This window comes from Nostoc sp. 'Peltigera membranacea cyanobiont' 232, assembly GCF_002245985.1.
GTDB lineage: Bacteria > Cyanobacteriota > Cyanobacteriia > Cyanobacteriales > Nostocaceae > Nostoc.
Genome location: NZ_NOLK01000062.1, coordinates 1 through 48,017, shown reverse-complemented (window position 1 = coordinate 48,017; position 48,017 = coordinate 1). Strand labels below are relative to the sequence as shown.

General features: G+C 40.6%; 36 protein-coding genes. 15 read left to right on the top strand and 21 right to left on the bottom strand.

The window, feature by feature from the left end; all coding sequences use genetic code 11:
• Positions 1-431, bottom strand: a 431-nt coding sequence (locus CDG79_RS20555; RefSeq protein WP_094343776.1) for a hypothetical protein, incomplete at its 3' end; no start/stop codon positions are given.
• Positions 424-729: a hypothetical protein gene (locus CDG79_RS20550; RefSeq protein WP_094343775.1), complete on the bottom strand. Its 306-nt coding sequence runs from the start codon at positions 727-729 to the stop codon at positions 424-426. The genes CDG79_RS20555 and CDG79_RS20550, both read right to left, overlap by 8 nt.
• A gap of 220 nt (positions 730-949) precedes the next feature.
• On the opposite strand from CDG79_RS20550, the gene CDG79_RS20545 reads away from it, so the two are divergent.
• From CDG79_RS20545 to CDG79_RS20535, 3 genes are all read left to right on the top strand, one after another.
• A complete protein-coding gene (locus CDG79_RS20545) occupies positions 950-1,165 on the top strand; it encodes a hypothetical protein (RefSeq protein WP_094343774.1) in 216 nt (71 codons plus the stop codon).
• A 358-nt stretch (positions 1,166-1,523) separates the two neighbouring features.
• Positions 1,524-3,203, top strand: coding sequence for a helix-turn-helix domain-containing protein (locus tag CDG79_RS20540; RefSeq protein ID WP_094343773.1), 1,680 nt, complete (start codon positions 1,524-1,526; stop codon positions 3,201-3,203).
• A gap of 479 nt (positions 3,204-3,682) precedes the next feature.
• Positions 3,683-7,222 (top strand): PriCT-2 domain-containing protein, encoded by a 3,540-nt coding sequence (locus CDG79_RS20535; protein WP_094343772.1) that lies wholly within the window; start codon positions 3,683-3,685, stop codon positions 7,220-7,222.
• Here CDG79_RS20535 and CDG79_RS20530 read toward each other — a convergent pair.
• From CDG79_RS20530 to CDG79_RS20505, 4 genes are all read right to left on the bottom strand, one after another.
• Complete coding sequence (locus CDG79_RS20530; protein WP_094343771.1) at positions 7,162-7,404, bottom strand: hypothetical protein; 243 nt, start codon at positions 7,402-7,404, stop codon at positions 7,162-7,164. The two genes, CDG79_RS20535 and CDG79_RS20530, sit on opposite strands and share 61 nt — an antisense overlap.
• Positions 7,405-8,021: 617 nt before the next feature.
• Positions 8,022-9,116 (bottom strand): hypothetical protein, encoded by a 1,095-nt coding sequence (locus CDG79_RS20520; protein WP_094343770.1) that lies wholly within the window; start codon positions 9,114-9,116, stop codon positions 8,022-8,024.
• 359 nt (positions 9,117-9,475) lie between these two features.
• Positions 9,476-10,258, bottom strand: coding sequence for a hypothetical protein (locus CDG79_RS20510; RefSeq protein ID WP_094343768.1), 783 nt, complete (start codon positions 10,256-10,258; stop codon positions 9,476-9,478).
• Between the two features lie 12 nt (positions 10,259-10,270).
• Entirely contained in the window at positions 10,271-10,840 is a 570-nt protein-coding gene (locus CDG79_RS20505; RefSeq protein WP_094343767.1) for a hypothetical protein, read from the bottom strand.
• A 540-nt stretch (positions 10,841-11,380) separates the two neighbouring features.
• On the opposite strand from CDG79_RS20505, the gene CDG79_RS20500 reads away from it, so the two are divergent.
• From CDG79_RS20500 to CDG79_RS20485, 4 genes are all read left to right on the top strand, one after another.
• The gene (locus CDG79_RS20500) at positions 11,381-11,782 is read left to right on the top strand and encodes a plasmid mobilization protein (protein ID WP_094343766.1); all 402 of its coding nucleotides are present in this window, start codon (positions 11,381-11,383) and stop codon (positions 11,780-11,782) included.
• A complete protein-coding gene (locus CDG79_RS20495; protein WP_094343765.1) occupies positions 11,763-13,295 on the top strand; it encodes a relaxase/mobilization nuclease domain-containing protein in 1,533 nt (510 codons plus the stop codon). The genes CDG79_RS20500 and CDG79_RS20495 overlap by 20 nt, the downstream gene beginning before the upstream one ends.
• 350 nt (positions 13,296-13,645) lie before the next feature.
• Positions 13,646-14,968: a P-loop NTPase fold protein gene (locus CDG79_RS20490; protein ID WP_094343764.1), complete on the top strand. Its 1,323-nt coding sequence runs from the start codon at positions 13,646-13,648 to the stop codon at positions 14,966-14,968.
• 16 nt (positions 14,969-14,984) lie between these two features.
• Positions 14,985-17,321, top strand: coding sequence for a tetratricopeptide repeat protein (locus tag CDG79_RS20485; protein ID WP_094343763.1), 2,337 nt, complete (start codon positions 14,985-14,987; stop codon positions 17,319-17,321).
• Positions 17,322-17,423: 102 nt separating this feature from the next.
• On the opposite strand, the gene CDG79_RS20480 is transcribed toward CDG79_RS20485, so the two are convergent.
• The 3 genes from CDG79_RS20480 to CDG79_RS20470 form a co-directional block, all read right to left on the bottom strand.
• Positions 17,424-20,291: a DEAD/DEAH box helicase gene (locus CDG79_RS20480; protein WP_094343762.1), complete on the bottom strand. Its 2,868-nt coding sequence runs from the start codon at positions 20,289-20,291 to the stop codon at positions 17,424-17,426.
• 83 nt (positions 20,292-20,374) lie between these two features.
• Positions 20,375-21,613 (bottom strand): ParB/RepB/Spo0J family partition protein, encoded by a 1,239-nt coding sequence (locus CDG79_RS20475; RefSeq protein ID WP_442946240.1) that lies wholly within the window; start codon positions 21,611-21,613, stop codon positions 20,375-20,377.
• Complete coding sequence (locus CDG79_RS20470) at positions 21,610-22,380, bottom strand: ParA family protein (protein ID WP_094343761.1); 771 nt, start codon at positions 22,378-22,380, stop codon at positions 21,610-21,612. The genes CDG79_RS20475 and CDG79_RS20470 overlap by 4 nt, the downstream gene beginning before the upstream one ends.
• A 148-nt stretch (positions 22,381-22,528) precedes the next feature.
• Here CDG79_RS20470 and CDG79_RS20465 point away from each other — a divergent pair, with 148 nt between their 5' ends.
• The 5 genes from CDG79_RS20465 (at position 22,529) to CDG79_RS20445 (ending at position 26,372) form a co-directional block, all read left to right on the top strand.
• A complete protein-coding gene (locus CDG79_RS20465) occupies positions 22,529-22,750 on the top strand; it encodes a hypothetical protein (protein ID WP_094343760.1) in 222 nt (73 codons plus the stop codon).
• 61 nt (positions 22,751-22,811) lie between these two features.
• Positions 22,812-24,521, top strand: a complete 1,710-nt coding sequence (locus CDG79_RS20460) for a DEAD/DEAH box helicase (RefSeq protein ID WP_094343759.1) — start codon at positions 22,812-22,814, stop codon at positions 24,519-24,521.
• A gap of 19 nt (positions 24,522-24,540) precedes the next feature.
• Positions 24,541-25,581, top strand: coding sequence for a hypothetical protein (locus CDG79_RS20455; protein WP_094343758.1), 1,041 nt, complete (start codon positions 24,541-24,543; stop codon positions 25,579-25,581).
• A gap of 53 nt (positions 25,582-25,634) precedes the next feature.
• Positions 25,635-25,913, top strand: coding sequence for a hypothetical protein (locus tag CDG79_RS20450; protein ID WP_094343757.1), 279 nt, complete (start codon positions 25,635-25,637; stop codon positions 25,911-25,913).
• 12 nt (positions 25,914-25,925) lie between these two features.
• Positions 25,926-26,372 (top strand): HNH endonuclease, encoded by a 447-nt coding sequence (locus tag CDG79_RS20445; protein WP_094343756.1) that lies wholly within the window; start codon positions 25,926-25,928, stop codon positions 26,370-26,372.
• Positions 26,373-26,514: 142 nt separating this feature from the next.
• On the opposite strand, the gene CDG79_RS20440 is transcribed toward CDG79_RS20445, so the two are convergent.
• From CDG79_RS20440 to CDG79_RS20420, 6 genes are all read right to left on the bottom strand, one after another.
• Positions 26,515-31,089, bottom strand: coding sequence for an ATP-binding protein (locus CDG79_RS20440; protein ID WP_094343755.1), 4,575 nt, complete (start codon positions 31,087-31,089; stop codon positions 26,515-26,517).
• Positions 31,090-31,200: 111 nt separating this feature from the next.
• The gene (locus tag CDG79_RS41185) at positions 31,201-31,374 is read right to left on the bottom strand and encodes a hypothetical protein (protein ID WP_223278229.1); all 174 of its coding nucleotides are present in this window, start codon (positions 31,372-31,374) and stop codon (positions 31,201-31,203) included.
• Between the two features lie 92 nt (positions 31,375-31,466).
• The gene (locus CDG79_RS20435; protein ID WP_094343754.1) at positions 31,467-32,720 is read right to left on the bottom strand and encodes a hypothetical protein; all 1,254 of its coding nucleotides are present in this window, start codon (positions 32,718-32,720) and stop codon (positions 31,467-31,469) included.
• Between the two features lie 3 nt (positions 32,721-32,723).
• Entirely contained in the window at positions 32,724-33,296 is a 573-nt protein-coding gene (locus CDG79_RS20430) for a hypothetical protein (protein WP_189525058.1), read from the bottom strand.
• Between the two features lie 37 nt (positions 33,297-33,333).
• Entirely contained in the window at positions 33,334-33,783 is a 450-nt protein-coding gene (locus tag CDG79_RS20425; RefSeq protein WP_094343752.1) for a hypothetical protein, read from the bottom strand.
• Positions 33,784-33,969: 186 nt separating this feature from the next.
• Positions 33,970-34,827: a tyrosine-type recombinase/integrase gene (locus tag CDG79_RS20420; protein ID WP_223278228.1), complete on the bottom strand. Its 858-nt coding sequence runs from the start codon at positions 34,825-34,827 to the stop codon at positions 33,970-33,972.
• A 692-nt stretch (positions 34,828-35,519) separates the two neighbouring features.
• Here CDG79_RS20420 and CDG79_RS20415 point away from each other — a divergent pair.
• The 3 genes from CDG79_RS20415 to CDG79_RS20405 all read left to right on the top strand — a co-directional run bounded on the left by CDG79_RS20415 (position 35,520) and on the right by CDG79_RS20405 (position 43,812).
• On the top strand, positions 35,520-38,639 hold the full coding sequence (locus CDG79_RS20415) for a dynamin family protein (protein ID WP_094343751.1): 3,120 nt from the start codon (positions 35,520-35,522) through the stop codon (positions 38,637-38,639).
• 77 nt (positions 38,640-38,716) lie between these two features.
• Positions 38,717-42,418, top strand: a complete 3,702-nt coding sequence (locus tag CDG79_RS43865; protein ID WP_094343750.1) for a virulence factor SrfB — start codon at positions 38,717-38,719, stop codon at positions 42,416-42,418.
• Positions 42,419-42,636: 218 nt separating this feature from the next.
• On the top strand, positions 42,637-43,812 hold the full coding sequence (locus tag CDG79_RS20405; RefSeq protein WP_094343749.1) for a hypothetical protein: 1,176 nt from the start codon (positions 42,637-42,639) through the stop codon (positions 43,810-43,812).
• A gap of 244 nt (positions 43,813-44,056) precedes the next feature.
• On the opposite strand, the gene CDG79_RS20400 is transcribed toward CDG79_RS20405, so the two are convergent.
• The 6 genes from CDG79_RS20400 to CDG79_RS42500 all read right to left on the bottom strand — a co-directional run.
• Positions 44,057-45,517: a hypothetical protein gene (locus CDG79_RS20400; RefSeq protein WP_094343748.1), complete on the bottom strand. Its 1,461-nt coding sequence runs from the start codon at positions 45,515-45,517 to the stop codon at positions 44,057-44,059.
• The gene (locus CDG79_RS20395; RefSeq protein ID WP_094343747.1) at positions 45,514-46,083 is read right to left on the bottom strand and encodes a hypothetical protein; all 570 of its coding nucleotides are present in this window, start codon (positions 46,081-46,083) and stop codon (positions 45,514-45,516) included. Before CDG79_RS20395 ends, CDG79_RS20400 begins: the two co-directional genes overlap by 4 nt.
• A 64-nt stretch (positions 46,084-46,147) precedes the next feature.
• Positions 46,148-46,801, bottom strand: coding sequence for a hypothetical protein (locus CDG79_RS20390; protein WP_094343746.1), 654 nt, complete (start codon positions 46,799-46,801; stop codon positions 46,148-46,150).
• Complete coding sequence (locus tag CDG79_RS41175; protein ID WP_143855526.1) at positions 46,728-47,003, bottom strand: hypothetical protein; 276 nt, start codon at positions 47,001-47,003, stop codon at positions 46,728-46,730. The genes CDG79_RS20390 and CDG79_RS41175 overlap by 74 nt, the downstream gene beginning before the upstream one ends.
• Before the next feature lie 46 nt (positions 47,004-47,049).
• Positions 47,050-47,718: a hypothetical protein gene (locus CDG79_RS20385; protein ID WP_094343745.1), complete on the bottom strand. Its 669-nt coding sequence runs from the start codon at positions 47,716-47,718 to the stop codon at positions 47,050-47,052.
• 12 nt (positions 47,719-47,730) lie between these two features.
• On the bottom strand, positions 47,731-48,017 hold a 287-nt coding region (locus CDG79_RS42500), incomplete at its 5' end, for a hypothetical protein (RefSeq protein ID WP_189525057.1).

Here is a 48,017-nt window from a genome sequence, read left to right as displayed (position 1 = left end):
CCTTCAAAAATTTTGGCGTTGTAAATCCATGTCGGCTGATATTCCTCACCTCTGCTTTGTTCAATGCGGTCAACGCCGTGACAAAAGATAGTACCAACAACCATAAAACTAGTAGTTAGTAAGCTCAGAATTGCTACTTCTGACGCAGCATCAAGAATGAATGAGCTAATTTTTTTACGCCAAGGAATTACACGGCGAATGTGCATTACTGGCTTCTGTTCTAGATATGAATGCCACTGGTCATCAGCAAAATTCAAGGGCTTGGAATCACAATAATCGTGTTCATCAAGTAGTTCGCCTACTGCTTGGATTGCGTCGCCTAGCATCACATCTGGGGAGTATTCCAGTTGTCTGAATTCCTCTGAATCTCGGATTTCTCTGAGCCAGCGATCTATTGCTTCTAACCTTCGTAATTGATTTTGATTAAGCATTGTTCTCTGAAGGGGTAGTTCGTTGATTGCTTTTATCAGTGGTGGGTTGTTTACCAAAAGTGAAATCCGCTGCTGGTGCAGATATTTGCGTAACTACTGTGGGCACTGATTTTGCCAAAGAATCGCGTTCATCTATATCAAAGGCTGGCAAAACTTCCCAAGTAGCTTCTAAATGCCTGCCGTACCTGGAAAACATCACGTTAATTAGCTCTGTTAAACTTGCTAATTTGGTAGTTTTCAAAAGATGTTCGCCCATTTCCAACGCCGCGCCCCTAATCACAACTCGCGCTTGAACCATATTTTGGAGTCCTTAAGAATGACTGAAATCACTTGCAGACATAAGTGTGAGCATGGTTGCAATCAGATGCCCATGCCAAAAAACAAGATTTGACGCAATTGGGTTGTTTTTGGTCTTCTAAAAAATTTGCAGACTTTCTGCGTCCTATAAGTTACTATATCACAATAGTGCGATGTCGCAACATCGATACAAAAGAGATTCAAAGAGGAGGCATGGAATAATGGAGCAGGAGTTGCTACATCAGCACATTGCTACTGTGACAGATAAGAAAAAAGATCCTAACTACGGCTTGGTAAGAGGGTTGGTACCACAAGACCTACTCAAAAAATTCAAAATTTATTGTGTAGAAAATGGTGTCGATAACAGTCAGGGGCTGGAGAACCTATTGCGCGAGTATTTCGAGTGGAAAGACCAGGAAGGCAAGGAGGATAAATGAACACTGACATCAACCCACTTTTAGTGCCATCCCTGCTATTACTAAAGCGATCGCCTCAGCCCAACTGTCCCCCTATTTCTTTTAGAAGGGAAATAGGGGACTGCAAAATAATGACTCTTAGGCATTCAGTCAACGCTGAACAACCTTGTATTTACAAAACCTATCAAACCAAGCTTTCAAGCGGAGGCAGCAAATCTGGCTCAAACAACGGCTTGAAATAGCTGACACATATAATTAGCAGAGAAAACTTTTCCTTGCTGGCGTTAGATGGCAACTAACTGATGCACCAATCAAAAAATCCGCCTGCTGTTGCCCATACAGTCCTAGAAGATAAATTCCATTCGATGAGAGTTTTCTTATGGCAGCAAATGATTTAAATCCGCAACTTCCATTAATAGTAAATCTCAACTTGATTAATCAAGAAGGTCAGGAAAACATTGACCTCAGTAAATTAATCATAGAAATTGATTCAACTCTATTTCCTAACCAGGAACAATTTCTAAAAGCTTTACGCAGTCATTTGTTACAGTCTCTCAAAGAAGTTCCTGTAACAACTTCCATCAATCTGAGACAAATAGAAAACAATTCTTTTGAAAATGCCGAAGATGAATTATATCCTCCGGTTACAAAATATCAAAGTGAGAAATGTAAAAATAGTATTCAGGAAAACGAAAGTTATTTTGAAACTCCAGCTAATTCCATCCCCAGTACTTCAATCACAGTTAGACAATCAAAATTATTTAAGTCCCAAGACTTTGAAGCTATTCCAACAGCAGCACTTATGTTTTCCAGTATTGACTCTCAAATCAAAAAAGAATTGTGGAAGCAAAATGAAGATGGGATAGCCTACTTACAACATAGAGCTAAGGGCGATTCTCAAAACTTCATTGAGCATTATATTGCCAACCCCGGTGATATTTCCATGCTCCCTTGGGATGAAGCACTGCAAATCATTGATAAATTTGGGTTTAACAGCGCCAAACTGCACTTAATCTTTGCTGCCTATGCAATGAAACAGGAAAGACCGTGGGAAAGCTTATTTATTCTCAATGCCAGCGACTTGATAAAAGATATGGGTTGGGATCAGCGAACAGATTTACCCAAACATAAAAAACTCTCAGAAATAGCCAAAACTGCGTTTGCATTAGATTGTTTGTTAGTTAAAACAGTATGGATAGAAGGTAGGAACAAAAAAGGTGGAATAAATGCTAGTACCCCTGTAGGTCGAATGTGGAACATTACAGTTGTGCCTTATGGTCAGATAAATTTACAGGGGAAAATAGAAGAACCATTAGAAGTTCAGTTAATTATTCAACCAGGTGCTTGGACTAAACTTTTTTTGAATAGAGCAGGAGCCAAATCAAGGGACGCTTTATATCAGTTTGGCTACTTAGCCCAACAAGTTTTGAAAATTGACCCCTACCATGAGGAACTCGCGCTAAGACTGGCTATATATCTAACATTGGATAGTCGGATTCGCCTTGATGGAAACTACAAAGTACAGGGGCTATTAGAAATTGCATTCGCTAAACCGATTATAGATAAAGCCCAGTTAGACTTTCGCCGAGCGTATGACCTAAAGCAGCACTGGGATAGTGCCATAAAGCTACTGCTCAAGCTGAGATGGCAGATTGTGTTTGACCCGGAAACGTACCCTGAATGGCTAAAACCAGACTGCAAGGACAAGAAGCCTAAAGGCTACCTGAACAAGTTGCTGGATGCCAAACTCACCATCAAACCCCCAGCTCCTATCCCAGAATTGATAGCATCCAAGGCTAAACCTAAAATAGAACAATTACAATCCAAAGTTCAACCTAAGATAGAACAGTTACAGCCCAAAGCCAAGCCAAAACAGCTACAACACATCAGCTTGACTGGCAGCCAAGTTAAAGAAGCACGTATTGCCAAAGGTTGGACACAGACTCAGCTGGCTGGTTTTCTTGGGGTGTCCCAAAAACTCATCTCCCTGATCGAAAAAGGCGAACGCACCATCAGCCTAGCTCACGCTAACAAGATCCGAAAACTTCTTGACATCTAATTTTGAGTATTAATGCTTAACGCTTCCTCGCAGCCAGCCACTCATTACCTGTGGTTGGCTATTTTTATGTTCTTGCTTTGTTCTAAAAAAAATCACCATGCAAAATAGGCTTAAAAGCCTTACTCCATATAGTTTTAAGCTTTAGAACAAAGACTCTAGAATCCCCGGATGAAAACTCTAGAATCCCTGGATGAAAACTCTAGAATCCCCGGATAATCTATTTTTAAAACCCTTACTGACTAAGGGTTTCAGCTTTTTAGAACAGCCCTAATTAATTAGATTAATTAGATCAGTTTGGCTTAGGGGTCTTAACCAATCTGGCATTATTTTCTGGTGTCCAAAAATGTCAAAAACTTTTTTGGCTACTGAAAACCTTAAGCTGCCCTCAAACCAAAATCCCACAATAAGCACCCTGGCGTGTACCAACAGAGGGGGTAATGGCTGATAAGCGGCGGTTTCCTAGAAGGAGTGACTAATAAATGACAAACCCCGTAGTTGAGAGCAGAAGAACGGCGCTATCAGGGAAAAAATCTATTTACGATAGCGCATTTTTACCCCCAGTCATACCTAGTAATAAAATCAAGTTTGCGTTTAACGCCACTGGCAGAAATAAAGACTGGGACTTTAAGAAACTTGCCGCCAACTTTCAAGATACAGAAGGCACTCTAGAAGATGTGCAGCAACACATTAAAGCAGGTCACGCTATCTGTGCTGGCTTATTGGGTGGGAAATGGCGCAGTAAGGCTAATGTCATCGGTTCTCAATGGTTGCTCCTCGACATTGATAATTCCGATGTCGCCCGTGATACTGACGGCAAACCAATCAAGGACGAAAACGGAAATTCTATCAAAGTTTACGATCCGCAACTAACCATCTCAGAAGCCCTAGCCCATTCCTTCATTCAAAAGCACTGCGCTTTAATGTACACCACTGCCAGTCATAAACCAGACTGGCATAAATTCCGGTTGATTTTCCCTTTACCGCAATATGTTGAAGGTGCTGATACTGTAGAAGCTTGTACCCGTAAGCTGATGCAGCAGTTACCGCATGATCCAGCTTGTAAAGACGCTTCCCGTGTATTTTACGGCAGCACAGAGGCAGAATTTCCCCTGGTCAACCCTGAAGCCACTTTACCAGCTGAATGGATTCAGGAAGCGATTGCGATCGCGCTGCATGAACGGGAGGAGTATCAGCTAAGAATTCAAGAAATTGAGTCACGGCGTAAAGAGTGGCGTGAGATTTCCCTCACTGAAGGCTGGGACATTGACCAGCTAATCCAGAACGCGCTTTCATTCATCCCACCACGTACCCCAGGAAGCGGTAACTACGACGAATGCCGTCAAGTGCTAATGGCACTGGTTAATCATTATGGGGCATCAGAAGCGGAAATCATAGCAGAACAGTGGTCGCCCAGTATCAAAGGCTCAACTTGGAACATCCACGCTAAGATTCGCAGTTTTAGACGTGGGGGAATCTCAATCGGTACACTGTTTCACATTGCCAAACAGTATGGTTTTCGCTTTCCGCAACGGCAGTATGAACCCAACGTCGGCAACAAAGGAGTAATTAGCCGTGAACAGTGGGAGCTTGGGCGAGTCAGAGAGGACTTAAGCAGCTTCCAAAATTTATTAAAGCAAGCGATCGCTCCATTTTCTTCAATATTTAAAGGATTTAAAGCCCCACCAACACCAAAGCCCTTACCCGAAATTGACACGCCTTCGGCCAATGTAATTATTTACAAGCGCGGCAGTATTCCGCACAGGAGCGAAGTTACAGGCAATATCTCTATCTCCTGCCAGCCAGAAGAACATATTGCTGCGTGGGTAGAAGCTGTTTCTAAAGGCTGGACACAAATTTTAGATAATTCCCACCCTGGACTGGGCAAGTCTTACAACGCGGGGCAATTAACGGCGGGGCTATTCGGCGTTGATAAACTAATTTACCAGGATGCCAACCATAGAAACCCGTCCACACTGCCCATTGAGACGAATTTCGTTGATCTGCCAGTACGTCACAACGGCTTTAAACTAGATCCCACCCGCAAAACTCCTACAGGTGAGGATTTTAAACTGTGGACTAAAGCGGGTGAAACTGCCGACACTGATGGCAATTGTCACAGAACTTACTTATTTAACGCCTTCCGCAACAAGAATTTTAGCAGCCTTGATTTTGAAGAGAGCGGCATCAGCCCCATCTGTGGCGGTTGTTCCCTTAAAAATCAGTGCCGTTTTGCCAGTGGTGATGGTTTTGGCTTCCGCTTTCAAAAACGTACAGCAATTCAAAATTATTCTGAACTCAGAGCGCACCCAGACTCTACACCAGTTACCTTAACTAATGCTGCTGACCAAACTTTCACCGTTGGGCGGTTATGGGAAGAAGCTGGTACACTCATCAAGCCCGTGCGCTCGGTTGATGTGAACCTTGGCGATTTTGAAACCACTGTGGGCAAACTGCTACTGTTAGAACCAAATCTTCTATCACAGCTGCAACCTGCACTCTTAGTTTTACACCAACTGTTAACTCAGCAACTTAAACCCACTGACCGCTACGGGTTTGATGATGCCAGCATCCGTGCGCTGCTGCCGGCTTTCCCCACAGGCTTAGATATCGAAGCGATTCAGCAAGCCTCAGAACCTGATTTAACTTTCTTAGAAGACTTGGACTCAATTGATATTACCCAAGATAAACAACTCAAAAAAAGCTCTGCGGCTCGTTATGCTGCCAAAAAGGTAGTTAAAGACAGCGCACGAACGGCAGGCAGGGAGTTTCTTGACTTGCCTAATTACTGGTTGCCTGACTTTCTGGAAGCTTGGAAAGGTGACGGTAGTTTCCAATCTCAATGGGGTGTACTCAGCATTTACCGCCCAAACCCAAAGCATACTGAATTGGCCAAATCTGCCCAATTTAATATTTACCTTGATGCCACTTTCAAATCTCACAAGTTGAAATTGAAACTGGGCATCGATGATCCTGTGTTAGTCATTGAGCAACAACGCCCAGACTACGACAATTTAAAAGTCGTCAACGTTACTGGGCTGGGTAAACTGCCTAAAAATCGCTCCCTCCCACTTAGCGCTCGTGTTAATGCCCTCAAAGAAACCTTGAAAAAACTCTGCCCCAACCTTGGCATTATCGATTGGAAACAAATTGCAACCCAAGCCGAGGTCCGTACAGAATACGGTCACTTTGTCGATGGGCGTGGTGTTAATCGGTTTAGTGAGTGTGATGCGATCGCAAGTTTTGGCATTCCCTACCAAAACATCGGTGTTTTAGCCGCACAATATCAGGTGATGACTGGTGAACCAGTCAACCTGGAAGATAAAAACAGCACTTTCCAAAAGTATCTCACTGAACTGATCAATGCAGAAATTATACAAGAGATTGGGCGATTACGCGCTCATCGTCGCTCCAATGTGGAGCTAACATTCTACTTCTGCGCTGACTATGACCTCAATTTCCTTTTAAATGAATTACCAAGAGTGAAATTAGAAAGCGTTGATGCTTTCCAACTCTGCCCCGAAGCGGGTAAAGCCAGTGAGCAGACAGGACACGCCATTGTCAACGCATTAACGCAGCTTTGGCAGTCAAAGCAGAAAATTACCCAACCGGCGATCGCCAACATTGCCGAAATCTCCCAAGCCTGGGTGAGCCGATTTACCCAGCGTTGGGGGGGCTGGCAGCACTTTAAAAAATTATTACTCTTGCTATTAGATAGTCTTAATAGCGGTAGTAATAAAAATTTGGCTGACTTAGACGACGATGAAACGTGGTTAGCCCGTACATACTTCCCGATGTTGATTGCTGAATCAGAATCATCACTCCCAACTGTGCTTGAAGGGGTGGCAGAAGTTGCCCAAGTTTTTGATACTAGGGCGATGCGGCGAGTTTTGAATTTCTGCACGCCCCAAGTTAGGGCTGACTTGCTGATGATTGTACTGAGTTGTCTGCCCACCGAAATTTACTCAATTTCAGTTTCTCCACTCTCTGCATCACTCGCAGAACCTGCGCTATCACCTTGAACAGTCATAAGAACTGATTCTAGACGATAACCTGCTTCGCGGATGTAATAAGAAGCTGCACCCACGTCTTCAAACACGCTGTCAAATTGGGGATGAGTTGACGGAAAAATCTTTCTCAGGCGATCGTTGATTCCTGAAAGTTCTTGCTGAATTGCGATTAGTTCTTGAGTATCATCATCCATACTTATTTACCACAAAGATAGCTGCCCCGGTGAAACATTTGATTTCCCACCTCTATGGTATAAAAGGTGACTTGCACTGCAAAGAGCTATAAGGTTGCCTCTGTGGTTATTTGCTGGATTTCTGTCCCAATGATGAACCTGTAGCGTATACACTCTGCGTTTTGAGCGTGTAATCTCTGATGTTTTTTCACTCTTACGGTATGCAGTGTAACCCGCACTTTTGACAACGCCACTGGGCTTGTTGCTTAACTTCCGTGGCAATTTCTGACCAATTATCTGGGTATAGAGAATAGGTGAACGTCATCAGTCTAATTAAACTAAAGCTTTGAGAATTGTAATGCTTCTAGCAGTACGAAAGCTTAACCAAATTAAGACAAGGCAACTGACAAGTCACAGCGCAAGCACTCGCACTATGGTTGATTGTATTTCTCCTGTAACATAGCTGAACATTTTGGAAACGTCCTGCCTTAACCTTTGGCTGTACTGTTAAAGGCAAGCAATAACAAAAACTGTTATTACAATAGCTATTCTGGTTTATTGTGAGGCATCCAAGTAATCATCTTGTGAGACGATTAAAATGAATAAGTGCGCCTTGTGTTCTGATAGGTGATAGCGTATTAGATTCCTAACGCAAAGTCATCGCCACCTTTAAAATCAAACTCTGCCCGATAAGAGTATTCAATTTTCAGCGTATAGTCTGCACTATTAGGACTATTGGTTTCTATTACTATTTCTCGCAATATTTCTCCAGTAGATTCCGAGTTATGAGAACCAACGGGAAGTAAGTCACCAAAGGCTATTTCTGGTGATGGTTTAATCGTAATGGCTGGCTTTCCATCGGCTAAATTTGGAATGGGAGTTCCATCTTTTAGCAATGCCGATACAACGGCTGTTAAACTTCTAAAGGTGACATTTGAGTAACAGTTAGACGCTACGATTGCCATAGTTTCTGAACCCTGCACCGCCAATGGCTGGCGATCGCTCTTTAACTCAAAACACGGTAGTGGCTGCTGAATCTCTAACTGAATCCCAACTGGACGGCTATTACAAATTACCTTTTGAAGAACCTCTGTAAAGCCACCAATAGAATCGCGATCGGTAAAAGCTTGTCCACTTGTTTCCTTAGCTAATCTGGCGTATTCTTGCTGCAAACTATCTTTAAATTTGCTCTTGGTCGTGCCAAAATAGGTATGAACCTTCACTCCTGCCTGTTGAGCTTTTGCGATCGCTTTATTGGCAGCGACAATATCTTTCTCTTCGGTTTTATTTCCTCCAGCTTCCAGGGCTTCATCACCCAAATAGAAAATTGATCGGGTTGCGCCCGGTCGCCAATCAAAATAAGTTGAGATATCTTCAATAGTTCGAGCCGCATCTTCTTGCGCTCCCGCATCAGGTAATTGTCCTCGCTTTCTGGCTCGTAAGTCTCCCTTGGAAACTTGGCACTCTTTCAAAAGATGATCCCGTACTGTCCGATTAAAATTTGTCCCTTTCCAAGTACCTTCAATGCCAAGCCAAATCACTCTCAAATCGCAAGGACAGCTAGAAGAGGCGGTAGCAATCGCTGTGGTAGCGGCATTGCTCAGGTCGGAAGCTTCATCTTTCATCGAAGGGCTAGTATCGATGACGATCACTAAATCTACTGGTTCTGTTGCTGTAGCGCTGTCGATTTTGCAAGGGCGCACTGTCGGAATGATTTGTTGTCTTTGACTCATATCTTTGATATGCACTCTGATTAGTTGATGCTGATTCCTGTTATTTTTGCACAGACCAAGAACGAATTTTGCCTCGGAATTTTTATCTTGATTAAACTTAAGAAGCAGTCTAAAGCAACACCTAGTAAACAAAAAGCCGCGGAAATTTTTTTAGGCTTTAGGCGTTTGACTCAGTTTGAAAAAAAACTGGGGCAATTTATGATGCCTAGATTTTTAGTTAGTGAATAATTTACGCGAACACTTCTTTTTGTCCAAAGTCCAAAAAATTATTAAAATTACTAAAATTCTTAGCTAATTTTTGTGAGGACAACCTCACTAGTTTAGCCCTAACCTTTAAAAAACTGTAAATTTTCAAACTCTTACTTCTTTATACTTTTAAAGTTTCTAGATGTTATGCCTTTAAGCCTTAAAAATAAGCCAGCTTTAATCATTTCTGGCTCATTTCTAGTAATCCATGCAGTTAACCTGCCCATAACGGAAACCTCTATTTCTTCATAGTTCACTGCTTCTGTAAAGCCTGCGTCAAGTGAATCAATTCTATCGATAACTCTATCTACTATAGGAAGAAAATCTACCTCTATTGCTCCTAACTCCAATACAGCTTGTCTGGTTTTGGATTCGTTGTACTTGAGGAACGTTTCTTGGTCTTCACCCCAATACAAATTTCTTACCACTACATAATCAACCTGATTACCACAAGCTTCTATTAATCGTTTGAGTTGAATTACGCTGTCTTTGACTCTGCCTAGTACCGATACCATAGTAATGCGATAGCCCAGGCTTGACGATTCCACATCTTGAACAAAATCCTTAAAATATTCTCCTACTCCAGACGGCAGATCCATTAAAGCTACAGTAGGACTTAATTGCTGTAAATCATTCTTGAAAATCTCGTTGAACCCACGTTGATTAAATTTGATTGTTTTGACCCCTCCATTTACAACTCTGTTATAGTGTCTCCAAAGTTGTGGATTGTTAGAGTCGCAGTCATACGCTACAACATTAATCTTGTTGGCTAAGTACATATCCAACAGAAACCTAGCCACAATACTTTTACCTGTACCTCCCTTCTCTCCAGTACATAGCACTATTCTTTTATTCAGTGCTGCTCTTTCTCCATTAATCGGGTAAGTTTGACTCATAATTCAACCAGTTTATAAATCTTCAGCATTGTAAAGTTTTGGTTGAAAGGCAGCGTTGTTTAATTCACCCTCTAGGTTTGATTGTGCCGATTGCTCCTGCGAGAAAGGCTGTTTATTTTTTCTCTTGCCCTTTGCACTATTTACTGTTAATTTCTCCGGCTCACTACTGGCTTGAACTGACGCAGTATTTTCCACTGGTGACTCAGTTTCAATCGCAGTATTTTCAATCGCAGTATTTCCCACCGTTAGCTGAGTTTCAGTAGCCGGATTTGATAAAGTACTACTGTTGCCACTTGAGTCGGTCTTTTGACGGCGATGAGTATTTTTCTTCAACTCGCCGATTAAATATTTGATTCTGCTACCAGTCAAATTAATCCCCAAACCCTTCAGCATCTCCGATACTTCATCATAACTGTAGCCGTACTTATTAGAGGTCAGCTTCTCAATGTACCGTCTCATTTTCCTGATGGCCTCTCTATCCGATATATCCTCTCGCTCTTTTGGCTTCTGCTCCTTAAGTGCTTTGATAGCCTCATCAATCTTGCTTTTAGTAATCTGACCAGAATCTTTTGGTTCAACCATTGCTATGAAATTAAATTGATTATCATAATTCCCTTATTCTCCACTATTTTTCAAAAAGTATAACTCCTCCTTAAAAGCTGGTTTCAGCTACGCTGCTTATAATTTTCGTAATGAGGCTACGCCCTTACATCATTTATTAGATGCTGATATATTTCTCCCGCTCCAGCTACGCTGTTGCTATGTTCTCCTGTTCTTGACTGTTGCTGACTGTAGCCAAACCACCCTGGCTACGCCGCCGCAGTGATTCAAACACTGATATAATTATGACGAAACAGCTACGCTGTTATCGTTCTTCATCCCACCCGTAATCACCCGAAACCGTCCTCTCAGCTACGCTGTCTTACCCTCGCCCCCAGCCTCTCACTGTGCCTCCGTACCTCCGTAGCATTCGACACATCGACTATCCCCGTATTTAGGCTAGAAGCCAGCCATGCCTCAAAGCTTACGCTTTGTCTCGCTACGCTCGAACGGCAGACTGGTTCAAGTGGGGAAACCCCCCTTGAAAAACCCCCCTCGCAATGTCCCTCGATATCCCGACTTATGGCGAACCGCAAGCAGTCTAAAGCTCTAATCCGAAAGCATATTTTTCCAGTTCGCTTGAGTGACATCGAACTAGATATGATTCGTATTAAATCACAAGACGCGGGGATGTCAGCGAGTGAACTGATGAGGCGTAATGCGTTGATGCGTCCATTACCAAAACGACTAAGTAAAATTAGCTTGCAAACATATTGGGAATTAGGACAAATCGGCAACAACCTAAATCAGCTTGTTAAAGCCACAAACACAGCTATATTAATGGGGCGAACTCCACCAGCAAAACCAGAACTGTTACGAGAACTTTTAGAACTGCTGCATCAGTGCAGACGAGATATTGCCTCGGATGATATTGAATCTGACGATTGGGAAGAAGAGGAAGACGATGATTGGGAAGCAGACTAAGGGCAGAGGTTTTCGCAAGCTCTTGGATTATTTAGAATCCCGTGAAGATGCTAAACTAATCGGCGGCAATATGAGCGGGAGAAATGCCCGTGAATTGGCGCGGGAATTTAAGCTGTCTCGACAACTAAATTCTGATGCAGACCGAGTTGTTTACCATGTCTCGCTATCAGCAGCTAAGGGGGACTTATTAGATGATGATTTGTGGAACGAAATCGGCGACCGCTACATGTTTGAGATGGGTTTTGATGCCAATCAGTTTGTCATCTTCCGCCACCATAACACCGACGACGACCACATCCACATTGCCGCCAGCCGGATCAGGATGGATACAGGGCTAGTAGTGCATGATTCCTGGGATTATGTACGTTCTGAGAAAGTCCTACGACAAATTGAAATTGACTATGATTTAGTCCAGGTACAGGGCAGCAGAGAGAAACTGAATCGCACACCCAGCACCGGACAAATTAGACGCATTAGACGAGAACAAGAAGAATTTTCACAGGGACAACGTGACTCTCCTCCACAACGCACCATCAAAGAGTCAGTTCAGCAGACAATTGATCGGGCCAGAGTTGATTCTCCCCAAATGCCAACCCTAATCATGCGGTTGCAGCAAGCTGGCATTAGTGTAAGAACAGGATTTACCAGAAATGGGAAGTCTAAAGGCATTTCTTATGAGAAAGATGGGCAAGCTTTTAGTGGTACACAGTTAGGCGCAGCTTATACCTTCCCCGGTTTGCAAAAACATCTTGGCGTTGACTACCAAACAGAACGTGATGATGAACCTATTAATGAATTGCTGCTCAAACCTGTTAAACCACTCCCAGTTGAGCAGTTAGAAAAACTCTTTCAAGAGATTGAACGCAAACAGCGACAGCCTCAGTTCACCCCACCACCAGAGGATAAAGTTGTTTGGCAAGTGTTGCACAAGTACTTAAGCGAGAAACGCTATATACCAGATTATATTGTGCAAGGATTACATGGTAATCAGTTGCTTTACATGGATGAGCAACGAAATATTTTGTTTATCAAGCGTAATTTAGATGGTGAAAAAACTGGCGCATTAGTTTGGTCAAAGCCTAGACAAAATCATCGCACTGTGGAGTACGACCAAAACACCTCTACACCAAATGGTTGGTTTTATCTGAGATTAGGAGGGCAACCAACGGACAAGGTAGAAAACGTCTTTTTGTGTTCTACACCAATTGATGCGATGTCAGCAGCCACCTACCTGATCTCAAGTTGCAAAGGGCTACCACCAACTAGAACCATGTTGATAGTAGCTGATGACCCGAATAACCTACCTATGGAATTTCTTAAGAGTTTCAATAGGGTGGTCGTAGCATTCAATAATGATGATCTTGGGAATAAAACAGCTAGTGCAGTATTAGAATTGTTGCCACAGGGTAAAAGGCTCAAAACCCATAATCCTGATTGGAGTCAGGAATTAGAAGCTCATCTCAGGGAGGAGCAACAAAAGCAGAAACAGCTTGACCGTGGTTTTAGCTTGTGAGCCACGCGGAGCGTAGACCGAACTCGTGACCGCTTCGCTCTCGGAGTCGGTGGCTCTTACGGGCAGGGAGATTACTGGTTGGGACAACTAGATCCGAAAAGCCCGCAAGAGCCACTCCGCTAACGCCGACTCCGAGCCACGAGTTCTTAAATCTGCAATTCAGACACTCTAAACTTTTTGACTATATTAATGCTTAATTACTGTAGCAATAATCGTCTATCTCGGTGCAATAGCAGTATAGTTTTAAAACTTACCCTAGTAATTACCGTTTATAGTGGGCAATTTTTTTAACCTTAATTTATAATATCATTACATTTTATGACTTGTTTCCTTTTATGGCAAAAACTGTTATGCCTCAAGACTTCCATAGGCAACTCTACAATATGTTTAACCCGTTTAATCCTTTAGAACCAGGGGATTTAGCTTATGTAGACTGTCAGGAGGTTAGAGGAGATGGTGATATTAGGATGCAGCTAGGTAATTCGATTGTTTTGTCAGATCAGCTTATTTATCAATTATATACAGGGCATAGAGGAGCAGGTAAATCAACAGAATTAAAGAGACTTAAAGAATATTTAGAAGAAAAAGATTTTTATGTTGTTTATTTTGCTGCTGGAAATGATTTTGAAGAAGAAGATATTCAACATACTGATATTTTGTTAGCTTGTACAAGATATTTAATAGAGGCTTTAAAAGATTATGCTAATGCTAATCCATTGGTCGATTGGTTAAAGGAACGATGGAAATCTCTAGAAGAATTAGCTTCAACGGAAATTTCTTTTGATCAAGCCAATATAGAACTTGGCATTTCTCAATTTGCTAAAGTGACTGCTGTAATGAAATCTTCTCCGAGGACTCGTAATAAAATCCAGCAAGAGGTAGAAAAACATACACCTTCTTTAATTGAGGAATTGAATAAGTTTATTGCCCAAGCAAAGCTTAAGTTGGCTGATAAATATTTAGGCATTGTTGTAATTGCAGATAATTTAGATCGAATTGGAATTGTATTTGATCAAGCGAGTCAACGCAGCAACCATGATCAGATTTTTATTGATCGAAGTGAACAACTCAAAAGGTTGCAATGCCACATGATTTATACTGTTCCTATTTCAATGGTCTACTCAGATCGAGCAACAATCTTAGAAGACCGATTTGGATTAATTCAATCTTTACCAATGATTATGACTCATACTCCAGATGGAAGAGAATATCAACGTGGTATTGATAAACTTAAAGAACTTATTGAAAGACGAATTCAGCTTATTAGTAATAAGTTAACATTAAGTCAAGTATTTGAGGATGAAAAAATCCTGAAAAATTTATGTTTAATGAGTGGAGGTCATGTTAGAAATCTGGTTTTGTTAATAAGGACTGCATTAGAAAGAACTCTGACATTGCCAGTTTCTGAGAAAACAGCACAACGAGCAATTACAGAAATGAGAAATACTTACCGTAAAGCAATCAATGAAAATGAATGGCAAATCTTAGCTAAAGTTTATTTATCTAAAGAAAAATCGAATAATTATGATTATCATAAGTTACTATTTCATCGTTGTATTTTAGAATATCATCTGATAGAAGCTTATAATATAAAACCTTGGTATAATATTCATCCTTTGATTTGCGATATTGAAGAATTTCAACGAGCGTTAGAAAAAGAAAAAAAGGAATAAATGAGGAAGGGTAGAAATGAGTAAGCTTTCTTCTATTGATGATTTTGAAGGATTTTTAATACAAACGAACAAGCCTTATTTAATATCGAGTAAGGATATTTTTATAAATCAAGAACAGGAAGAAGAATATCAAATATTGTTGCGTTCACTCACTTGGACAGATGGATTTGGCTTATTTTTTATAGAATGTATTACTGAACAGGCAGAAAGATTGATACACAGACTAAAGCTGGATTTACCAAAAAAGTATATTGATATTTTAAAATTTACTGAACCTGTTGATAATCTTTATAATATTGTTAATGGTTTACCTAATCGAGATGAAATTAATATTTTATGTATTAAAGGTCTGGAATATTCTTTAAATAAGTATATTAAATCGGGCTTCGGAGGCGAAGGAGATTATTACAAGGAGGATTCTGTTCCTCGTATTCTAGCTCACTTAAATTTGCAAAGAGAAAGATTTCGAGATTCTTTTAATATATGCTTCCTTTTTTTATTACCTAAATTTGCTGTTAAATATTTTATCCGTCGCGCTCCAGATTTCTATGACTGGCGTTCAGGCACTTTTGAATTTTCTACAGATAAAGATATTTTAGAAGAAATCTTACGTGTTATTGATAAAGATATCAAACAATATCTAAATAATTTTACTATAGAACAATGTCAGGAAAATATATTAAAAATTGATTCTATTATAGAAGACTATCAAGATTTACACAAAAAAGCAGATTTGTTTTTAAAAAAGGGATTACTTTTATTTAAAGTAGCTCGTTATAAAGATGCTATTGATTGTTTTGACCTAGTATTAGAAATCAACGCTCAATTAAGTCACGTTTGGAATTATCGTGGAATTGCTTTATTAGTTTCTGAACGTATTGAAGAATCTATTATTTGTTTTGATAAAGTTTTAGAACTTGAGCCTAATAAGTATGAAATTTATCTTTTTCGAGGATTAGGTTTATTCAGCTTGGATCGTTTAGAAGATGCTATTATTAATTTTGATAAATATTTAGAATTTAAGTCAGATGATTATATTTTCTGGGAATTTAGAGCTAGAGTGCTTGCCAACTTAGAGCGTTATCAAGATGCACTTGCTAGTTTAGATAAAGCTTTAGAATTTAAGTCAGATGATTATAACTTTTGGGAATTTAGAGCTAGAGTGCTTGCCAACTTAAAGCGTTATCAAGATGCACTTGCTAGTTTAGATAAAGCTTTAGAATTAAAATCAGATGATTATGAAATTTGGAAACTTAGAGTTATATTCTTTATTAACTTAAAGCGTTATCAAGATGCACTTGCTAGTTTAGATAAAGCTTTAGAATTAAAATCAAATGATTATGAAATTTGGCAATTTAGAGCTACAGCGCTTGCCAACTTAGAACGTTATCAAGATGCACTTGCTAGTTTAGATAAAGCTTTAGAATTAAAATCAGATAATTATGAAGTTTGGCAACTTCGAGCTCCAGTGCTTGCTAAATTAAAGCGTTATCAAGATGCACTTGCTAGTTTAGATAAAGCTTTAGAATTAAAATCAGATGATTATGAAATTTGGAAATTTCGAGTTATATTCTTTATCCATTTCAATAGTTATCAAGATGCACTTACTAGTTTAGATAAAGCTTTAGAATTAAAATCAGATGATTATGAGCTTTGGGATCATAAAACTATTGCCCTTTATAAATTAAAATACTATGACGAAGCTATTAAAAGTACTAAAAAATCAATATCTCTATATCCTGAAAATAGTAAGAGTTGGAATGCATTAGGATATTTATTATTAAGAAAATATAGTCATGAAGAACCCGAGTTAAATACTCCTTTAGCCATTTATTATGAGGGCTTTAATTTTCATGGCAAGCAACAAAGTAATTCTGAAGAATCTGAATATTACCAGGAGTCCTTAACTTACTTTGATCAAGCGTTAAAATTTAAGAAAATTAATGATGACGATTGCCTTTTATATTGGACGAATCGTAGCTATTCTTTATATTATTTAGGACGCTATCAAGAAGCACTGGCTAGTTGTACCCAATCAGTTAAACTAAAATTAAGGAAAGATGTTGTTTGGGCTAATAAAGGATTTATATTACTTAAGTTAGGACGTTACAGAGAAGCCATTGAAAGTTTCAAAAAAGTATTTAAAATCAATTTTTATTATCGAGATATTCATTACAGTCTCGCTTCTTGTTATGCTTTAAAAAACAATATAAAACAGGCAGTCAAAACTCTTAAAGAAGCAATTTTGATTAATTATGAATATCGAGAAAGAGCAAAACTAGATCCTAATTTTGATCAAATCCGTCAAGATAGAAGATTCCAAAAATTAATGCAGGCTGAATCCAATAAATAAAAACTATGCCGTCACGATATCCCTGGTTTGGTACACTCTTATCCGTGGCGATCGCCCCTACGCAACTAGGTGTTGGATTTTGGCATTTGCACTTGATTAAAATTACCGCATCTCTCCAAATTCCTTGATATATTCTACTAACTCTCTGGTATGCCCACCTTCAGAGATTCGTGCCAAATTCCCCACTAAAATAAACAGTTCTCGCGCTCTGCTGACAGCCACATTAAGTAAATTAGGCCGCCGATTAATAAACCAGAGGCTATCAGTTGGTTGGCATTGGCGAGTCGAGAAAATTATCACTGACTTCTGACCACCTTGGAACGTGTGAACTGTACCAATGCTCTGCTGCGGGAAATCAGTCCAGCGAGATCGTAAACGTTGAGTCAGTGCATCTACTTGACGGCGGTAAGGTGAAATCACTCCAATTGTGTTGTCAGAGTCAGGAGAATTTAAGCAATAACCCGCCGCTAACAACTCCTCAATCAACGCTTCTACTGCATCAACTTCTGCCCAATTAACGTTGTTCTCAAGTTTCCCTTCCACATGGCAACCAATCAGGTTAGTACCTAACCGAGAAGCTTTTGGTTCAGTTTTGATGACCATCCCGTAGTTGCACAAGCGATCGCAAAAATCAGCAATTACCGGAACGCAACGGTAATGATATTTAAGGATAATACCCTGACCAATATCTTGCGGTTGCCCTGATGCCCCGGCTGCTCGGTGATAAGCTGTGGAAGCAGTGGGACTGTACCGGTCATAATCTGCATCCGTAAGTCCCTGTTCCAGAAAAGATTTGCTGCGATATTCGTCTTTCTTCTGGTCGCTCAAATTAACAACCGGCTCCAATTGCAATGGATCGCCCACAATCAAAGCCCGATTACACCTAACTAAAACCGGGAAAACTTGATGCGGTGGAATCTGACCCGCTTCATCTACAATTACTTGATCAATACAGCCACTATCGGGATAGGGTAACAAATTGCGGATGGAGTGCAAAGTGCAAAGAAACACTGGAAATAACAGGCTGATATCCCGATAAATGTTTCTCCAATTATGACTTAACTGACGAAAAGCATCCCATTCGCCATTCAATAATGCAATGTAAGTTCTAATGGAAGCTATCACCTCATCTTTTCGTCGCAGAGCTTCTTGTTGCTGAAATTGCCAAGACCACTCAAATAACTCTACTTGCAGCAAGTGCAATTCGGTGTAGAAGCGACTGTAGAAATCTTTTGTGGGATAGGTAGCAAGACGGTTTTCGATTTGAGAACGGCGAGTAATCAGGTCTTTGAGTTGCTGCTTTCTTGACTCAAGCTGCTGTTGTGCGCTGTCAATACCATTCTGTTGTTGCTGCCAATTCAATGCTTCTGCAAGTAGCTGGTCAACACTCTGCTGGGCGGCGATGAGAGATTCAGTTGTCAGTGGGATTTGAAATTGAAATGGGGTGGCCAGTGTCGCCAACACAGGCATCTCTATCTGTTTGTACAAGCGTTTGAGAACATGATGTGCGCTGGTTTTGGTTATCGACTGCCAGAATCGTTTAATCGTCTGCAAAAGCTTGACAAACCAGAAGTCATTTCTACTCTTATTCTGCCAGTAATCTTCAGACGGCAAAGAACGCCTAGCACTGTCAAGATATTGTCCTATCTGCTGGTAAGCTTCTAGGGGGAACTTATTGTAGTCGCGGTCAAATTCTAATGGTGACGAAGATTCAAATGCAGAAGTCTTTATCGCCTCGTCAAGCAATTGTATATCTCGGCATAGTGACTCTAATAATTGTTCATCAACACTTTTCTGTTGAAGCTCATCTTCGTCTTTTTTTCTATGAGATTCTATTTGCTGAACCCCAGCTAACAACTGTTGCTTTGCTGACTCCCATTCATCTAATTTAAATGTTTCTTTGGCTAACCAATCGAGTGCAGCTTGTAAACTAGGTAAAACTTGGCTCTCAACTAAATCCCTAGAGCCTCCTGATAGGTAGAAACGGTCAGACGTAAGGTTGCTGGCTAAGATTTTCTCAACGTTATTTACAGCAAATTTGTTAGTGCTTGTTACCACAGTTAGGTTACTTCTATCTTCACCCGTTGTTGCCAATTCCACGGCTCGATGTACCACTTGCTGCGCTATCTTATGTAACAGCAATGTCGTCTTGCCATTCCCCGGTGGCCCAATCACAGCAGTAATAGGATTTAACTGCGAATGTTTAAGAGCAAGTGCTTGATAGTCATCGGGCTGCGAGTTGGGAAAAGCACCCAAAAAAAGTACTTCATGTTGAGGTGCTTTTGGTTGTCCAAATAAATATTCGTAAGCCGGATGTCCTGGTCTTGCCCACTGAAAGTAATTCTGGTCGCTAATTTTCTGAAAATCTTTTTTGAGGTTGTAATTAAAAGCAGCGTAGTCAAAATCCAACAGATAAGGGAGAAGTTTTGACCGCACGGGAAACGGCGGTATTTCAATCAGCCCCATAAAATCTTGTAGCGTTTTAAAGGGACGATTGAAAGTAGTTTCGAGAAAAACTTTCAACCCTTCCCTTGTTACCAGAGACTCAGCCGCTTCTTCCTCTAGCCCGTACCACTGCATCAAATTGGGAATAACAGGCTGAAACTCATAATCAGTTAAATTCCATCCGCTACTGCGATAATTGCCCTCGAATAGTGTCGAAACATTGATCGTGAACAACGGGCGAAATTGACGGCGATTCGATTCAACTACATAAAGCTGCGGGAAAGCTACAGCAATTGATGGTAATTTTGTTTGCTCAAAGTTCTTTGCACTTTTAAACGGTTGCTTTAGTTTTTTAAATAAAGACTCGTCTATTAATAATTTATCGCCTACCAGATTTACGAGAGAGTCCCAGATGTTCGGTTGTTCTGAATCGTCAGCTTCTACTTTGGCATTACTCAAATTTTCAACATGGATGTAATCTAACCAAGCTTTGAGTAATTCTCGAATCTGTGAATCTGATGCCATCTCTGTTTCTCCCCTCGCACCCAATCATGAATCAAAGGTAAAAAGACTCTAAAAGTAGAGATTACCTGACAATTTACCCCAAGTCACTCATCCCCTAGTAAGGCTTCGAGCTTGTTCAAAAGGTTTACTAGCTGCTTTTGCTTTCTAGGCTCTTTCCATAACTGACGCTTTTTAATGCGCTGGGTGATATTTTGAAGGCGGTCTGGTATTTGGTTAGATGCTTTCGAGTCGGGCGTAAGTTCATCATCCGTCCAAGCGGTGATTTTTTCTTTGATTTGGCTTAAAGACCAATCCGATGCTATCGCTTCGGACAAAAGTTTTTTTCGGATTTCATTATTTCTTACCCGCGCCAAGACTTGTGCTTTGGTGTATTCCAACTGACCAGAACGCAGTGCCATTAAAATTTCTTCGGGCAGATTTAGCAAAGGTAAGCGTGTGGTAATGAACGATAGCCAATTCATGAGTCCCAGGCTCAAAAACACCTCTTGTACCGTTTTCACTTGTTCTTCATCTAGGTTAGGAGAAACGTTTTTCCTAGATTCAGTTTCATCGGCTAAATGGTCAGAAACGTTGTCCCCAGTTTGCGAATTATCTGGGTTAGGAGAAACGTTTTTCCTAGATTCATTTTTCTCGGCTAAATGGTCAGAAATGTTGTCCTCAGATTGTGGATTATCTGGGTTAGGAGAAACGTTTTTCCTAGATTCATTTTTCTCGGCTAAATGGTCAGAAACGTTGTCCTCAGATTGTGGATTATCTGGGTTAGGAGAAACGTTTTTCCTAGATTCATTTAATGAGGATTTTGACGGCTGTTCCCCCTTACTGTGAGCATTCTTCATTCGATACAGCAAGGATTTGACGGCTTCTACATCGCAATGCAGCCGGATTGCCAACAGGTGCAATATCCCTTCAGTTTCTTCAACAGGGTTAAGGTCTGATCGTTGCAGGTTTTCAATCAAAGCCAACTGAAACGCTTGGTCATCTGATAGCTCACGCACAACCACAGGCACAACTTCAAGTTCTGCTTCCAGTCCTGCCCGATAGCGTCGTTCTCCTGCTACTAATTCGTATTTCCCAGAGCCTATTGGACGCACCAACAGAGGTTGGAGGATGCCATGCTGCTTGACTGACGAGACTAATTCTTTTAATGCTTGTGGGTCGAAGTATCGTCGGGGCTGGTGTTGAGGCAGAACTATATCTGAAAGTTTGATAGTAGTTTCAGTAGCATAAGGCAACTCGCCATCTGGGGAGGATAACCAAGGTGCAGGGGGTGGAGTTGTAATTTGACCCCCAAAGGGTTTGTCTGTTTGTTTGCGTCGGATCATAAAGCCTCCAAAGCTAAAGCGATTTCTTCAAGAATAGCGACTACAGGATGTTTCGGGTCAAATACTGCTAGGGGCGCACGTTCTTCTGACGCATCGACAAAAGCGGTAGCTCTGGGGATGGGTGGGAAAATACGACCCCAAGCGGAAAGTTGTTCTTGGATGGCTGCTAATGCACGTTTATCGGCTGAGTTCTGTTGAGCATACCGCGTGGGAACAAACCCTGCTATTTGGATTTTGCGGTTGGCTTTATTTTTTACGTGGGTGATAGTTTGTAAGAGTTCGTCTGTTCCCTCAAAGGCTTTTATATGGGTTTCAACGGGAACGAGTACGTGTGTGGCCGCGACTAAGGCGATATAGGAAAGCAATCCTAAGCTGGGGGGACAATCTATAAGAATGAAGTCGTATTCATTTAGAACAGATTCAATGGCTTCCTTAAGGCGCAACTCGCGCATCGCAGCACTGACTAACTGCATTTCGGCTCCACTTAAGACTCGGCTTGCTGGAACCAAGTCCATGCCGTGAATGCCCTCATGAATTGGTAAGGGCTGCTCGTCGATAATGGCATCAGCAACGGTTTTTTGTAACTGAGATGGCACTAGCCCCATGAATTTAGTTAAGGAGGCTTGGGGGTCTAGGTCAATGAGGAGAACGCGATGTTCTCGTTTTGCTAAGTGATATCCCAAATTTTGGGTCAGTGTCGATTTGGCGACACCACCCGCTTGGTTAAACAGGGCAATAATGCGGCAAAGAGGGTCAGAAGTTGACACTGGCTTTCGTTCCTAGAAGATACGTTGACATTTGGTCAACCGGCTCGGTTTTAGTTTCCAGTTTATTGAAGTGTATCAGAAGAAGAGAAGTTCTAGCTAAGACGGTAATTTCAGCAGTAGACTTTATAGAATCAAGCAACATTAAGTCATGACTATGACAACCAAACAAGCAATTTTTGAAGCGATTGAACAACTGCCATCCCAGCACCAAGAAGACGTGTTGCGGTATGTTCAACAGCTTGCACGTACTCAGAAATCACCAGATCCCAACCTCCCCAATTCCAGTAGCGACCCCCTGGCAAACTTCATTGGTGCAGTATCTTACGCCTCCCTAGCTGCCAACTTAGACTCGGAACTCTATGGCGACTAAGTGCTGAACTGGTCAAATGTACGTGCGCGGTGTGGTCAAAAGTAGCTATTAAGGGTGCATCATGGAGACAAACTATACATTCAAATTCAATTCTGACACTGCCTTATCAGCCCTGAAAGCTGGTAAATACGACCCGCTCAACTTCTACGAGGCGCGTTTAGACCTGTTTAACCTCTCGGTAATGGCAGACTACGATCAGCTAATTTGCCTGCCCACACTAACTGCTATTGACAAATATTGGTATCAGATTGAAACAGCCCGAAAAGTACTTAGACAACTGGGTGGACGCGCATTACTAGCCGATGAAGTCGGATTGGGCAAAACCATTGAAGCGGGACTAATCATAGCCGAGTACTTAGCTAGGGGTATGGTACAGTCCATGCTGGTGTTAACTCCCGCATCCCTAGTTTCCCAGTGGCAGTCAGAGTTAAGTGACAAATTTAATATTGCTACTATCACCACAGATAACCGTGACCCGCAACAACCGATAGATGAATTTTGGACGAATAATCCGCGAATTATCGCTTCATTAAACACGGCTAAGTCTGCTAAACATTATCCCCACGTTACCAGTCGCACTTGGGACTTGGTAGTTGTCGATGAAGCCCACCACCTGAAAAATCGCACTACCCTCAACTGGAAACTGGTCAACGCCCTCAATAAGCGCTTTATCCTCATGCTCACTGCTACGCCAGTGCAGAACTCCCTTATTGAACTGTTTAATCTGCTGACCCTCCTCAAGCCAGGACTGCTACAAACAGAAGCCGCTTTTAAAAAAGAATACGTAGATTCCAGGAATGGACGAGTCCCGAAAAATCCCGAAAAGTTACGCTCCCTGATGCGGGAAGTCATGGTGCGAAATACCCGCGCTCTAGTAGATGTCAAACTGCCCAAACGCTTCGCCACCACAATTACCGTTACCCCGGCAGCAGGCGAGGAGAAACTTTACCAGGACTTAAGCGACTATCTACGTAACTCAGAAGATAAGCTAGACAGACTCTCCCGCACCAATTTGCTGATGCGTGCTGGTTCATCCCCTGGTGCTTTAGCTGACTCCCTCAAGCAATTGACCAAACGCCTACCTGACTCTGAACTGAAGTCTTTAGCAAGACGAGCAGCCCAGGTGAAGCAGGTCGAGAAAGCAAAAGTATTGGTAGAGATGCTCTCAAAATCTTCCCAGAAAACCTTGGTCTTCACGACCCATAAAGCAACTAGCACTTATTTGACCCAAACTCTCCAAGCAGCAAATATCCCCTTTGCAGAATTTACTGGGGGGATGTCCCTTAAACAGAAAGATGAGGCCATCGCTGCATTTCGAGATACAGTTTCTGTACTGCTGGCATCCGAAACAGGCGGAGAGGGACGTAACATTCAGTTTGCGAATGCGATCGTTAATTATGACCTGCCCTGGAACCCAATGAAAATAGAACAGCGCATTGGTCGTATCCACCGCATTGGACAAACCCAGGATGTTTTTATTTTTAACTTTTGTCTAAAAGGCAGTATCGAAGAGTATATTCTGCGGATCTTGCATGACAAAATTAATATGTTTGAACTAGTGGTCGGAGAGATTGAAACAATTTTAGGGAACGTGGATGATGAATTTGACTTTAGTGAAATTGTCATGGATATCTGGCTCAAGCATCAGATCAAGCCCGAATTAGATACAGCCTTCGAGCAATTGGCAGATAATTTGTTGAAAGCCAAAAACCAGTATCAGCAAATTCAGGAACTGGATGAACAGATTTTTGGCGAAGATTTTGAAGCTTGAGAAATTGATTTGACTAACTATGATTTCAGATCCAATTATTGCTACTTTAGAAAAAATTGTTTCTCTGCATGATGGAATAGCAGAACCTGCTGGTGAACACATTTTGAATGTGTTGTTGACAGAAAATATAGCATCGCTGCTTTCGCTCCCAGAAGAAGTTACTTTTACAACTATTGCTGATGTACCCCAAAGTGTTTTTGTCACCTATCATTCAGAAGTCTTAAATAAGCTATCTGAACTATTAGCTGTTAAAGGACTTATTAGTGCGTTGGGTGTTAAAATCGATGGACATCTTAAAAACACAGGCTTTGAGAAAATTTTATTGGAGAGACTCGCACCTCAAAATGGCTTAATTCGTTTTTTAGATGCTAAACCAGAAATTACTCGTTACATCTTGTGTAATGTGGCTTACACAGCGAATGCTTCCGAAAAAAGGATTGGTTTAGTTTCGTTCATTATCAATGAAATAACCGGAGTAACACCAGTAGAAATTGGGGATGCTTTGTTTTGGGAGTCTGACCTAATGACTGTGGAGTATCAAGAGACACCATTGGCGATTCCAATTGAAGAGTTGTTGAGGTTAATCGAACATCAAAGTGCAATATTAATTGGAAAATCTCTAGATAATTGGCAAGCTAAGTTAACAAGAGCAAGAGCTAGGGATGAAGAAAGGCTCAAGGATTATTACAACACGATTAGCGACTCGATTCGCAACAAGATTGAGTTAAAAAAATTGATTGGTGATGAACAAGACAAAGAATTAGCACGAATTGAAGCTACTAATAGAGAGTTAGAGAGAAAATTGTTAGATATCCAAGAGCGTTATGCAATGAGTGTAGAAGCTTGGTTGCACAGTGCAATGATTATCCATCTACCTACGGTACATATTCAGTGTGAGTTGCAACGAAAGAAAGTAAAACGGACTGTAACAGCAGTTTGGAATCCGTTCACTAAAATTCTTGAGCCGCTTCGCTGTGAATTATCAGGAGAACCTGTTTACAATTTCTATTTAGATGACAAGTCAGCCAAAATTATCTCACCGACAGTTTGGAGAAAGTAATTTCTGACATTTACTCTACTAAAATAAAGACTGTATATTTTGAGATAGATGCCATGACAACCAATTTACCTATGAAATTGTCACACTTGCCCAGCAGTTTGCCATTAGATGGTGCTGTCCGCATCGAGCTAGTAGAAGGAGTGCCGATATTTCGAGCTTCCAGTTTAGTACAGGGGCGAATTGAAGCATTATTAATTAAGCAAAAAGAATCTGCACTTACTTCACAGGAAGAAAAAGAATTAGATGAATATGAAGAATTAGACGATTATCTGAGTTTGGTGAATCGGATACTCAGAAATTCATCGCTAACTCAAAACCAAAGTGAATCATAGGGAATTAGAGATTTGTCTGCGAATCGTTACATTAGTGAAGCTACTCAAAATCAAGTACGACAACGAGCCAAGTTTCTGTGCGAATATTGTCACGCATCGGAACAATGGCAATATGTTTCCTTCACTGTAGACCATGTAATTCCTCTTACCAAAGGTGGTGCTAATTCAATTGATAATTTAGCTTTGGCTTGTTTTCATTGCAATCGCAAAAAATCAGATAAACTTAAATCCTTTGATGAAAAGTCGTTATCTGAAGTACCTTTATTCAATCCTCGCACTGATAGTTGGCCAGAACACTTTATTTGGTCAACAGATACACTCTTGATTATCGGCTTGACACCAACAGGACGCGCCACAGTCGTAGCATTAGCATTCAACCGAGCCAGAATAATTAATATTCGCGCTGCTGATAGAGAAATTGGGCGGCATCCACCACCAGATGACCCAATTCAAAATTGAAAATTTAAAATGGTTCAGACCATCGCTTAACTAAAACTAAAAAAGTGTGGGTAAATGGCGAAAAGAAAAACTGAATATTAAAACCAAAGCCTCATAAGTAGGGCTGACATTTTAATTAATCATTTTAAAATACAGAATTAATCTATCTTTCAAACTGCTGCAAGGCTTTGTCTAATCCGTAGGCTCCCGTCTCAGTCAGACTATCAACTAAATCAAGACAGCGCGATCGCAAGTTTTCATCTTTACTTTGACTGTACACGCGGATCAGCAATTCACTGATTTTGTCTGCATCTGATGCACTACGGGTGCGGATGTCAGCAGCCATTAAACTAAAATCTGTAACAAATTTTTCACATACGAGATAAGTAATATCTGGTAGTTTAGCTGTTGTTTTTTCGAGTGCATAAATTAAATCTTGACAATCTGTTTCAAATGCACGGCTTTCAACAAATGCCTGAACCAGACTGACATACTCACCTAGTTGTTCTCCCTCCAAGTGGAAAAAGCAACCAGCAGCTTCAACACGAACTTTCTCGTCAGAATCATTGAAAAGTTGAGTTAACCCAGTTTCACAGAATTCACGGAAATGTGCTGACCGAAGATTAGCAACGAATATTTCAGCCGCTGCAATACGATGTGATTCTGTCCCAGAAAGGCAACGCTCTGCAAATGAATGCGCTTCCTCTATTATTAAAGATGATAAACAAGCTTGCCTAGCACCAACCCTTACTACCTCTGTTAGATCAGAACTAATCATTCGTTCTAAAATTGACGCTAATTTCTGAAAATGTGTTGGTAGTGCGTAGTATAAAAAATCTTCAACAGTTAGTGTGGCTAAAAATACATCCTCAGTTGTACAAAGTTCTAAGAAAAGACTGACAGCTACATCCCTGTTATAGTTCAACATTGCTGTTAGTGCCTCAGCAGCAAAAGACCTCACAGCTATAGAAGGGTCTTGGACTATGTGCTGTATAGGTATTTGGAAGTAAGAAGCACGATTTTTATCAGCAAAAATTAGCTCGGCGATCGTTTTTACCGCACTGCCACGCGTGGAGTTGATTCCCGCATCAATAATATTACCGCCGTAGTTAGACTCTCTACCTGAAGTTTCAGTACGCCACAACTCTTGCTCTGGATCAGGATCTTCTAAGGCGTACCAGACCAGAATATCCAAAGCCTCGCAAGTCCAAGGCAGATCAGCTAACTTCCGAATTAACCAACAAATCCAGCGCCCACAGGGTCGTTGCGGCAGTTGGTGACAGCGTTGGCATACACGAACTGCGGTTTCGACATCTAGTCCAACTTCAGCAATGCCCTGTAAAACTGCATTAAAGTAGGATGAATTAGCATTATCTGGAAACCGCCAGATTAACGAGGCAAAACGTGTAGGCTCCTTCTTAACTTGACTTTCCAGAAGACTTGATAATTGATCCGCCCCTCCTATAAGTTCCCCAGTGCGTTGAAATTTAGTGCCTAAATCATCGTAATCATAACGGGCAATAGCTTTAAGCCATTGCTCATCAGTCATTTTGTCTGTCGCAGCTTCTGGTATTGGAGATCCAACTAAATGAACTTCCATTGACTGTGGTGGCTCTATCTTCCCTGGTGCCTCCAACAACTTTAAATCTGTAAACTTACGTCTCAACTCCTGTAGCCGACGATTGACAGTCTCTGTGCGTTTATGGGGAGGAATGGCATCTAGCAAAACAAGTTGTGGATAACCTCGAAACCAACGACCATCAGTACTTTTCTCATAGTCGGTGTGGTAATCAATAATTACTGCTTGCAGCTTTATTAACTTTTCTTCTGAGGAATGTGGAGTAGTTGCTTCTATCATCTGTCGTGTAGCCCAATAAGGAGCAGCACGAATATTCCCATTACCAGCTCCTCTGTATCCTGTTTTGAGCCTTGAAGGTTGTTCGCACAGATAATCTATAGCCTCCGAAGCAAATCTTTTGCCATTAGCAGCGTAAGCACGAATCAACAGGAACTGGATTGTTTCAAGATTTGAGCCGCGAAGTTGCTCAAGAGCGAAGTTAGCAAAATCTTCAGGGTTGTTTGCAGCTAAACTAGACAGTGCTACTTCCATCTCCATTAACAATTTGTGCCCTATATCGTAGCCTCTGCCATAAGGTCGGTAATACCATACTGAATCATACCAAGGTGGATTACCTTCCCGTATAGCTGTTAATTCCATAACACGGAGCATGAAGGGAAATATATGTTCAATGAATGCTTTGGGAGCATTTCGTGCAGTCTCTCTTAAAATTCGTTCATTAAATTGACTGTGTGGCAGAGCGCCAGATTTGCGTTCAAACAGATTAGGTTGTCCAGCAGCGAGACTTAAATCTAGATATCGATTGAGGTAACAGCTAATAGCTTCACAAGCCCAGTCAGGATGCTGCTTAGGTAAAGAATAAATTTGCATCCAGAAGTCACGGCTGTTATCGATGATCTTTTCTGCTTGGTCAAGAATACCTTCACGAATCAATCGTAGAAACAGATCAAAGAAATGACGCCCTGCGCTGAGTTCAGCACCTTGCACAAGGTTATTGAGCCGATGATGCCATGCTTCAGATGCACCTACAAAGGGTTCCATTAACTCAGCAACCTGCTCCGGGATCTGCCTTTGCATAATCGATAGCAGTTTTACCGTTTGGTCAACACGTTCCTCATTTTTATCTCTTAGCCACTGTTCTATAACTCCAAGGGAATTTAACAGTTTAAACCAGTTTACAGAGCTATACAAAGTGCGCCAAACTTGTTGTGTAATAGGGTCATTTTGATTACCAATTAGTGGAGCAATAATATTCCATTCTTCTTCTTTGGGGACATTTAGTGTTGCAAGCAGGGCAAATATTACCTGTTTTATGTGAAAGCGAATATCAGAGCTACTGAGCAATTCTTTGAGATTATTGAGGTAGCGGTAAAAATCGTCTTCGCGTTCATGAAGAAGAATTTGGCGAACTTGGGCGCGTCGAAATAAATGTTGTTGCTCGCGTTTCCCTAAAAACCGCAACAATTCTTGACCGCGAGATGCAAAGCGACGTGCAAAAGCATAATCAAAAAAACTTTCATGGAAAAATGAAATACGCTTGCCTTCTAAAATTAAAAGATGCTCTGAAGCCATTGCTTTAGCATCGTGTTCAAATTCATCAACAACCCTTTCAGGAGCAGACAAGCTTTGCTGTTGCTGACTACTCATATAATCACATAGCGCATCAATTACCTGCGTCCATTGAACAGGGCGACCAAGACGCTCTCGCACTTTTTCGTTTTTGCGTTTCCAAAACAGGTCGTATAGTTCCTTTGCTGTCTGAAAGTTTAAAACATCTATTGTGGTATCTTCGGCTATTTCTGCAAGCAAACCCAAATGTAAGGGAACAGATAGTAAATCAAGCTGCTTGTCACCTAGTCGTGTCGCATCTAAACCTAATTTTTCGCCAACAACTTCTCTTACTTTTGAATAATCAAGGCGATTGATCGCCACAACTTTAGCGATGCCGTTTTCGCCGCCCAAACGCTTTAATCTGTGGTCATTTTCTAAATCGAACTTGCGGCAAGCCAGCAACACACGAATGTTGGGATGGGCTTGGGCTTGCTTAATAATTTCAGCAACACAATCAAAAAACTGCGGATTTCGACCAGATGCTAGACTTACAGCATCAAGCTGGTCAATAATAAGCACACAATCTCGCCTTTGAGCGATGTTGGCTAAAACAATAGCGGGAGAATCGGGCAAATCGCGTTGCTGTCCAATACTCTTGGGTAAAAACGTTGGTTCTAAATGATCTACACGAAAAGCTAATACTGGAAAACCTTGATTTTGCAGCTTCTCTAATACTTGGAGCATAACGCCGCTCTTACCGACCCCCGCCTCACCTACTAGCAAAATGCTCTGCTTTTTCTCAGTTAATTCCTCAAAGGCAATTTGAGCCTCATCGCGAGGAATGATATCACCGGCGATCGCCTGAGTATCACACAGGGAAGAAAAATAAAGATTATTTGCAGTCTCAACAGCAGCTAAAACATGGGGGTCATTACCCCACTGGCGACGGCGATATTTTCGTTCATGTAGCAAATAATGCCAAATATCATGTGCCGTCAATTCCTGATGAATCCTTTCTAGGGCTAATTCAGCTAGTTCAATTCTGATTGTTTTTGGATCGCCGTCTACTAAAGCTGCGAGAAGACTCTCAATGGTACGAACAAGAACATCCTCACCAAATGTTTCAACACGAACTCGCTTTAAAGCTTCAAAAGCAGCTATTTCAGAACAATTGCCCCATTTTTGGCGGAGTGTGTTGAAGCCACCAGATAGTGTCTTGTTAAGAAAAGCACGCTCAAACTCTGCCCAAGATGCAGCGTCTCTTGCTCGATTGGCTAATTCTTTGAGTTCCTCTGCATCTTGAGTAGAAATGAAGACACAAGAAGCTTTTGGATCACTCAGTTTTTTCCAAAAGTCTGATAAAACTTGTACTTGTGTATCCTCCAAAGCCTTTAATGGCCAACCTCTACGCCCACTTTTTTGTCGTTTAACTTGGTGGTACTCCAATTTCCCGTTGCGACGAATAAAGAACTCGAAAGCATCCTCACCTGGTTCTTCTAAACGGATAGAATCTGCTTTCTCATCCATGACATCTATCATGCAAAATACAGTCCAGCGACCTTCGTAGCGGTTGCCAATTTTGTCGGTCTCTCCACCAGGTAGGGGCATATAATCTCTGTCTCTGAGCAGGCTGCTTTGGAAGATGTCGTGCGTTGTCTAAAGTTAGCGGGAGCTACTTGGGTGGCACTGCTACCAAACATTAGTGATATGATAGCGACTTCAATCCAACCCGTCCATCAATAGCTCGGACATCTCCAGTTGGTCGCGGTTGCGGTTATCGTCGTAAAGAAGTGTATTTAATTTTGCGTGTCTGCTAAGTTTTTGGGCTTTACGCACATTGCCAATCAAAAATTCCTGCTCGGTAACAGCGCTAGTGTCACGGTAGGGCTGCACTGGGATACTTTACACACACCCCGCTTCATTGAGTATGGCTCTATGGCTGGCTTGTCGTTCGTAGAGTAAAACATGAACAGATAAATTAGTAACTATTTATATATATCTTTAGTTATTTGATAATCAACTCGTTTTTGTCTTAACCAATACCTAATACGTTCTGCTGCTTTATTAATATCAGAGACATAAATCGATTTATTACTTGAATTATTATTAAAATTAATTTTTTGCTTTTTATCCTCATCCATTTTGAAATAAACTATTTTTCCATCCATAGTTGTTAGAGATAATAAATCTCTATATTTTCTTTTTTGGTCAGGGTCTTGTTGGTTTAATGAAGACCTCTCCTGGGTTTTCACAGAAACTATACTGTAAAAAAGATATTCACAAGTTTCTTCATCTACACACGCACCTTTAATAAAATTCCAATAGCATTTATAGTAAGAAAGAGAAGTTTCGCATAAAAAGATTACAAAGCACTCATAAATCCCATACCTGTATTTACCATCAAGTCCTTTTTCTTCATAAACATCATTATTATCTATTAATAAGTCGGTGTACCTATTTTTTATTTTTTCCAGTTCTCTATCTGTAATGAGGATGCGACTCTCTGAAAGCTCACGAGAATTAATGCCAATAAAGGAAAGTATCGGGTCTTGGTCTTCTAATTCTATTTTTAACTTGTCTTTACCCAACTGAATCAAATGTAATTTGTCTCTTTCTAACCATTCATCTACTTGTCTTTCTAAATCAGATATATCGTAAATACCAGCATTTCTTATTTGTTCTTCCAATGAATCTATTTCATTTTGAGTTTGCTGGCATAGGTTTTCTAACATAGGAATTTTTTTTTCGCACCAATACCGGATATTTTTTAATTTTTTGTATATATAAATATAAACTATAACTATTAGAATAATGGTAAAAATCAAAAGATTCTTTCTGATGAAAATAGTAAAAATAGCTGTCAAAATTAATAAAATTATAAATAATAATACAAATAGCAAAAACACTAACTGTATCTTATTTTTGCGTATACGTGTTGAAATCGTCTTTTCAATTGTATTTAAAGCCAAGGTAACTTTTAAATTTATAGGTTTTAAATCTATATATATTTCATTTAAAAAACTAGAAAATAATTCTTTTGTTAGAAATGGAGGAATTGGAATTGGGCGTAATAAGAAACGTTCAATATCTAGTATAAGTAGTCTGGCACTGAGTAATTGTTTTTCATAGTAATGTAATTGTTCTTTTAAATTATTTTGTACAACTTCAAGCTGAGGATATGATTCGTTTTCACGATGTTTTTTGAGAAGATCAAAATATATTTTAATTAATAATCTCATAACTCATTTGTCTTCTTCTAGTGCTTGTACAAGTTTAGACATTCTTTCATCATCAAGGTGAATAAGAAGACTCAGTTTTATATTTCTTACTCGAATTTTTTTTCCAGATTCTATTAAATTTTCTAGATATGAATAATAATCAGATTTTGTGAAGTTAGCAAACTCTTTAGAACGAGATTTAGCATTGTTAAGATAGTAATGGCAAAAATTGAAAACTATATCTAAAACTTGGATTTCAAAATCAGTATAGTCATATTTATTCTTATTTCGTAAATTTTGGATTTTTTTTATAACTTGCAAAACTTCTTTACCATAAGCAGAGGGTAACTTTTTTAAAGAACAAGAATCTGATTTTTCAAACATCCATTCTACAAGACTACAGAAACTATCTTTAAAATTATCTAGCTTACTTTGAGAGTTTATGACGAATGTTTCAGCATTTATCGTGTCAACCTTTATTCCAATACCTTCACTATCACGAAGTGTCTGCAAAATTTCTATTTGCACACCAGGTGGTTTGGAAACTTGCTCAATGTTTGCATCACATTCAATACAAAACTTGCTATGTTCAGTCAAATTTTTGTAGCCGCATATAGGACAGTCCATATTTTTATCAACCGATGCTATCTATGTCTGCGCCTATAATTTTCTTACTTTGATTAATATCTTGTTTGACTGTTGCGGTTCCCTTATTCATCTTGTTAGCTTTTAATCCAGTCACATCCTCAGATCCATCCATATTTTGGGCTATTTGTAGCTTGGGATTATTTTGTGGAAAAAATCTGGACAACTGCTCAAATAGTTCTTTATCCTGAGCTAACTTCTCCTGTAGAATGTCCCTCAGAATTGACTCATAGCGTTCTGGTTTCTTCTCAAAGTTTTTTAAGACATTTAAAGCTTCTTGATCTTCCTCACCATTCCATCTCACCTTAAGCCACTCAAAAATAGTTTTAGCTTTTTCATAGGCATCCTGACCTGCGGCACCAGCAAATTCTTCAGCCCCTTTTTTTACAAAAGGCGTTAGAACTGTCATTATGGCAGTGATGAGGCTTATGGGTTCCATAGTTATACTGTAACTGAGTTATAAAAATAATACACTTCAGTAAAGTACTATTTGGGAACAGGGAAAAAACTTTGTGTAAAATTTACATGAATTTTACAGATGGTACTGACTAGGGAAAGACAGCAGGGTTATATCTAACTTTGTCATACCGTATTTAGCCTCAAACCCTAAAAATTTTTCTAAAATTTAAAATGGCTCAGACCATCGCTTAACTAAAACCTCCCCAGAACTTCTATCAGGGCTTACGTGCAGATATTTACTCGTGGTATCCAAACTTGTATGCCCTAAAGTAGCCTGAACCAAATGCACCGGAACACCTTCATCTAATGCGTGGGTAGCATGACTGTGCCTAAACCAGTGCGCTGAAACATTCATGGCATTCTCTAATTCTGCTGCTGCCGCCGCCCTTTTCACCACTCGGTCAATATGGGAAGGGGCCAAGGGTCTACCTGTAGCACTGGCAAACACAGGCGCATCCTTCAACGCTTCAGAGCGCAGTGCCATTAACTCCACCCATAGCGACTGGGGAACGTGAACTCGGCGAGTCCGCCCCCCCTTGCCATAAACATTAATCTGCCCACCGCCGCCGCGAGAAGCAATCGCATCCTTCCACCGCAACCCGCACAACTCAGATACCCGAATCCCAGTTAAATACAGAGTTTTTAAAATTAACCGATTGCGCTTGTCAGTTGTCGCTGCAATCATCGCATCCACATCCGACGGTGTAAGAATACGCTCCACCAAGGTATCTTTCGGCTTGGGCAACTTGAACTGCTTGGGGATAGGACTGCGAGTCAGGGGCGGTTTCTCCAAACTGGTCACATAGGAAAAAAACGCCTTGAGAATGTTGAGATGCTTAACCTTGGTCGTGTCTGCCTCTTGCAGGAAATCTAACCAATCCCGAACATGACGGATCTGGATTAGGGCGATCGCGTCCACCGAGGTAAAAGTTAAGAACTTACGAATGGTATTGTGATACGAAGCCCTTGTTTTACCATGATGCACGTCCAACCATTCTTCTACCAATTCCGTCAGCGTTCTCATACAAGGGGCAGGTGTGTGATGAGTAGAAACCTACTATTACACAACATTATCCCTGGAAAGGTGATTGTTTCGTGAACGACTTCACACACTTTACCCTGGCTTATCAATCGCTCCGCCCACAATCCTGATTCTCTCGTTGATTCATAAGTTTTACTTAATTCCCTTCATCAGGTGGAGGAATGCACCATGAAAGCTGGATGCAATACCAGATTTAGAAGAAATTGATATCAATGACCAAAAAATGATATCAACACTGCCCAGCAGCCCCAGTCCCAGATTTTCACCCCTGCTCAACCATCAACGGCAGTCTGCACCTGTTTTTACCAAACTACAAATCTGCCCATCACACAACATCTTGAAAGGGCTAGTCCTGAGTTGGAAATAAAATTGATGTATAGTTCCAACTCGAAATCTTCTATTTAATTAGGTATTCACAATAAAAGTTTATTTTTATTTTTACAGAGTATAAAAAGCTATCAAATATGTAGCTGAAATGGTAAGATTTTCTGGAATCAGCTTCTGTGCATTTGTAAGTTTGTATATACACTACATAGACTAGTCGTTGTGCACATTAACCCCACCCCCAACCCCCTCCCCGCAAGCGAGGAGGGGGCTATGATATACCTCATGTGATTAGGAAACGCTATATCTACCAGAAAATTTGCAACTAAACAACATAGGAAATTTATAAGATGTTAGTAGAAACACTCGCCGCCATTGCATTAGATATAGCTCCATATGTACTTAAAGAATTAGCATCAATTGGGTTAGAAAAATTCAAAGAAAAAATCCTAAATCCTACAGGAGATAATCCTACCCCAAAAGTAGAAATTAAAGACACGGAAATCACAGCAAAAATCGAAGAAACATTATTAAAGCGAGATGATATTGATGACATTAAAAATAATAATGAAGAAATGACACAGCTCATTTACAAGGTATTGGATGAGGTTAAAACCCTATCTAAAAAAGACCCTGATTTAGAAGTAGCATCTGATAAGATAATAATTTCCCCACTACAGTCGGGAGAAGATAAAGAGTTAGATTCAACTAATCTGAAAGCTTGGCTAGAGAGAATTGAGAAAAGATTGGATGATATTGCACCTATAAGACCCACAAAACTCACAACACATCCATCAGAAAGCCCACAGACTCCTAAACCCGAACATTCAGGTACTCAGAATAAAAACCCTGGTTCGGCAGTTGAGCCACTAAAGTCGAAAGATACCGAATCCTCAACGTTAGATACGTTGAATAAACTTCACAAATACAAAGAGTATGGCGAGTCTATACTCCGAGGACTAAAATCCTTGAAACCATACCAGTCCTCAGCAAATGAAATCTTAGACAACCGCCAACTTCAAGACTGTCTCAAAAGCCTCAAAGATACCGCTAACAAAACCGTAGAACTTGCATCCTCCCCAGTGAAAATCGCCATCATGGGAGAATTCAGTAGTGGTAAAACCCTACTAATTGGTAGTCTAATTGGCTTTGCTGATGCCTTACCAATCAGTGAAATTCCTACAACAGGCAACGTCACAGCCATCCACTTAGTTCAGCAAGATGATTTCAAAACCACGCAATTTGATGACTTTACGGTCGAGTATCTTTCTCAGTCAGAGGTTCAAGAATGCCTGAAGTTTATGTTAAAAGAAGCAGAAAAACGGGCACAAGCACCAGAACTGACTGCTTTCCCCCAATTGACCTCAAAAACATTGAATCAGGATACCTTAAATAGTTACGAGAAATGGTGTGAGTCAGCATGGAATCAAAGTAAAAACCCAAAACTACGTTCTCTGCTGCGAGAGTTAATCGTTTTTATTCGTGCTTATGTTAACTATGGGGCAGATTTGTGTAATCAAAGTCTCAAAATAACTCAGACAACTGCTAGTGAGGGTTTAAAACTCACGAGTACATCGTCTGTAAGTCCAGAAGTAAAATTTGAAGATATACCTTCACTTGCCAAGGTATCTGTGAATAAAAACCGACCCTCAGCAGAGTTATTGAAAAACAGCTTTTCACTGATCCGACGCGTAAATATTCATGTCAAAATATCCAAAGAAATTTGGAATCTCGGAATAACACAAGATACTGCAAAGTTTATTTTACTAGATTTTCCTGGTTTGGGAGCGGCGGAATCGGGAGTCAGAGATACTTTTGTGTCACTGCGAGAATTAGCAGAAGTACAGACGATTCTCATCTTACTTAACGGGAGTAGACCCGGAGGCGATAGTGCCCATGAAATATTCAGTATGATTCAGCAAGAAAGACCAGGGAAAGACCTCAAAGATTTTATTCTCGTGGGAGTAGGTCGATTTAATCAGATCTCCATAGAACAACAAAAATTTGACAAACTGATTAATTCTGCTACCAAAAATCCCTTAACAGAAACATCTGTTTTAAAAGAATTTAGCACCCTCGAAACTATCATTAACCAAGCCTCAGCATTGACAAGCCAAAAAGACCGCATCGTTTTATTAGATCAACTGATAAGTTTGGCAGATTTAGCAAAAGTTTCCAGTGCAGTGAAAGTAGGCTCTCCAGAGTTCTTAGGTAAATTGGAAGAGCCAAATAATATCTCTCTACAACAGTCTGAGCAGATGCGTGAAAAGTCGCAAAGCTTAAGCAAGAGTCTTTTAGCAACAGACCCACAGAGTTCTCTTTGTAAACAGCTTGGTTACTTTGCACAAGACGGCGGTATCGGCAAATTAAGAGAGTTGATCCTCAACCACGTAGCTGCTCACAGTTTGAAGCAATTATATGAAGATACTCGCAAGGATGCCGATAAATTACGTCAACAACAAGACACCCTCAAACAGATACTATCAAACTTAGGTATAAACCCAGAAGAAAGTTCAAATTTGAAACAATTGCGCGACGCTATTGAGAAAATATATAGAACCTACGATGGCTTCAAAGATAAATTAGGAAAACAGCCACTTGAAGACGCAAAAGGAGTTAGCATCAGCGATGTCATCAGAGATGAAGTAATTTATAGAATACTCGAATGGAAAGAGTGGAAATTACTGTTCAACAGAGCGCAAAATGGCATAATCGCACTACCATTAAAATCTAACAGCGTAATTCCGAAAAGAGAGTCTGCCATCCCTACGAAGAGCGACGACTTTTTAGACGTATTTGAAAAGACTGTTAAGGAGCTAAAAGTTTTTGCTGATGGTTGCATCCAAAAAGCAGTTAATAACTTATTACAAAATTTATCCAATCAATTAAGTCCAGAAATTGAGCAATTAAAGGCAAAACTCTCTGAAGAAAAGGAAACAGAAATTCGGGACAAATTTGCTAATGAACAGGCTGAGATATTTTCTGTGGTGTATCAACTTTACAACCCTGAACAATGGGAAAAATATATCAGGACAGAAACCTCTCCAGAAGAGAAATCTATTGAAACTAGAACTGTATTTCCTCTAGCACATAAAGACCAAAAACACGATAGTGGTCAAATTTTTGATTGGGCATCAGAATATAGCAAATCAGAATACACCAAAGTTAATTCCCAACAAATCTCCAATCAACTTCTGCTCGTGCAACGGCTGCGGGATGAGATAACTGCTAGCATAAGCCTACACATAATAGAGTATGTAAGCCAAATCAATAAAAAACTTGAAAAGGTAATTTTAGAGATACTCAATAATTTGACTCCTGAACTAGATATACTGCTAAGAGAAGAGGCATTGCTCAGATACATTGCAGGTGAAAAACAGGAAATTCATGAAGCTGATACTGTCCCGCCTATTCTCTCACAAATAGCCTCAATTCCTAGTCATGAAACTTCAATTTTAGGAAATGGATAATAGTTAGTGATTAACAACCACAACTTCTAAATTTCCAACTCTTAAAAATTTTACTCTGGATGTGAGGAAAATAGAAAATGCCTGTTAAAATCGAGCTTTTCTCTGACTTCCAGCTAAAAACGGAAGATCGTAACCCTCTTGTTTTACTGCTACCAATAATTGAAGTTGCTCGCAATGGGAACAATATACCTTACATTTATCGCATCATCCATTCTGTTGAGGGAACACCAAAAGAACTAGCAGCCGAGATTAAAAAAGCTTACAAAGACTTTGAAGCGAAAGAACTAAAACCTCTAAAATATACAATTCGATTGGAACAAGGGTCTTGTACGCTCAATCAACCTTTAATACAGCCAGTCAATTGTACTTTGCAGCTTGTAGTCGAGTATTTTGATTCTGACGCTACTGGTAATGTACTGCTATCTCAACCAAAGCGTATTGAGAAAAAGTGCTATCTTCGTTCAGATTTGTTCTTAGGCTTGAAAGCGAAACTATCTGCTTTGGAGCAGCAAATATTAGCACTCAAACCTCTATTAAATCCATCCTCGCATCAATCCACACAACCAGAAAGACCTGCAATAGATTCTGACTTGCTGGCGAAACTATCCGCCGTGGAGCAGCAAATATTAGCACTCAAACCATTAACAAAACCAAACGGAAAGCCAATGAATACTGACGAATTAACGCCAAGCAATAGCAATGGAAACCAAAAATCATATCCTGGTTGGTTAGCTATAGACTTTGGCACATCTAACTCCACTGTGACACTCTATGATCCTACTGAAGTACCAATTCCAGAACTCCTGCCCAAAGAACAACAGACGCGCTTGTTCAAACGTTTAGCAGAGTGGTTGGATCGCTCTCTAACTGTTGCTTTACCGGGTGTCAATGCTAACGAGTGGGAAAAGTTTGTTGATGACATTAGCAAAAACTTAGGAACAGATCCAAATCTCTTACATGAAGTTTTTCAAGGAGGTGAGAACCCACAGCGATGTTTAGAAGCTATTCGCCAAATTGAACTCTGTTTAGGCAAAAGTGAGCAGTTTCGTAAAGCTGTCAGCAAAAAACTTTACCAGATATATCATGAAGTATTCCGTGTTCCAACCCTAGAATCTCAAAATCTGATTCCGGTTCTTCTGGATCTTGACAAGCGCAATATAGAAATTTCTAGTGAATTGGAAATTACAAGTCTGTCTCCTCTAGAAGTGAAAATGGGTGGAGAAGTAAAGCTGAACAAAAACAACGCGATCGCTCAAAACACAAGCAATTCCTCAGAAGAAATTATCAGCAGATTTCATCACTCACCCAAACGCTACTTTGGTCAGAAAAAACAAGATTCCGAACCAGATTCAAAACCAGATTCCGAACGAGAATTCTTAGTGACTATAGATGAAAAACAAGAAAAAATTAAAGTCAACCAGTTGATCCAAGCTGCTTGGGGGCACTTAATTAAGTTAACCGATAACTACCGCAAAGATCCAAGTCGTAGCTTTTCTACAGGAAAGTTTGACATGGCGGTAGTAACTTACCCAACGATAGCAACACCACTTGTTCGCAAGCAGGTGAAGCAGCTTGTAGAAGACCTTGGTATTAATAATGTGCAAACCGCTTATGACGAAGCTGTGGCTGTGGTCATGTTTTTTCTCTGGCGAGAATTTGGTGGGTATTTAAATATCGGTATCGAGTCTTTTAAAACGCGTTGTCGCCGAGAAGGTCACAATTGGTCACAAAACGTCCTCGTCTTGGATATTGGTGGCGGAACAACTGACTTAGCCTTGATTAAATTGACTTTAGAAGATATCACTCCCTCATTTAAGGATAAGAAAGACCGGGGTCTTGGGGGACGATATTATCAAATTACTCCTAAACTGTTAGGCTCTTCCGGTCATTTACAATTAGGTGGGGAATTAATTACTCTGCGAATGTTTCGATTGCTGAAAGTGGCAATAGTTGACTGTCTGCTGACAGCTATAATAACAGGTGATTTGCAAAGTAACAAACTCAAAGATTTAATTCCTAATCTCAACGAGCGCTTTCTCGAAAAAGATGAATACAAGCAAGGCTCACTTTTAAAATGTATAGATAAACAATACCCAGAACGTGAAGCTGCTGCTTACAAAGATGCTCTAGATACAGCAGAGCAAGTGTTACCCACCCGTTGGCAAGGTGCGCCCCAACGCTTGCAAACCTTTTATACCCTTTGGGATCATGCAGAAGCTGCCAAACGAAAACTTGGAAAAAAGTTACCAGAAACCTTTACTCTCTCTGAGCAGCAAATTTCTGAACTACTAAGCCAAACTGGAATTGACTATATCCAAAAGGAACAAAACTTTAATAACTTTTCCATCACCCTCAACACCGAGCAATTTGAACGGGCGGCATTTTCAGTGATTAAAGAAGCGATTGGCATTGCTAAGGGATTGATGGAAAGTCGTTTGAAGAGCCAAAATGATAACCAAGAAAATTCTGATTCAGAAACAGAAGATGATAACCAAGAAAATTCTGATTCAGAAACAGAAGATGATAACCAAGAAAATTCTGATTCAGAAACAGAAGATGATAACCAAGAAAATTCTGATTCAGAAACAGAAAAAGTTGATTTGTTGATTCTGTCTGGCAAAACTTGCAATTTCGACATGGTTCAACGGGAAATCTACCAAGAATTTAGCCAGTCCGATTACTTCGTGTGGAATCCAGAGCGTATTATCTTTGATCCAGAATTTACCAAGCTGGCTACCTCTGCTGGAGCTTGTTATGCTGAAAAAATGAGACAACTGGAATTCAACCCGGAAGAAGCTAAACCATTGCTGCGTAGGGGAGCCAATCAGCTGAATATTGATGTTCAAAACTTGTTTTATTATCTGCCTTGTAACTTTAAACGGACAACCCAAACTGATGCATTATTGGAGATATTTAAAGCCGGACAAGAACTTTATCAACTATCTCCCACTGATACGGTAGGAAAGCTTCGCACTGATGATTGGGTAGGCATACAATTGAGCAACATTATTTACCGTCAAGACTACGAGGGTGGGCAATTACAACTTTGGGGTAGCTTCAATGGTAACAATCTCTGGAATGAACTCAAGAAATCAGATACTCAAATGCACTCAGATAAATTCTTTCGAGAAGTAATCAAAATTCAGTTTGAAATTGATTCTACGCTGGATATCCGCATTCTAATTTGTCGAAAAGAACCTCATTATTTAATTGACGATCACGATGCAAATGGCATTGATGTCACACAAGTAACAACAGCAACTAACGCAACTACTGAAATACCAGCATTATTTTCTTCAGAAAATTTGAATCATGGAGATATTGCTGTCCATGTGTCAGAGTCAAACGCTGTGGATCGACCAAATGATTATCATCTAGTCTTTGCAGCTAGCAAGGATAATAAGTTCAAAAATTTCCGCTATAGCAGCGACAACAAGCAACCGCCAGTCAAGGGGTTAATCAGTAAACCTTTACCTGATTTTCTCAAAAGTGGCAAACACACGTTTTATATCCGTAACATAGATTCTCAAACAAACGAGCAAAAATGGCTGAGAATTGGTGAACTCAAGAAACCAGATGTGACTCCAGAATTTCCTTGCCAATATCGCGTTAGTCTCGATGAAAAAGGTATTCTTCGATTGCACGTTGGTGAAGTTCCCTATTGGGAATCGGACAATCAAGAATGCCTATTAGAAGAAGGATGTGTTTTTCGCACTGAATTGGATTTGCAACCTAATAATGTTGATAAAGACCGCGACCCGTTTTGCGGTATACATTAGAGGATGGTTGTAAATTATCCATTTACACTAGCTTTGGCGATTGGAAGCGGCTACACGAAACTTTACCCGTCTGCGCGGGTTTAAAACCTTTAATTTTTTGTTAGTCCGCGCAGGTAAACTTCGTATTTGTGGTAACGAATTCTATTCGCCCAACAAGGGGCTTAAGCCCCTTGTTTTAAAACATCCTCTTCACCAAGGTCAAACTGGAGGTGACATTTATGAAGCACTTACGCGAGCTTTTGGCAGCAGATAATTCTGTGATAGCTCAGTTTTTACGGTCTAGTTTGCACGGGCTAGAAGCTTCTTTAAAGAAGACTCAGGAACAATTTCCACAAGACCCTGGAGCCGATATATGCGATGAAGTGTTGGAAGAAATCCAAAGTCTTTTGCAACCATCTTCTGTTGATAACGCTACGAACCAAAGTCAGAACACAGTTGCAACCACAAAAGAATATTCTGATTTGGAAGATACTCAGCAAATCAAATCTGATGAGTTAAAATTAACCTCTCTTCGGGATGCTTTTAATCCTGGCAAAGACAAAGACCTCATTAAATATCTAGGAGATTTCCAACTTCAGAGCCAGGCAGATTCAGAGTTGTGGGAAGAAATTCAACATAAAATATTACGGCTTCCAAAGGAAATAGCTAACACTTGGAAAAAACGTGTTTTAGAACTAGCTCAACAAGCTGAAGCTGAAGAGGATATATCAAATAATCTACAACTTCGTTTCAAAGGAAATGAAGAGATTTACCCTGGACTTAAAGGAAGCATCCAGGCTCAGGGCTTATCGTTATCTGAAAATGCATCCTTAGATTTGCAAGTTTTACAAGAAAATAGATATGAGCATTTGTCTGAGGATGTGAAGTTACTAGCTTGTCTAGTATCTATTTGTATATCTTTTGTTGATAGAGAACGAGATTTGCACCATGCTTTAGAAACTGTATTTAAGTTTAATATCATGCCTTTGGTTTCAAATCCAGAACAGCGCAAAAAGTATATTGAAGCTCTCAAAGAACGCTTTCAACGTACACTAAGAGCTGAGGAAAGTGGAGATTCACTAACGGTTTTAAAAGCTTGGATAAATATAGATGAGGCTATAAACTCTCTGGTGTTCGTACCACCTGCTGATTCTGATTCATGGTGGGGCGAATTCAAGAAACAATCACGACGCATACTTGTTAGGAAAGTTAAAAAAGCAAAAGAAGAAGATCATGATGTGCGAATTCAAGAATTATCAGGGATGTATGCTGATATTCACAATTTATCTTCGGGTTATGACTTGCCATTGAAGGTTGGGGGTATTCCAGGCGAGGTACAGGCTTGTCTGCGAGTATATGCTCGAATTAACGGAGAAAAGTTTCCGGGAAGAGTTATATATCGCTCATCAAAATAGGCATGATTGAAAACTTTGGAACCTAAACATGGTCTGTATGAATAAAGAAATACATAAAGTGACTGGCAATACCCACTTTTAACTCGGAATCAGGTTTGGGGAAAAGGGTACTGGGTTTGGGTTAAAGGTTTTTTCTTTACCCTTACCCCTGCCCCTTATCCCCAGAGGGGCCCCTTTTCCCCAAAAACCGAGAAGTATTGCCTACATATAGTAGATTACTCTTATCAAAAAGCTGGTAATAAATTTACGCATCAAAATCAATCGGCTTACCGTTGAAATGGTTGTAAATATCCTCTGGGTTGAACCAGCTTGGCAGTGTACGCTCTGCATCCAGATATTCCTCGCCATTGTCATCAAGCAAACCGCGAACAATCTTGACTCTAGACAGTGGGGTTTTACCGTTAGCTGAGAATTTTTGAATAAGGATTGTACCCGCCTCCCTCATTGCTTGTGTCCCTTCGGGATAGCTTGAATTCGTGTCATTGTGGGTGATACCAGTAACATTAACTTTTGCTTTCCTGGTGTCTGTCAGATGTAGTTTATAAAACTTTTCTGCGGGTTCACCAATCAATGATTTCAGATTGGTGTACTCATCAATAAGCACTTGTTCAGGCGTGATAGTCGCGGGTTGCTCTAAGTCATTCTTCCCTTTAATTCTTAATAGCCAATGTTCACACAGACCATCAAGCGCAGTACCTATCTCTAACTCGGACTCTGCAATATTTTGAGTATCAAGATATCGCCATGCTTTAGAGTTATCCCCAGTGGCGTGGCGGTCAATTAAGTAGTAGATGGGAATCCCTAAGCAATGCTTTCTAACAAGAGCTATAGCCGCGCTCGTATAAGTTTTACCTGACCCCTGGCGACCGATTAACCACAGTGGTGTTAAGTTGTCGATAATCTTCCACAACCAGCCATCCTCATGAGCTTTGAGCGCTTCTATCAGTTGGTTTGCTCGTTGTTGATCAACTGATTGCTGATTGTCAGTGTCTGCGATCGCGCTCTTGGTTTTGCCCTCAATCTTGCCGCGTTCCTGGTCGGCTTTCGCCCTGTCTCGAAGGTTCTCAGAGATGGTTTTATCCATCACAGAATGATTAACAGCACGGGCTTTCATAAAATCCTCTAGCTGAATTCGAGCCTTAGCACGTTCGTTATCCTCATCGGTTAGCCCCAATTCTTTACGAGAATGAACGTCTAGGTCAGTTAATCCATCTTTTAAGCGTTCAGTATAAAGCTGGGTCGAATGCTGCTTAATCTCACGTTTGTACTTATTATGCTGCCAAGTTGCATAGTCGCCAGTCTTTTCGAGTTCGCCCAGTTCATAATCCGTGCGCTTGAGGCGTTGCGAACGCACAAGCAAACAACCCACGACACCCCATAGCCCAATAACTGCAATCCCATATCCTAACAACTGATTAGGGTTGTCTGTGGGCAAATCACGCACCCATTGAATAGCATCGCCCTTGTAGGGAATGATGCTGCCATACAATCCGTAGCGCTGCCATTCTTCAGTGAGGACAAAACGCGGCTGGTTGCAAAAACGCTTATCCAAAGCTATTTGACTGTGTACACCATTCGCTGACCTTGGACAAAATTGAATTTGTGTCAGGTCGTAGGGCTGACGTGTTTGCGATGTTGCTAGCCCGATGATTGCGGCTACACCACACACACCAGCCAGCGCTAACTCGAAAACACCTTGTTTCATTCCCGCCCCTTAAAAATAATTGCAATAGAGCCAATGAATAAAGCCAACGCGACTGCAATACTTAGCCAAGGGTCTGATTGTGGATTCTGTTTTTCAATGGTTTGAATATCTTGGCTAATCTGCGTGACTGTTTCTTTAGTCAAATTCTCAAAATATTGATGGTCTTTGACTGCTAACCAAGTTGTGATACCTGCAAACACCAAGCCACCAGCAGTTTTTAAAACATTTTGCATATTATCTACCTCTAGTCCGTCACTGTTGTAATTAACTCTCAAGCCCGTCAGCCCAGCGAGAGAGCCAACGCTGCATATAGAAAATGAGAGCGAAATTGCCAGCCAGAGATTAACGCCACCACCAGTTATTAAGAGATATTTAGCTATAAAGAATCCCGTAGAATTTAGCGACCAACCGACAAAGAATCTCGTCAATTTTTCAGTTGTATTGATAACATCTTTCCGGTGCTGCTTGCGCGACTCTAAATGTGATATCAAGTCTTTTGGTAACGGCGTATCTGGGGCAAATTCGCTTACTACTTCTTCTTGCTCATCTTCAATGTCGTATGTCATATCTGTATCAGATTATTTCTCGAACCCGTCAGCAAACGGCTAAAGTTACTGACGGGTTTAGTTATTAGAAGCCTAATAGGGCATCCTTGATTTTTTGTACAATTGAGCGCCCTGCATATTGCTTTTTCGGTTTAAAGTCATCACGAGCGTTATCACCCATTTCTAAGTAATACTTGCCCAGTTCTCTATCGTGTTGTAGGTCAATTGTTTGTTGTCTAATGTCTGTCTGCAATTCTGTCTGCAACATTTTATATTCGCCATCAACTTGCATCATGTGTTTATCCACCCATGCTTTCAGCAATAGATGGTCTGTTGCTTGTTGATGGCGCAGCGCTTCTTTCTCCTTGGATGAAGTGAAATCAAGCTTCATTTCTTCTAGGATATTTGCTAGATGAGTGTCAGCTAAAATTGCTGACTGCACTGCTCTTTCAATCTTCTCGCCGCTAACACCAGCTTGTTTGTAGATGTCACTCAGGACTACGTTTAAGTCCTCAGTCCCTTTGATAGCAGCTAACATCTGCTCTCTAACCTGTGGGGCAAATTCACTAATCTTTGCCCCGTCATTACCCATTTGCCCTATTAGCTTCAGGGCTGATTTATCACCTGTTAGCGCTCTAACTACTAAGTTAGTAGATGCGTTAAATTTAGTTTTTAATTGGCGCTCTAAGTGGCGTGATTTGGAAGTTACCAGATTCTTTAGCTTGATTGAATTTTTCACAGCGATATTCCTTCTCTGGGGTAAAGATTTGATTGCAGTGATACTCCATTCGCCTTACATATTGCTCAATAGCTGACTTTCGTTTGAGATATTGCTGATAGCTTGATTGCTCTAGCATTGGCAGATATACCCAGCTATACAAGGGTAAAATCACAGCAGCGAGTGCAGTTAAACTAACAGCAATTCTTGAGAAGTAGCTCATTCTACAAGAGCGAATTACCAAGCACTCTAAAAGCGTCAATTTATCACTATTGAGCGGCGTTGAGCCTTGCGAGGATTGAGAATTGGGTGCTTTTAATGTTTTGGCGGATGACTCCCATATCCGCTTTCATGTCTCCTGAGAAGTTGTTAACCTTTTCGTTTAATCTAGAAGCCCTGTTGCTGACGTGTTCTCGCAAGTCTTGGGCGTTAGTTTCAAATGATTGCTCAATGACATCAAATTTCTGATCAACGTAGTTCTTGATTGCAGCCGTTACAGTACTGATGAATTGGCTGTAGTCGGTAAAGGTGTCGTCAACCTCGGATGCAATGCTCAATGTTTCTTGTTCAGTTAACTCAAACCCCAGCGCCGATGATTGGGCTGTTACAATCTGATGCTTATCTGAGCTAGTTACAGTAATGCTGTTAATCTCTCTTGAAGCGATTGTAAGCTGACTCTTATCAAGTTCCGGGTCAAGCTGTGCATTTTCTGACCCTACTAGAAAGGTTTCTTCAACGGGTTCATCAACTACAGATAATTGGCTTGTCGATTTAACTTTGAGATAGTCAACGGCTTGGCTCAATTGGTCTTTGGTGGGATTGTCAAGGTCATCGCACTCGACAGCGTTCGCAGCCAAAGTGTAATCATCTTTAGTGAATCCTTGATAACCCTGTTTGTACAAACGAGCGCGGACGTTGTTAGTAAACTTGTCAGACATGGTAATTGCTCCTTATAGGGCTAGTGTTAAAACTTCGATGGTTGCGGATTTCACGGGTTGCGCTCGTCTGTTGATTGCCCATTTAGCAGCAACAAACGCAACAAGGGCTAAATCCTTGCTCTGATATGAGTGAAGGGCGTTATAACTTAGATTTGCTTGGCTAAACCAGTAATAACGAGTGCTGCGTGGTACATCGTCAAGATTGATTTTTAGATAGTCTGCCAGCGCGACTAGGAATTGCTGACCTGTGTATTGAACTTCTTCGGCATCATAGAAGTGTTTAAAGGCTTGCCAGCGTT

Bases quoted from the DNA above. Each gene is read 5' to 3' on its own strand.
- CDG79_RS20550 (WP_094343775.1), bottom strand. From the start codon at position 729: ATGGTTCAAGCGCGAGTTGTGATTAGGGGCGCGGCGTTGGAAATGGGC.
- CDG79_RS20545 (WP_094343774.1), top strand. From the start codon at position 950: ATGGAGCAGGAGTTGCTACATCAGCACATTGCTACTGTGACAGATAAG.
- CDG79_RS20540 (WP_094343773.1), top strand. From the start codon at position 1,524: ATGGCAGCAAATGATTTAAATCCGCAACTTCCATTAATAGTAAATCTC.
- CDG79_RS20535 (WP_094343772.1), top strand. From the start codon at position 3,683: ATGACAAACCCCGTAGTTGAGAGCAGAAGAACGGCGCTATCAGGGAAA.
- CDG79_RS20530 (WP_094343771.1), bottom strand. From the start codon at position 7,404: ATGGATGATGATACTCAAGAACTAATCGCAATTCAGCAAGAACTTTCA.
- CDG79_RS20520 (WP_094343770.1), bottom strand. From the start codon at position 9,116: ATGAGTCAAAGACAACAAATCATTCCGACAGTGCGCCCTTGCAAAATC.
- CDG79_RS20510 (WP_094343768.1), bottom strand. From the start codon at position 10,258: ATGAGTCAAACTTACCCGATTAATGGAGAAAGAGCAGCACTGAATAAA.
- CDG79_RS20505 (WP_094343767.1), bottom strand. From the start codon at position 10,840: ATGGTTGAACCAAAAGATTCTGGTCAGATTACTAAAAGCAAGATTGAT.
- CDG79_RS20500 (WP_094343766.1), top strand. From the start codon at position 11,381: ATGGCGAACCGCAAGCAGTCTAAAGCTCTAATCCGAAAGCATATTTTT.
- CDG79_RS20495 (WP_094343765.1), top strand. From the start codon at position 11,763: ATGATTGGGAAGCAGACTAAGGGCAGAGGTTTTCGCAAGCTCTTGGAT.
- CDG79_RS20490 (WP_094343764.1), top strand. From the start codon at position 13,646: ATGCCTCAAGACTTCCATAGGCAACTCTACAATATGTTTAACCCGTTT.
- CDG79_RS20485 (WP_094343763.1), top strand. From the start codon at position 14,985: ATGAGTAAGCTTTCTTCTATTGATGATTTTGAAGGATTTTTAATACAA.
- CDG79_RS20480 (WP_094343762.1), bottom strand. From the start codon at position 20,291: ATGGCATCAGATTCACAGATTCGAGAATTACTCAAAGCTTGGTTAGAT.
- CDG79_RS20475 (WP_442946240.1), bottom strand. From the start codon at position 21,613: ATGATCCGACGCAAACAAACAGACAAACCCTTTGGGGGTCAAATTACA.
- CDG79_RS20465 (WP_094343760.1), top strand. From the start codon at position 22,529: ATGACTATGACAACCAAACAAGCAATTTTTGAAGCGATTGAACAACTG.
- CDG79_RS20460 (WP_094343759.1), top strand. From the start codon at position 22,812: ATGGAGACAAACTATACATTCAAATTCAATTCTGACACTGCCTTATCA.
- CDG79_RS20455 (WP_094343758.1), top strand. From the start codon at position 24,541: ATGATTTCAGATCCAATTATTGCTACTTTAGAAAAAATTGTTTCTCTG.
- CDG79_RS20450 (WP_094343757.1), top strand. From the start codon at position 25,635: ATGACAACCAATTTACCTATGAAATTGTCACACTTGCCCAGCAGTTTG.
- CDG79_RS20440 (WP_094343755.1), bottom strand. From the start codon at position 31,089: ATGCCCCTACCTGGTGGAGAGACCGACAAAATTGGCAACCGCTACGAA.
- CDG79_RS20435 (WP_094343754.1), bottom strand. From the start codon at position 32,720: ATGAGATTATTAATTAAAATATATTTTGATCTTCTCAAAAAACATCGT.
- CDG79_RS20425 (WP_094343752.1), bottom strand. From the start codon at position 33,783: ATGGAACCCATAAGCCTCATCACTGCCATAATGACAGTTCTAACGCCT.
- CDG79_RS20420 (WP_223278228.1), bottom strand. From the start codon at position 34,827: ATGAGAACGCTGACGGAATTGGTAGAAGAATGGTTGGACGTGCATCAT.
- CDG79_RS20415 (WP_094343751.1), top strand. From the start codon at position 35,520: ATGTTAGTAGAAACACTCGCCGCCATTGCATTAGATATAGCTCCATAT.
- CDG79_RS43865 (WP_094343750.1), top strand. From the start codon at position 38,717: ATGCCTGTTAAAATCGAGCTTTTCTCTGACTTCCAGCTAAAAACGGAA.
- CDG79_RS20405 (WP_094343749.1), top strand. From the start codon at position 42,637: ATGAAGCACTTACGCGAGCTTTTGGCAGCAGATAATTCTGTGATAGCT.
- CDG79_RS20400 (WP_094343748.1), bottom strand. From the start codon at position 45,517: ATGAAACAAGGTGTTTTCGAGTTAGCGCTGGCTGGTGTGTGTGGTGTA.
- CDG79_RS20395 (WP_094343747.1), bottom strand. From the start codon at position 46,083: ATGACATACGACATTGAAGATGAGCAAGAAGAAGTAGTAAGCGAATTT.
- CDG79_RS41175 (WP_143855526.1), bottom strand. From the start codon at position 47,003: ATGAGCTACTTCTCAAGAATTGCTGTTAGTTTAACTGCACTCGCTGCT.
- CDG79_RS20385 (WP_094343745.1), bottom strand. From the start codon at position 47,718: ATGTCTGACAAGTTTACTAACAACGTCCGCGCTCGTTTGTACAAACAG.